The following is a 54,719-nucleotide window of genomic DNA, read 5'->3' as shown; positions in this document are numbered from 1 at the left end:
AAATTGATCGATGCCGTGCCGGATGTGCAGAGCGTAGCCACCGGCGCCCCAATGGCCTGAATCAGCCCGAGCGCGAAAAACCCCGCTGACCGCTCATCGACGACCGAGTAGAGAGTGAAATCCCGATCGTGCTCGAGGCTCTTGGTGATCGGGTAGTGCCGGCTTCCCGGCGCTATCACGATGTGGCGAACATTGTAGGCCTTGAGAAGAGCGAGGAGTTCTTGAACGAGGAGGTCATCCGAATACATATCTGCGCTCTTCCTTGCTGACCACCTGGATGAAATTCGGCGCGTTCTCGAAATGCGCGTTCGTTCGACACGAAGATCGATTGGTATCTTGCTTGGCTTGGTTCAGGTAGCTGGTGTCGCAGCCTGCGACCTTTAGAACGCCAGTACCGAATGGACTGGCAAAACCAACAACGCGCGCCTCGTGCAACACGTGCTCGAGCGCATTCCGCCGAACCCACGGGTGCAACCCGAGTTCCGCCGACGCATCGAGATGCTTGGTGATCACCTCCGGCATGTCGGCACCCCAGCTGTTCAGCAACTGCTCGACCTCATATCTATTCATTCGTCGCAATCTTGCGCCTCAAGCACATACCGCGTCACGACGACGCATTCGACGACCGCATCGAAACTCACCTGCATACGCGTTTCGCACCGCCCCAATATCGGGCACTTGCAGTTGCCAATCAAAAACTGCGAACACGCTTAAGTAAACAAGGGCCTGGTTCGCACCTCGTTACAGGTCTCACAGACGTTGGGACACCCTCTGGCAAAGGAGGTGGACTAACATCATCTACCGCTTTGCAGACCGGTTGGGGCGAACGCGCTACTACCGGATCGCGGTGCTAGATTACCGCGCAGGAAAGCCAGCTACAACTGCGTTGGGGGACCTGCGAGCCAGCGTTTGCGACCGTCGTCAACGATCACTGTGACCCACTCATCAACTGACAACCGATCACGCGAATCGTCTTCCAACCTTAAAAGATAAGTTTGCCAGATGACAGGATCGCGACTAACGCCGTTTATTGGAACGGCGCCCCGGAATGCGCGCTCGCGAATCACAAATGCCAATTCGATCACATAACTTGAGCAAGCCGAGCTCCGCAAGAGCACCACAACCGGTGACGACGTCGGCCAAAAACCAAGTTGACGGTTTGCGCTCAACGAAAGCAAACAACCGTGCACGCCGCCCGTGATCCGGCCGTTGCCCGATAGCGCAACCGCTCCGACCCAATCGTGCCCGAGTCGTTCCTGCGACCGCGGGGTCATTGCCCCACAATGGGCTCGACAGCTCATCGTCGGCAACGGAAGTTCGCTACGATGCGCGCCCGTTTCTCGCGCTGCTCGCTTCCCGTAAACTGACCCGGATATCCTTGCCAGTTCCACCCGCGACGTCGACGAGCTGTTTTTTCGGTGACGATGATGACATCAACAAACCCACAAGCCGCTGCGCCGCATGCGTTGCACGTGGCAATGACGCGCCTCAAAGCACGCAAGAGGCACCCCGGTCCATTGAGATGTTCCCCAGGCTTGCCGCTTGCCAGCGAAGGCGAAAAGAGTCGATGAGAGTTGCAGTGCTGACTTTAGCGTTATACGTCAACTACGGCGGAAGCTTGCAGGCATTCGCCTTGCTGCGCGCGCTTAAAGATTTGGGACACGACGCCTGGTTCCTCAACCGCGAGACGCGCATACCGACTTCGCGAGAGCGAGCGATTCGTGCGACCAAGAGATGGCTGAAGAAACATTTGATCGGACGATTTCGTGAGATCCGATGGAATATGTACGATCTCGAAGTCAGGCCGGCGATCATGCAACACCATGCGCGTTTTATCGCTCAGCACATCCAGCCGCAGACGGAAGCATTTCTGACGAGCGAAACACTGGCAGATAAAATCGGCGACTACCAGTTCGATGCCATCGTTGTGGGTAGCGATCAGGTCTGGCGGCGCGACTACATCCTGCTCAACCACGACGATTACTTTCTAGGCTTTCTTGCAACCGACGATCACAGAACGCGACGGGTTGCCTATGCTGCGTCGTTCGGCACGTCTGATTGGGACTACACGGACGAGGAAACAAGCCACTGTGGCAATCTGCTGCGGCAGTTTCACGCCGTCTCCGTTCGCGAAGACGACGGCGTTGCAATGTGTCGGGAGCGATTTGGCGTGGACGCCGATCACGTAGTCGATCCAACCCTCCTGCTGGAGCCGCATCGATATCTTGAACTGCTACCGGACGATATGCAGCAACGTACCTTCAGTGGGGTCTTGATCTATCTACTTGACGAGACCGGAGCAAAGGGGCGGATCGCAAGGTCGGCCATTGAAGCGCTGGATAGGCCTGCCTACCGTGTGAGTAAGCCATCGGCGGATGCAACACTGCCATTGGACGAGCGAGTGGCGCCGCCGATCGAAGAATGGGTACGTGGATTTCTCGATGCAGACTTCGTCGTGACCGACTCGTTCCACGGCGTTGTGTTTTCCATACTGTTCAACAAGCGATTCATTGCGATCGGTAACAGCATCCGTGGCATGTCGCGCTTCGAATCGCTATTGCGAATGTTCGGCCTGGAAGATCGACTGCTGTCGTCGTTGGAGGACATCGATATTCAGAGTTTCCTGGCAGAGCCGGATTGGAACCGGATCAACGATGAACTGGACCGCCAACGGCGTCGATCGATGGACTTTCTGAGACTGGCCCTAACCCCGGAAGTCACCGCTAAGGCCAGCTGATGAAGCTCATGAGCTGATGATTGAGCAGTCATGGGTGAGCAGCTTCAGGTCGGACAGAAAGCGCCAAACTGACAATGAACCCACAACGATGAGCAACCGCCCGAAAGTAGGAACGACCTCGCGCGAGGGATGTATACATAAGCCGGTAAAAGCCAGCTTGCGACTGCTTCGGATGACGACGACCTGTGCAGGGAGTCACTCCGCAATTTTTTGCCAATCAAATTTCGCGTCGACTAGTGTCGGCGAATGCAGGCTATGTTCCCGCCAAGTCGGTACGCACGCGATGCTTCTCTCTCGCAAACGCTACTGCAAGCCCAGCAATCAAGCTGAACACCAGCAGATGATGGCTACTGAAGAAACTGACCGTAATCGATATGAAGAGCAGATTCGCTGTTAGCACCGCGATCAGTGTAGCGGCAAAAGGGGATCGGTCGAGTTGCTTGAATGCCCGGAACAACAGCAGATAGACGTAGGCGATCGTGGCCGCAACAAGAACCAGGCCGACGATTCCAACGGTATAGAGAAGCTCAAGCGGCATATTGTGTGGCGCATTGAAATCGATTCCTTGATGGTGATAGTCGGAATACGCCTTGAAATCTTCTTCGAAACTATCGATGCCGTGCCCGACCACCCACTGTCTGGCAGTGCTCGTTGACTGCATATTCCAGGCATCGCGCCAGATAGTCACCCGCTCTTCTGCCGTAATCTTGCCAAGGAGATCGTCGACGCGCTTGCCTACGCCTCCGATATCGTAGAGGTAGATAGCACCGAGAAGAAATACGATGGCTACCGGCCATCTCCACGAAATGCGGCCGCGCATCAGCCACACATAGAGCAGCCCAGTCAGCAAGAAAGACAACCAGGCGGGACGTGAAAAGGAATGCAGCAGGGCGACACCCAACAACACTACAGCCAATGACAACGCCACCTTCAAATAAGGAGGCAGTCCGCGGTACAACAGAGGCGCGATCACTAGCAACAACAAGGCGTAGTGTGCGAGATAGTGCGGGTTCTTCGTCGTTCCGTATTTGCCTTCAAAAATGAATATCGCGGCGATCTGAATGACTGCGTAGGCGATGACCAGCGCGACCACCAACAGCTGAACCCGGTGCTGATCGTTCGATAGATGCTTCGTCGACATCGGCAACAAAAGACAGCCAATTGCGACAAAGGTGAACGCAACCAGGTGCCGGATCTCCTTCCCAGCTATCTCATGACCGGACGTGATGTATAGCACGGTCAGTAGCGCAGCCGGCAGCAACAACGCAGCAGCAACGCCGGTCGGAAAGCCACCGTCTCGACGGTGCAACCGATAGGCTATCCAAGCAACCACAAAGACGTTGCCGTACACAAACGCTCGGTAGAGTTCGTCCAACTCAAGCGCATGCACAAAGAGCATCAGAGCGGGGATCAAGGCATACCAGAGATAGGGCCTCGTTGCCGGTAAGCCGCGAGCACCAGCGCTCACATTGTTTGCCGGGTTCGTCAACGCCATGATGATTGCTTGGGATCAGTTGCTCGGGCAGGCGAGCACACACGTCGGCTGCCATGTTCAATCGTTGTTGAGAGCCCATCCAGAACAGACTTTGAAGAACTGCCTGCAAGGCAAGAATTACCAGCGGAGAGATTGGTGCGCGGTAAGCGGAACGGGGCCAAGCTTTCAGGCAATTGCTCGCGGCCCTTAAAGCTACGAGCAAAAATACAGCACTGGATTTGCCGACCAACTTTGAACTCATCGGTTGCGATGGCGATACACGGGCGATTCAGCAGGAAATGAACGAGCACGGAAATACCGGTTGTTTTGGTGCCATTGGATTGCGAATCCATTCTCACAAAAATCACATGCCTTGGCATTTACATGCCGCCCAAAAAGGATGGCTATTGCCGTTTACGGGCGGGCTTGATCAAGACCATCACGCCATCTTACTTCAAGAAGTGTTCGCCGGGCTTTCTGCGGCCTATCTATGAGCCTAGAGGTATGTTGGTGATGGTGTCGAAACATCAAATCTTCAACAAGCGAGTTGGGGACAACGGAGCGACAGCGGTAGCTCTTGTGCAGCGGCCTCGATTCCGAAAGGCGCCCGAATTGAATCGGCCCGTATAGCGAAAACGGAGCGATATGGAGCAATCTTTCCGAACAGGCGCAGCGTTGGGGTTGACCTGATTGAAGGCCCAAGTGTGGGCTTGGTTTGCCCGGGCGATACAGTCGATCACGCCGACGAGACAACCATTTCGCGTGAGTCATTCGAGCAGAATCCAAACGGGGCGCAGACACTGGACAACAGGTCCCGAAAGGCGAAACGAGGTGGCGCAGTGCTTTTCACCTCTGCCACGACCGAAAGGCAAGAGAAAAATCCATCCCAAAAACCATTTCGGAAGTTTTCTCAGGACCTGCTTGAACCGCAAGTCCGATCGAGCATGACAATCGGAATGCGGACCAACCGCATAATAGGCTCAATGCCAGAGCGAAAGCCTCAACGACAGCCGGTAAATCCTAGCCCCGCGGGTAGACCTACAGAGGAGATGAAGTCGCTAGTGGCACGGAAAAGGGAGAATGGTGCCCAGGGACAGAATCGAACTGCCGACACGGGGATTTTCAATCCCCTGCTCTACCGACTGAGCTACCTGGGCATTAGGTCGGATACGCCGGAGGTGGCGCGAAAGAGGCGGTATTAAAGCGGCGAAGACCAGATGAGTCAAGTACCCGCCCCGCAACCGCTTATTCTGGCTTGAAATCCGGTGGCGCCTCGGAGCCCTCACCGAAGAAGAACTTTTCCATCTGTTCTTCAAGAAAGGTACGTGCCTTGGGGTCGACCGGGCTCAGGCGATACTCGTTGATCAACATGGTCTGGTGGCGCAGCCATTCCTGCCAGGCCTCTTTGGAGACATTCTCGAGAATGCGTTTTCCCAGTTCGCCCGGATAAGGCTGACGATCCAACCCCTCGGCTTCACGTTTGAGGCGGACACAATTCACCAATTCACCCATCTGACATCTCCGAAACTGCGTTCAATTACTGATCTCATCGAGCAGGCGCGCAACGGGTGCCGCCAAGCCGATGTTTTCAGGCTGACGCGGGTTATACCAAAGCCGGCTTCCCGGCTCCAACACGGCGCAACCCGGCTGTTTCAGCAGGATTTCGACCGGTGCGATATCCAGGTGAAAGTGGCTGAAGGTATGCCGCCTTGTCGGCAGGCGCCGGCCGATACTGGCCTGCTGGCCGACACTGCTTGCGCACCAGCTGAGCGGATCGCTTCCCTGCTCGATCTCCGGCAGGCACCACAGGCCGCCCCAGATGCCGGCAGGCGGACGACGCTCCAGCAGGATCGACCCCGCCGGGTCGCGCACAAGCAGCATCTGTGTGGACTTCGCTGGCAGCGCCTTCTTCGGCTTTTTACCCGGAAATCGATGCTGCTCACCGGCCCGTCGTGCAACACAGTGTTGGCCCACCGGGCAACGATCACAGGCCGGCTTGCTGCGGGTGCACAGGGTCGCGCCGAGATCCATCATTGCCTGGTTGTAGTTAGCTACTCGCTCAGCCGGTGTGTAGCGTTCTGCCAGTCCCCACAGCTGATTCAGGACCGGTGCTGTACCCGGCCAGCCATCTACGCCATGAAATCGCGCCAACACGCGCTTCACGTTGCCATCGAGTATGGTCTGCCGCTGCCCGCATGCCAGTGACAGGATGGCCCCCGCCGTCGACCGCCCGACCCCGGGTAGTTCCTGCATCGCCTCAATATCACGCGGAAACTCCCCATCAAAGCGGCCACAGACCAGCTTCGCGGCGCGATGGAGGTTGCGCGCGCGGGCGTAGTAACCCAGGCCGGACCAATGATGAAGCACGTCGTCGATCGGCGCGGCGGCAAGATCGCCAACGCCAGGGAATCGCGCCATGAAGCGCTCGAAATACGGTATGACCGTCGCGACCTGCGTCTGCTGCAGCATGATCTCAGACACCCAGACGCGATACGGTGAAATATTTTGCTGCCATGGCAGGGTCTTACGCCCATGCTCATCGAACCATGCAAGCACCAGCTGCGAGAAGTCAGCGGTCACTTGCGATCGGCGCCGCACTGCCAGCAGATCTCGAAGCCGGCATCGACCTGCGCGCCGCAGCCCGGGCAGACCCAAGGCCCGGGTTTCGGCAGCGCGCCACGCGCGGCCAGAAACCCGTCGAGCACGGATTGCGCGATCGGCAGGTCGTCGTTGTTGATCAGCCAAACCCAGGGGAAATTGAGAGCTGACAATTCGCCCGCGGCGCCGCTGAGATATTCTCCGAGTACCGTCGCCTCGATGCGATGGGCCGAAAGCGCATCGATCAGTTGTCGGGCTTCGAGACTGTCACGCGCTTCGTAAAACTTCAGCATCGGCAATTTGACACGCTGGGTTGGGCTGACAATCATGCGCGATCGCACCGATGCGGTACAACCCTCCAGCAACATAGGCAGGATCAGGTGAAGAACAACGTCAAGCAGATACTCCTTATCGCCGTTTTGGCCGCCGTCAGCATCGGCATCGGCCTGTGGGCCGGCATGCAAGGCAAACCCGCCAAGCAGGAAACAACGGGGTACCCGGACCTGGGCGGTGACTTCACGCTGACCTCGGACAAAGGCCCCGTCAGCCTGCACGATTTCAAAGGCAAGATCGTACCGATCTACTTCGGATTCACCCATTGCCCCGATGTGTGCATTACGTCACTCAGCGGCATAGCGGCCGGGCTCAAACAACTCACCGACGAGCAGCGCGCCCAGGTACAGCCCCTCTTCATCACGATCGACCCGGAACGCGATGACGCAGCGAGAGTCGGCGAATACGCCCGCTACTTCGATCCCAGCTTCATCGGCCTGACGGGCACCCTGGAAGAAATCACCCAGGTCGCGCAGAAGCATTTCGTCATCTTCGAGAAGGTCAAACTGGACGATTCCGAGATGGGTTACACCATGGACCATTCGTCGATCGTCTATGTCGTCGGCAAGAACGGCATTATCCGCGAGCTGGTACACCACTCTGAGGACCCGGAGGAAATCGCGGGCGCATTGCGCGATGCGGTGGCCGAGTAGAGGGCAAGCCCACAACAGGCTCTCATGGGGCCACCCATGCAACGCGACGAACGTGGCGAACCCGAATTCCGTTGCCTATTCGCTGAGAAAGGCAAAGGAAGATGGAGCGGCCAGCGGGAATCGAACCCGCCTCTCTGGCTTGGGAAGCCAGGGTAATACCGATATACGATGGCCGCTTGGTGTCGAATTATAGCCGCTGGAGCGGCCCCGATTCACGATCGACTGACAATCCGATGGCGTCAAACCGGCATTCTTCAGTGCGCCGGACCACCGCGATACATAGCATCGACCTCACCAGCAAACCGCTGCAAGACCTGTTGCCGCTTGACCTTGAGTGTCGGGGTCATCAGCCCATCGTCGACCGTCCAGGGGTCGAGCGACAGGTGGACCTGCCGGATCTTGGCATAACCGGGAAAGTCTTTGAGTGCCGCTTTCACCCGACGCGCCGCAGCGTGCTGTACCCGACTGTCGGTCAGGCTGGACGGACTCATCGGATCGACACCTTGCTGCTGCGCAAATCCTGGCCAATGATCGCCGTCGAGCACCACTAGCGCCGCCAGGTAGGGCTTACCTTCACCGACGACCATAACCTGCTCGAACAGGGGATCGAGCGCGATCGCCGACTCCATGTCGCCGGGCGGGATCTTCTCGCCGTTCGACAGCACTAATATGTCCTTTATTCGGCCCGTTATGTAAATATGGCCGCTGTCGTCGATACGCGCCTGGTCACCGGTGCGCAGCCACCCATCGGGATCGATAGCCTGGGCCGTCGCGGCATGATTGTTCCAGTAACCCAGCATCACGCCGGGCCCTTTCACGAGCAGTTCATCATTCGCACCGATCTTCACCTTGACGCCGCGAATCGGTATCCCGACGCTGTTAGGAATATTTTTCTCCAGCGGGTTGGCACTGACGATCGGCGCCGTCTCGGTCAGACCGTAACCCTGCACCAGCGGCAGTCCAAGACCGATGAACACCCGCGCAATCTCTTCGTTCAACGGCGCCCCACCACTCACGGCAACACGGATGTTTCCGCCGAGGCGCGAGATTACCTTGCTGGCCACCAGGCGATCGAGCAGCGGCCAAAGCATGCTGCCGACCGGCCAGCGACCGCGGCCCTGTGCATGCAGAAAACGTTTCCAACCGATAGATACCGCCAGGTTGAACAGTTTCTTTGCGCTGCCGCCGCGCTCTTCCATCTGATCCGCTATGCGGCCATGGACCCGTTCGAAAATGCGCGGCACCGCAATCAGCACCGACGGCTTAATCGTCATCAGATCATCTGCCAATTGAGCGACCGAACGCGCATAGGCGACGCTCGAACCGGTCATCACCGGCAGGTAGTAGCCGACCGTGCGCTCCAGCGTGTGCGACAGCGGCAGGAAAGAGAGAAAAACGTCTTCCTGGTAGCAATCGAACAGGGTCAAGGCACCATGCGCAACCGACATCATGTTGCTGTGACTGAGCATCACGCCTTTGGGTCGGCCGGTCGTACCCGACGTATAAACGATCGATGCCAGGGCCTTGCTGTCGAGTCCGGTGCGACGTTGCAGTTCACCCGCCTGCGCCGGCAACCAGTCAGCCACGATGCGGATACGATCGTCTTGTGCGGCTAGTTTTCGCGCGACATCGCTGTCGTCGAGAATCAGGATACGCTTGAGCGGCCCTTCAGTGCCGACCACCTCAGCCAGCCGGCGCCACCGCCCGGCATCCTGCACCAGCAGCACGTGCACGTCGGCTTCTTTGAGAATGTAAGCGATGTTGTCTGGCCGATCGTCGGTGTACAAAGGCACATTGACCAAGCCCAGGCTCATCGCGGCCTGGTCGAACATCACCCACTGGGCGCAGTTGCGCAACTGGATCGCCACGCGCCCCCCGCGCGGCACATGCTCGGCGGCGATCGCCGCCTGCCAACGCGCCACCTCGCGCGCCATTTCCGCCCAGGTATAGGATTGCCACGATTTGGCGGCCTTATCGAAGTAGCGATACGCGGTCCGGTCCGGCGTTCGCTTAACGCGCGTCGCAAAAAGGCCGTCAAGTGTGACGGCCTCTTCGAGCGAGATAAGGTTTTCGTGCAGATTCGCCACCCAGGGCCTCCATGTTGTTGTAATTAGAAGTGATATCCCGGATCAACAGCGACAAGGGTGAATTCGCTTGTTGAGTTTAGTGTAAAATCGCGTCTAGTTTCATATATTTGAAAAGATGTTGCCATGCATATCCTGCTGAACGGTGAACCACGCGAGGTGACTTCCGACAGTACCTTGGCCGACTTGCTGGCCACGCTTGATCTGTGTAATAAACGCTATGCCGTCGAGATCAACGAGGAGCTCATCCCGCGGAGTCAGCATACCTCGCACCCCCTGCATGCCGACGACCGCGTAGAGGTCGTGCAAGCGATCGGCGGAGGCTGATCGGCCTGCCGCGTCACCGCAAAGCAACACCTCATCACCATCTTCAACCGAGAAAAAGCGATGTCTGAAACGAATGCTGACCAGTTGGTCATCGCCGACCGCACCTTTAACTCGCGCCTGCTCGTAGGCACCGGCAAATACAAGGACATGGACGAAACGCGCGCCGCCATCGAGGCGAGCGGTGCCGAAATCATCACCATCGCGGTGCGCCGGACGAATATCGGCCAGAACAGCGACGAACCCAACATCCTCGACGTGTTGCCGCCAGACAAGTACACCCTGTTGCCGAATACCGCAGGCTGTTACGACGTCGACACGGCCGTGCGCACCTGCCGCTTGGCGCGCGAACTGCTTGATGGTCACGACCTGGTCAAGCTCGAAGTATTGGGCGACGAGAAGACTTTGTTTCCTGACGTCGTCGCGACAATGAAAGCGGCGGAGATTCTGATCAAGGACGGCTTCCGCATCATGGTGTACACCAATGACGACCCAATCATCGCGCGCCAGCTCGAAGAGATGGGATGCGCGGCCGTCATGCCGCTGGCCGCGCCGATCGGCTCCGGCCTGGGCATCCGCAACAAGCTGAACATCCGCACCATTGTTGAGAATGCATCGGTACCGGTCCTGGTCGATGCAGGCGTGGGTACCGCCTCCGACGCGGCCGTCGCAATGGAACTGGGATGTGACGGCGTGCTGATGAACACGGCCATCGCCGCCGCCAACAAACCGGTATTGATGGCAAGCGCAATGCGCAAGGCAATCGAGGCAGGGCGCGAAGCCTATCTGGCCGGTCGTATGCCGGCGCGGCGCTATGCGTCGGCGTCCTCGCCTGTCGACGGCCTGTTTTTCGACTGACGCGCAGCCTGCGATGCGGCAACGGGGCGAAATGACCTTTCGCCCGGATGCATTACCCCAGCCAAGCAGCGCCGCCAAGCACATCAGCATGTCTGAACAGCAACGACCACATCGTCCTATTCGTAGCTTTGTGCTCCGCGAAGGGCGACTCACACCCGGCCAGCAGCGGGCATTCGATACCCTTTGGCCGACATGGGGCGTCGAGTACGCGCAGATGCCGCTTGATTTCGCCGAGCTGTTCGGCAACGACAACCCGGTGTTCGTCGAGATCGGCTTCGGCAACGGCGAGAGCCTGGCGGACATGGCGAGACGCCATCCCGAACGCAACTATCTCGGCATCGAGGTGCATGGCCCGGGGGTTGGCCACCTGCTGCTGAAACTCGAGGAATCCGGGTGCACCAATGTGCGCGTGGCAAGGCACGATGCCATCGAGGTGCTCGACCACATGATCCCCGCCGCCAGCCTCTCGGGCGTGTACCTGTTCTTTCCCGACCCCTGGCACAAAAAGCGCCATCACAAGCGCCGCATCCTGCAGCGTTCCTTCCTCGACAAGATCGCGCGCGCTTTGAAACCTGGCGGCTTCTTCCATGCGGCCACCGATTGGGAACACTACGCGGAACACATGATGGACGTGCTCAGCAGCGATGCGCAGCGGTTCGAAAATCGCGCCGGCCCCGGCAACTACACACCGCGGCCGGATGATCGCCCGCTGACCAAGTTCGAACAGCGCGGCCATCGCCTCGGCCACGGCGTGTGGGATCTGATCTTCACCCGTCGCCGGTGAGCACACTGCGTATCAAGAATCTGGCGGGCAACGGGGTGAACGCCGGCGAGCTCAACATTGGCAGTGGCGAATGCGTTGCCGTGCATGGCCCGTCGGGCGCAGGCAAGACTTTGCTGTTGCGCGCCATCGCCGATCTCGACGAGGCCGCGGGCGAACTGTGGTTGAACGACCAGGCACGCAGCGATATGCGCGCACCCGAATGGCGTCGACAGGTCATGTACGTGGCGGCAGAAAGCGCATGGTGGCACGAACTGGTACGTGACCACGCAGAGCACTGGGACAGCGGTGTATTGCAGGCGCTCGGCTTTACAGACGAAGTGCTCGACTGGGACGTACAGCGCCTTTCGAGCGGCGAACGCCAACGCCTGGCGATCGCCCGCGCCCTGGCGCACGGTCCCAGCGTGTTGCTGCTTGATGAAGCGACCGCAAACCTCGATCAATCGAATACCGCACGGGTAGAGCAGCTGGTCGACACTTGGTGCAAAAGCACCGATGGCTGCGTCTTGTGGGTCAGCCACGATCCAGCGCAACGAGCGCGCATCGCAGATCGCGTGATGCACATCGAACAAGGCGTTTTGAGGCAAGGCGATGTCGCCTAGCGGCCTGATTCTGCTGTCGCCATGGGATCTGAGCCTGGCTGCCGGCTTGATGGTATTGCTGGCGATACTGTCGTGGCAGCTGCGCCTGGGCATCGGGCGGCGCATGCTGATCGCCGGCGCCCGCAGCACCGTTCAGCTACTGTTGCTCGGGCTGGTGCTGAAGACGCTGTTCAGCGCCGCACACCCCGGGCTGGTCGCCCTGCTCGCGTTCGTTATGCTGGCTGTCGCCGGCTACGAAGTCATGGCGCGACAGAAACATCGGCTACGCGGCGTGTGGGGCTACGGCACCGGCGCCTTGTCGATGTTTCTGTCGTCGTTCTCGATCGCGATACTCGCGCTGGTCGTGCTGTTGCAGCCGACCCCGTGGTACACGCCGCAATATGCGATCCCGCTACTGGGCATGCTGCTCGGCAACACGATGAACGGTATTGCGGTTGCCCTAGACAACCTGACCCGGCAGACGCTCGACAAACGCCATCAAATCGAAGCACGCTTGGCACTTGGGCAAACCGCAGTCCAGGCGATCGGAGACATACAGCGTGACGCACTTCGCGCCGGCTTGATCCCAATCGTGAACTCCATGAGCACGGCTGGTATCGTCAGCCTGCCAGGGATGATGACCGGCCAGATCCTCGCCGGCAGTCCGCCAATGGAAGCAGCCAAGTACCAGTTGTTGATTTTGTTCTTGATTGCCGCCGGCACCGGCCTCGGCAGCATGGCAGCGGTATTGCTTGCTTCGCGACGCATGTTCGACGCCCGTAGCCGCTTACGACGAGATCGACTGACCTGATAGATCGCTGCGTGCAGTCGGCAGCAGCCGCTGAAAGGTAGCCATATGAAACGCCGACCCAGCATTCTGTTTGTATTGCCTTGGGAACTGTCCGCCGCAGGCGGCGTTAATCAGGTGGTACTGAATCTTGCGCGCGAGGCCGCGCGGCGCCACAGATTGCGCCCCATCATCTTCTGCGCCGACTGGTCGCACGAACGCTTCGTAGAGGGCGACTACGAGGGAATCACCCTGATCTCCGGCCGTCTTCGCCAACCGCTCGCCCCGGAGAACCCGATGCGCAACCTGGCGGGCTTCGCCTTCAGCATGCGCCGACAACTTGCCGAATGGCGCAAGTTCATCTCCGAAAACAACGTGCGCATCATCAGCATGCACTATGTCGGCCTGCATTACTTTGTGTTCGCCATGCTGCGGGCGTTCACGCCGCTGAAACTGCGCCTGCTGTACTCGCTGCACGGCGCCGATCTTACCGAGCTGCGCGCACTAGGGCCCGGCGGCATGGCGATGCTGCGCTGGATGTTGCGTCAGGGGCATCGCGTTATCTGCTGTTCCGACGATCTCGCCCGGCGCGCGCGCAACACCCTGAAGATCGACGAACGCCGGGTGGTAACGATTCACAACGGCATCGATATCGAAGAGCTGGACAACAGCAGACACGTCGACTACCAACCCAACATCGGCGAATTCGACAACTACCTGCTGAGCGTCGGCACATTCGAGCACAAGAAAGGCCAGGACGTGCTGCTGCATGCCTACACCCAACTGCTGCGTGAAGGACTCAAGTCGGCGCTGGTACTTATCGGCCGCAACACGCCGCACCTCAAGACGCTGCGCAGCACAGTCCGGCAACTGGGCCTACACCACCACGTGTTCTTCATTCTCGATCTCGACCACGGCAGAACGCTGGCGGCGATTCGCAATGCCCGGTTGCTGGTGCAGCCATCGCGCGAAGAGCCTTTCGGCATCACGCTGCTCGAGGCCGGATACCTGGAGACGCCGATCGTCGCAACGCGGGTTGGCGGCATACCCGAGGTTCTGGGCAGCTACTACCCCTATCTTGCCGAAAGCGAGAATCCGGATGCCCTCGCCCAGGCTATCGACGATGCGCTGTTCAACCCTACCGAGACAGGACGCCAGATCAACCTGATGAAACGACGCGTGGCCACAACCTTTACCTGGGGAAGCGCGTACAGCAGCTACGAAGCATTCTGGACGAGAAAGCAACGCTAGCGAGGCGCCTGCCCGGCGGCTACGCGGACGACATTCCACCACTGCCCGAGATCATTGACCGACCACAGCGCCGCCAACATGGCGAATCGCACGCTGTTCCAATAGCTTCCGCCATCTGCGTTGCGCTGTGCGAGCAGGCCGTACAGTTTGCTGATGCGCCAACGCAGCGGTTTCTTCAGATCGACAAATTGCGTGTCCCTTCGTGCAGCGAGGTACGGCGCAACGACCGCCTGCGTGGCGCTTAGACTACCCGACATAACCGACGCATGACCGCGCCTCTGCCACATTACCAGACGCCGGCAATAGTAGATCTCTTTGCGCACTGCAAGCCGCATCCACAACAACCAATCCTCACCGATGCGGAAGCGCTCATCGAACCCCCCGAGATCGAAAAACAGACTGCGCTCGACCACGTAAGAGCCTTGGTTGAACAGTGTTTCGAAGATCAATCGGCGCGCGATATCCGGTTCATGCACCGGCACGCACTCGCTGTCGGCCAACAGCTCGGGAGCAACGTCAACGTCACCCGGCGCGTCTTCGAACTGCTCGAAGTCGGCCACCACGCAACGCAGCTGCGGATTGTTGGTGATCGCATCAAGCAACGATTCAATCCCGCCCGACTGCAACAGGTCGTCGGCATCGACGAACACCAGGTAGGGAGCCTGCGACACGTCGGCTCCGGTATTGCGAGCACCCGCCGCACCCTTGGTCTTGGTATTCGTTAACAACCGGACCTCGGGCTGTGTTGCGAGCTCACCCAACATCGCACACGTTGGCCCATCGGTACTGCCATCGTCCACGATGATCCATTCGTAGCTGTGCCGCCCGACGGCGGCGGGTAGCGACTGCGCCACAGCCGCCAGATAGTCCGGCGGGGTATTGAAAACTGGGGTGATGAGGCTGAGGGTCAATCGGGCCGGCATGTCGTTTCAGTCAGTCAAGGGCCAACGCCCAATGAGCCGGAGCATGTAACAGGCGCTGCTCCCCGGCAAGGTCGGGCACTATTCAGCACTTTCTCGTCGCTACGGATCGCCAGCAGAACCCGCCATGCCGCTCGCGACACTTGTACTCCCCGGCGTGCAGAAACAGCCATCTGCGCTGAGATCGTTCCGCGGGCGTGAGCGCGATAGTAAGATGCCCGCGTTATGTCCTGCTTCGCCTGCAACACCTCTCGAACGCGGTATTCGGCACCGGCCGGCTTACGCAGCGATGCATCGCCATTCCGCCGCCAAGCGAAATACCGTCCAATACGAGGCTTTTGACTGAGCGTGCCGTCTCTATCGCAGCGCGTCGCCCACAGCAGCCTCTGGCTCGCCGGAAGCCGCCTGGTGGTGCGATCGATCGGCCTGATCAGCACGCTGATCCTGGCGCGACTGCTGACGCCGGATGACTTCGGTATCGTCGCCCTGGCTTCGGCATTCTACTTCGTCATCCAGACCCTGAGCGACTTGCGCTTCGAGCAGGCCTTGATCTCGCTGCGCGATACGAGCGATGCAGACTTCGACACCGCCTGGTCGATGAACGCCATCCGCGGTGGCGGTATCGCGCTGATTTTGTTGCTCGGGGCATATCCCTATGCCGCGCTGATGGACGACATGCGCCTGGTCGGCGTCATGTTGCTGGTGGCGCTGATCCCTGTCATCGACGGTCTGCGCAATCCACGCTTCATCATGTTCGAGAAGGCCATGGATCTGCGGCGAGAGTTCGTTCTGCAGGTAACGACCAAGCTCGCGGGATTCTTCGTAACGATCACACTGACCCTGATCTATCGCGAATACTGGACGCTGATCGTCGGCAATATTGCAGCGACGCTGGCGAGCGTCGCCATGACCTATCGCTTCGCACGTGAACGCCCCCGCTTCTCACTGGCTTCATTTCGACGGTTGATCAATTTCTCGGGGTGGCTGATGGGTGGGCAGCTGGTGACCGCCGTGCTCGGCAGGGCGCAACTCTTCCTCGTCGGCGCCTACCTGCCGGCGGCCAAGGTAGGCGTGCTGCACGTGGGGTCAGAGATCGCCAACATGGCGACGCACGAAGTGCTGACGCCGATCCGGCGCGCCCTGCTACCCGCGCTCGCCCACTTGTCAGGCGACGAAGGTAATCACCGCAAAGCGTTCCGCTACGCCATGACGAGCATCGTCGGCTTGGCGCTGCCGATCGGTCTGGGGATCGTTATGCTGGCGGACCGCTTGGTGCCGTTGCTGCTGGGCGATCAATGGCTGGGGGCGATCGACGTGATGCGCTTCGTCGCGGTGGTCGGCGCGCTGTCGGCGATCTCCAGTATGGGCGACACGGTGCTGATATCGAAGGGACACACCAAGCCGCTGTTCCGCCGCGAGCTGTTGAAGCTGGCGTATGTGATACCTGGATTGTGGATCGGCATCAGATTGGGGGGGTTCGAGGGCCTGCTGGTCGCGTGGCTCGTCGTCGCCCACCTCGAACTCGCTGTGAATCTGGATATGTTGCGCCGGCACACCGGCGTCAACCCGATCGCACTGCTGGCCGCTTCGTGGCGCTCTGTGTTGGCCGTTGCCGGCATGGTTGCTGCTCTCTGGGGTTCAATGCAGGTATTGCCGCCACCCGGCAGCGGCCTGGGTTCCGACATCGCCAGCGTTGCGGCATTGATCGTTATCGGTGCCCTCACCTACGGATCGCTCCATCTGGCGCTGTGGCTGGCGGCCGGCAAACCGGATGGCTTCGAGGCGCGTGCGCTGCACATCGTCGGCGGCCTGCGCAAACGATCCTGAAAACCCCGATTGCATCGGCAGCTGGTTTGCGGGTAGGGTCGAGCCGACGTTTTTGCGCACTTCGACGATGACGAATCTGTTTGCACTTCTGCTGGTAGGCGGCCTGGTATTGGTCTGGCTCGATGGCGCGCGAGCGCGGGAGTTCGCCACGACCCTGGCGCGCCGTTACTGTCAGAACCGTGGATTGCAGTTTCTCGACGAGACCGTGTCGTTGGTGCGCATGGGTATCCGCTGGTCGGACAAAGGCCTGCGCATCCGCCGCATGTTCCGCTTCGAATTCAGTCTTGAAGGTGTTGGCCGGCGCGTCGGCTACGTATTGATGCTCGGCACACAGCTCGAGAGCATCGACGACGGCCTGCCGCATATCATCGAAGGTGAAGCGGAGGTGGAAACAGAAACGCCGGCGGCACAACCCGACGGCGAGAGAAAGGTGATTCCGTTTCGCCGCAAAGAGCGCTGAGCCCGGCTACTTGACCACCTTCAGGGTGGGCCGCCCACCGCCGCTGTTCGGAGGTGTCGTGGGCTTCGGTGGTTCCGGCGAGTCGTCCGTCTCTTCCGGAAACAACATGCCTTTGCCGTTCTCACGTGCATACACGCCCAGTACCGCCTCCGGCGGCAGGGATATCGCGAACGCCTTTCCGCCGAAGCGCGCCTCGAAGGCGATCAGGTCGTTGCCCAAAGTCAGATCGCGAACCGCATTGGGGCTCACATTGAGCACGATCCGACCTTCCTCGACGTAGCGCGTCGGTACATGCACCGAGTCACGGTCGGCATCGACCAGCAAATAGGGCGTTAATTCGTTATCGACCAACCACTCGTACAGTGCACGAATCAGATACGGACGATTGGATGTCATAGAAACTGCACCAACAACTAGCGGCGCATCTCGCGCTCTTCCTCGGTCAGGCTGGCGATGAAGCCGTTGCGCGTGAAGAGACCACCGGCATAGGTGTTGACCTGCTTGGCCGCGGTGCCCGTCAGTTCGACGCCCAGCGCCGGCAGGCGCCACAACAACGGCGCGATACTGGCATCCACAAGGGTGAACTCGTCACTCATGAAAAACGGCTTGTGGGCCAGCACAGGGGCTGCCGCGGTAAGACCTTCACGCAGTTCCTTGCGCGCCTTGGTGGCCGCCTTGCCGCCGCCCAGGATCTGGTCGACCAGGCCGTACCAGTCATTCTCAACGCGGAACATGTACAGACGCGCGCTGGCGCGCGACACCGGATCGACCGGCAGCAACGGCGGGTGCGGGAAACGCTCGTCCAGGTATTCGCAGATGATGCGCGAGTCGTACAGGGCCAGGTCGCGATCGACCAGCGTCGGCACCGTACCGTAGGGATTCAGGTCCATGACGTCTTCCGGCAGATTGAGCGGATCGACGTCGACGATGTCGCAGGTAACGTTCTTTTCGGCCAAAACCATCCGGACCCGATGGCTGTACAGACTCTGGGGATCTGAAAACAGGGTCATCACGGATCGGCGAGCGGCGACTGCGGTCATCAATGTTTCATCTCCAGATCGTTACCGGCCGATGGGTGATCCGCCGGACACTAAAAAAGGCGCATAGTATATCAGACTATGCGCCTTTCTTTACGGACCGGCCGGTGGCGGTCAGTGGACGTCTTTCCACCACTCCTTTTTCATCAGGTAGGCGATGACACTGAAGACCACCAGGAACAGGATGACCCAAACACCCATCCGCTGACGCTCGAGCTTCATCGGCTCCGAGATGTACGCCAGGAAGGTCGCGAGATCACGCGCCACCTGATCGTACTCGGCAGGAGTCAGGCTGCCCGCCTGCACCATTTCCAGCTTTTCGACAACGCGTTCCATGCGGTAGCCCTCGCCCTTCTCGTCGGCCATCGACTTGGCGGCGGCCTCGGTATCGAACGACTCGACGGCGTGGCCGTCATGCATGACGTGGTACTTGTAGATGGGCTTTTGAATACCCTGGAGATCCCACAACACGTGCGGCATGCCCACATTCGGGAACACCGTGTTGTTGACGCCCATCGGACGTGACGAATCGATGTAGAAGCTCTTCAGGTAGGTATAGATCCAGTCGGCACCACCGTGCTTGATACGTGCCGTCAACGCCAGATCAGGTGCCGGGGCGCCGAACCATTTGCCGGCATCGTTCTCCGGCATGGCGATGGTCATCAGATCACCAACCTTGCTATCGGCGAAGATCAGGTTGTCCTTGATGTCGTCCTCGCTCAGTCCGACCTCTTTGAACAACTGGTAACGGACATACTTGGCCGAGTGACAACCCATGCAGTAGTTGGTGAACAGCTTGGCACCACGTTGGATAGCAGCGTGGTTGTTCAGATCGATATTGGCCTGCTCAAGATGAACCGCGCCACCAGCGGCCAGTGCCGACAGCGGCGCCAAAGCCAGAGTCAAAACAGCGATCAGCTTTTTCATTTGGTTACCCTCTCCGGCACCGGCTTGGTCTTGTCCAACTTGCTGTAGATAGGCATCAGCAGGAAGAACGCGAAATACAGCGCGGTGAATATCTGCGCCAGCAACGTCAGCAAGTCGGTCGACGGCTGCATACCCAGCCATGCCAGGACGACGAACGAGACGACGAACACGGCGATCGCAATCTTGAACAGAATGCCCTTGTAGCGGATCGACTTGACCGGGCTACGGTCGAGCCAGGGCAGGAAGAACATGATCAGAATCGCGGCGAACATCACAATGACGCCCGGGAACTGCGAATTGAACATCGGCGGTACCGCACGCAACATCGCGTAGAACGGTGTGAAGTACCACACGGGTGCAATGTGCTCCGGCGTCTTCAGCGGGTTGGCCGGCTCGAAGTTCGGCGGCTCGAGGAACAGGCCACCGAAGTCCGGCCAGAAGAAGATCACCGCACAGAAGAAGATCAGGAACACCCCGACGCCGACGATATCCTTGACCGAGTAGTACGGGTGGAACTGGATGCCATCAAGCGGGATGCCATTCTCATCCTTGTTCTTCTTGATCTCGATACCGTCGGGGTTGTTCGAACCCACCTTGTGCAGCGCGACGATATGCACGAACACGAGCGCAGCCAGGATAAACGGCAGCAGGAAGTGCAGTGCGAAGAAGCGGTTCAAGGTGGCATCGGAGATGACGTAGTCACCACGAATCCAGATCGACAGCGGCTCACCAATGCCGAATGGCACCGCAGCGAACAGGTTGACGATAACCTGCGCACCCCAGTACGACATCTGGCCCCACGGCAACAGGTAACCCATGAAGGCGGTGGCCATCATGACCAGGTAGATGATCACACCGATGATCCACAGCAGTTCGCGCGGTTTGCGGTACGAGCCGTAGATCAGCCCACGGAACATGTGCAGGTAGATCACCAGGAAGAATGCCGAAGCACCCGTCGAGTGCATGTAGCGAATCAACCAGCCGTAGTCGACATCACGCATGATGTATTCGACCGAGGCGAAGGCTTCGGCAGCGGAAGGCTTGTACAGCATCGCCAGCCACACACCGGTAACGATCTGGTTGACCAGCACCAGCATGGCGAGCGAGCCGAAGAAGTACCAGAAGTTGAAGTTCTTCGGCGCGTAGTATTGCGCGAGATGCTCATTCCAGACCTTGGTGGCCGGGAAGCGCTCATCGATCCAGTTCATGAAGCTCATGCGGCACCTCCCTCAGAAGCGTCGATCCCGATCATAATCAGATCGTCAGACAGGTAGTGATGTGGCGGGACTTCGAGGTTGGTCGGCGCCGGAACACTCTTGTAGACGCGTCCGGCCAGGTCGAACTTCGAACCGTGGCAGGGGCAGAAGAAGCCACCTTTCCAATCGGCGCCCAGGTCGGCAGGGGCCAGATCGGGACGATAGGTCGGCGAACAGCCCAGATGGGTGCAGATACCGATCAGCACGGCGTACTGCGGTTTGATCGAACGCGTATCGTTCTTGCAGTACTCAGGTTGCTGCGGCACTTCGGAATTCGGGTCAGCGAGTCTGTCGTTCAGTGAGGGCAGGTCGTTCAGCATGCTCTCTGTACGATTGACCACCCAACACACCTTGCCGCGCCATTTGACGTTGATTTTTGCGCCCGGCTCGAGCTTGCTGATATCCACCTCTTCCGGTGCACCAAGGGCCTTGGCGCGCTCGGATGGATTCCAGGACATGATAAACGGCACGGCAGCAAAACCGGCACCCACCGCCCCGACAACCGCAGTGGTGGCGGTCAGGAAACGGCGTTTCTTGAGGTCTACGCCTTCTGAACTCATGGATTGACTCCCACAGACCCGAAATTGCGGGGAAATACGCGCAACCGCTTTCGGATCGATTTAAGAATATGCTGAATTTCCCCAAACGACCGCGGATTCTCCAACATGGGCTTTCCCCGGTCAAGGAAGGGGTATCTCCAAAGGGTGTCTGACGCCTTTATTCGCCGCCGGGTTGACGCCGATCAGACGCAGGCGCCGCTGGCGGCGGGTCTCCTGACCTACGGCTGGGCGCCGCCCAAGTGGCGGGCGTCGCTGCCCAGCGAGGTCAGGCTTCCGCCGTCCCAGGGCCTATGTGGATCACCCGATCGGATACGTAGCGGTGTGGTGGCACCACCAGGTTGAGCTTGGAAGGAACGCCTTGCAGGACGCGGCCGGCCAGATCGTAGCGCGATCCGTGGCACGCACAATAGAAACCCGTGAAATCCGCCGGCCACAGGCCCTTCCACTCCGGCTTGGCCGGTGTATAGGTCAAATAACAGGTCAGATAGGTGCAGATGCCGACATAAACGCCGTACTGCGGCACGATGGAACGCGAGCGGTTGCGGCAGGTATCCGGCTGCTGCGGCGCCGCAGACTGCGGGTCGAGCAGTCCAGGTTCCAGCGTTTCAAGCGAGGCCAGCATGGCTTCGGTGCGGTGGATGATCGACACGGGAAAACCGCACCAATCCACATCGAGACGCGCACCGGGCTCGATGTCGCCGATATCGACGTCGATCTCTTGATTACAGGCCTTGGTATCGGCCAGCAGACTCCATGCTGCCGCGGAGGACTCACGGCTGAGACACGCCGCTCCAAGCAGCGAAAACGAACGTGCCAGAAATCGGCGTCGCCCCGCTCCGTCGGTTGAATGTTGCAATCCGGCCTCCTCTGTCACTGTCATTGCGACGCTCTCGAATCAGCCCGCGAGGGTAGCACTTCGCGATATCGTTTTGCGGACGCCGTCCCGCCGACAGCCTTCCTAGACTGGGTTGTCGATGTCGATGAATTGATGGGCAACGGCGAAACGATCGGCCAATTCTGCGCCCAGTGCCTGAACGCCGTAACGCTCGGTGGCGTGGTGGCCGGCAGACAGGTACAGAATGCCCAGTTCGGCAGCCTGGTGGACGGTCTGTTCGGATATCTCGCCGCTGATGAAGGCATCAAACCCGGCCGCCGCCGCTTGCTCGATCATGCCCTGAGCGGCACCGGTGCACCATGCAATGCGACGCACAGACCCTTGCGGCCCGACAACCAGCGGTGCCCTGCCGAGGGCCGAGTCGACCCTGCTCGCCAGATCTTCGCTGGTGAGCGGGCGCGCAAGCTCGACACCCCACAGCAGCCCACCGGCCGGCGTCCCTGTACCGAACCCCAGCTTGATACCGAGTTGGTGGTTGTTGCCCAGTTCGGGGTGGGCATCCAGCGGCAGATGGTATGCCACCAGGCTCAAGTCGTGACGCATCAACGCCTTCACTCGCCGCCCCTTGATACCCACCAAAGGCGCTGCCTCCCCTTTCCAGAAGTAGCCGTGGTGCACGAGCAGCATGTCGGCGCCGACATCCGCCGCGGCGTCGATCATTGCCTGGCTGGCGGTGACGCCTGAGACGATGCTGGAAACCTCGGCCGCCCCCTCGATCTGTAGACCATTGGGGCAGTAGTCATCGAAAGCCGAACTGTCGAGACGCTGGTCGCAGTAACTGACGATATCCTTCAACAACGCCATAAAGTTCAAACACCTGGGGTGGATCGCCTCATGCTAGTGTATGCGCATGAAGTGGTACCGCGCATTCACCTTTATTTTCACGTCGATCGCGACCGGTCTGGCCGCCGCATTTCTGGTGGTGTTGATTCGCCCTGACCTGGTAATGGGCAACGGCGAACTCAGTGCCCCCACGCCCAAACCCATATTGCTCGAGCGCAGCGGCGGCCCGGTGTCGTATGCCGACGCGGTGCAACGCGCCTCCGCGTCGGTGGTCAACGTGTTCGCCACCAAGATCACCCAGCAGAAGGCCCACCCGCTGTTCGACGACCCCCTGTTCAAACGCTTTTTCGGGGATCAAGCGAGCCGACCGCGCTATAAGCGCCAGAACAGCCTGGGCTCTGGCGTCATCGTCGACAGCAATGGCTATGTGCTGACCAACAACCACGTGATCGAAGGCGCCCGCGAGATCCAGATCGTGCTCGATGACGGCCGCAGCATGCCGGCGCGCATCGTCGGTACCGACCCGGAGACCGACATCGCGGTATTGCAGACGGCCGGCGACAACCTGTCGATCGCATCCCTCGGTTCATCGGACGAAATGCAGGTCGGCGACGTCGTCATGGCGATCGGCAACCCATTCGGCGTCGGCCAGACGGTGACGATGGGGATCGTAAGTGCGACCGGCCGCAACCAACTCGGCATCACCGATTTCGAGAACTTCATCCAGACGGATGCAGCGATCAATCCCGGCAACTCCGGCGGCGCGCTGATCAATGCCGTCGGCGATGTCGTCGGCATCAATACCGCCATCTTCTCGCAGAGCGGCGGCTCTCACGGCATCGGTTTCGCCATCCCGATTCAATTGGCGGAACAGGTCATGAAGCAGATCATCGACCATGGTCGCGTGATTCGCGGCTGGCTCGGCATCACCGGCCAGGACCTCACCCCCGCGCTGGCCGAATCGCTGGGAATATCATTCCGCAAGGGCATTCTGGTTTCCGGGGTGCTCGAAGACGGACCTGCAGACAAGGCCGGATTCAAACCCGGTGATGTGATCATCGAGATCGACCGCAAGCCGGTACTCGGATCGCAAAACATGCTGAATACAATCGCCGACAAACCGCCCGGCGAACCGATGACGATAACCGTTTATCGTGAAGGCCGTGAACACCAACAGGTAGCGATCGTCGGCGAACGCCCGACGCTAAAGAGTCGCTAGATTCTGCCGATTTTTATTCACAACATCGTCAACCTGTTGGTTCAGGTGCGATCAAGGGCCATGCGCTTTTGGGATCTACTGCAAAACCCGGATAAAAAACGGGACAAAGTCGCTATTGAAATCGACGTCGCTGCCGACGTTTTGGAGGAATGCCCGGTATGTCGGGGCATTTCGGACAAAGGACGAGACGATCGGCTACCGGTAGCCGATCTGCTCGCGCACCAGCGATTCGACAGTAACGATCCTTCGATTGCGATATTCCATGGCGACAGGAACGATTTGCTGCAACGCTTGCGCACCGTTCGACGAAAGTTCAACTACCACTGTACCTGCCAGGAAGCAGGCTAAGCTGAGGTCTCTTAATGTCGATTTCTTTTAGGCAAACTGCAATTGCTGCTCGCCTTGCGTGCTTTACGGTCATTCTGCTCATGGCATCAGCAGGCAGCAGCGTTTTCGCTGCAGAAGACCAAGAACAGCAATTGAAACAGTATCAGGATGATTGCCGACTGGAAGGCGAGGCCAGCGGATTGACCGGCTCCCATCTGGATGAGTACATACAACAGTGCGTGGAAGAGCTGGCGGACGTCGAGATGACCAATATCCACAGCGACAAATAGTCGCGTACGTCGTTCAGTGACGAATCAACGCCAACGACAATACCAGTAGCGCACTGGCCGCAGCCCACGATCCCAGCACACGCAAGCCGATCTGCTGCCATGCCCGCTTGCTGAAGAACTCGGCGAACATCATCGCGTACAGCAGCAGCAGATAGACGCCGATCACCGTTCCGAGCATCGCGGCGAACCAGCCGCGCCCGCTGAGATCTGACTGCTGTGAATCGAGACCGATCATCGCACCCAGCAGCACAGCTCCGACCGCGATCACGGCGACCACGTACTCACGCGCAAGGGCGACCAGCAGACCGACGACAACCGCCATCGACAGCAGCCCCGGTTCCAACCAGGCCGCGGTCCACCATAGACTGCCTGCCAGACCGGCAAGCAGCCCAAAAAGAAAGGCCAGCGCGACCGACTGCACCCGATGCACCTGCTGTTGCCCCAACAGTATGCCAAAGCTGAAAATCGCCAACGCGTGCGCCGGCACGAACAGGGGATGCAGCAGGCCTACGTAAAAGTTGTCCAGTCCTTTGATCGGGCTGTGGGCCAGGGCCACGCCCGGCAACACCAGCAACGTCAATCCGCAGACAACAGCGCGGATTACCGTCATACCACGCCGGTCAAAAAGCCTACACCGGCAAGCGCGATTGCGCCGCCACCGGCGCGTACGGCCATCCTGCCGGCCGGCCAATGCGCCAGCAATCCGAAGGCGATGCCGCTCAGGTGCAGCAAGCCGGTAGCAATCACAAAGCCCAGACTGAAGGCGAGCGGATTGGCCGCGTCAGGCAGCTCGGTGCCGTGCGCATGCCCATGAAAAATAGCGAATACCCCAACGACGATGGCTGCCACCCACAACGGTGGTCTGGCCGCCAATGCGACCATCACGCCGAGCACGATCGCCGAGGTGGCGATACCGGTTTCGACTGCCGGCAGGTCGATGCCGGCCACGCCCAACACCCCACCGAACGCCATGACCAGCGGAAAGACGACCGGCAATACCCAGATAGCGGGACGCCCGAGAAATGCACCCCACAGGCCAACCGCGACCATCGCTGCCACATGATCCCAACCGAGGATCGGGTGCATGAAGCCACTGGCGAAACCGCCGACAACACCAGCGCCTTCGTGCGCCACCGCGGCGCCACAGGCGAGCATCATCAATCCGGTTACAAATAAGCCTACTGCTCTACTCATGAAAGTTCCTCGTACGGCGTCAGATGGCCTTGGCGACCGCTTGCATCTCGGTTATCAGTTTGTCGCTCTCGGCCGGCGTCCCTACCGTCGGCCGCAGGCAATCGTCGAGCAACGGGTGCGCGCCATCGAGATTCTTGACCAGCACACCTCGGTCGCGCAGACCCGTAAACCAGTCCACGGCCTGTCCCTTCGGCGTGCGCACCAGCAAAAAGTTCGCCTCAGAGGGAAACACCTGCAGGCCGTCGATCTCTCTTAATGCTGCAGCCAAGCGACCGCGTTCGCGGCGGATCGCCTCTGTCTGCTCGTCGAACACCGCCTTGTGACGCAACGCGAAATCCGCGCTCGCCTGGGTCAGCACATTGATGTTGTACGGCAGGCGCACCTTGTCGAACTGATCGATCCAGGCCGCCGGCCCGGCCAGCAAGCCGAGCCGCAAGCCGGCCAGCCCCATCTTCGACACGGTGCGCATCACCAGCAGGTTGTCGAATTCGCCGAGACGCGACATGAAGGTGGCGTCGGTAAACGGGGCGTAGGCCTCGTCGATCACGACCAATCCCGGTGCGGCGCGAATGATCTCCTCGACCGCCTTCGCGTCGTACAAGTTACCGGTGGGGTTGTTCGGATAGGCAAGAAACACGACCGCCGGCTGGTGTTCGTCCATCGCCTGCAGCAATGCCGGCAGATCGAGGCTGAAATCCTGTGCGTTCAGCGGCGCACCCACGTAACGCATGCCGCAGAACGTGGCGATCATGCGATACATGACAAAGCCGGGATCGACCGACAGCACGCTGCGCGAAGGGCCGGACAGGCTCATCGCGATCATCTGGATGAGTTCGTCCGAGCCGTTGCCGAGCAGCACCCGCATATCGGCCGGCACCTGCATCGCCTCTTTCAGGCGCTCGCTGAGCACGCGCGCGGTGGGGTCCGGGTAGCGGTTGACGTCGGTGTCGCGCAGCAGTGCAGCCCAGGCATCGCGCAGCTCGTCCGGCCAGGTGTAGGGATTCTCCATGGCGTCCAGTTTGACCATGCCTTGCGCCGGTTGCACGTGGTAGGCGCGCAACGCCAGGATCTCGGGACGAACCCAGTTTTCGACCAATCTATTGAGCTCGTCAGTCATGACAGACACGCAGACATCGGTTGCAGAAAACAAAAGTGTATCAGGCCGCCGGCTCAGCGGTGGGTGTCGCGGCGCACCGGCGTGACCGCCATCAAGCCGATGAAACCGACCAGCGATAGCGGGGCCAGCCATTTGCTGGTGTCGAACAGGCGACGCCAGCCCGTGTTGGCCTGCTTCACGACCTCGAAGCGATCGACGTAGACCGTTTCGCAGGCACCGTTGCCACCGTCTGTGCGCACCGTGCTGGTCTTGCGATAAAAGCCGGTGGCCGGGTTGCGGTACTCGGCAAGGTAGCCGCTGAACCGCACCTGGTCTCCGGGCCGGGCCGCCAGGATCGCCGCCTGCACCTCCGGCCGGTCGGCCAGCAGGTGGTTGTTCGACAGCTGGTCTTTCTGAAACAGACGCCCGACCTCGCTGTTCGGCCACGAGGCCCAGCAGGTCCAGGTGGTATTGTCGAAGCCCATCTGTTGGTACACGGCAGATCGGACGTTGTCGCCCCAGATCACGCACAGGTCCTTTAGATTCAGATAATCCTGCCAGTCATCGTGGTGATAGATATCCCACCACGAATCAGCGTGGTGCATGCTGACCACCACGCCATCGAGCTGGTATCGATACAGGGGCGCGATCTGGTAGGCCGTATTGCCGGCATTGACTGCAAACGGCGCCTTCTCGACCTTCGCCTGACGCGGCTCTTCCTCGATGTGTTTGTCGTAGAAGCCTGGATCAGGCAGCGCATCGCGGTTCCACCAACCGATCGCGAGCCCGAACAGACTGGCTACGAACAGCCATTTCAGCAGCTTCTCCAACAGCCCGAGCAACGTCATCTTGCGTCCCTGTCGCGTCGACGATCGCGCTTGGCAGAAAGACTACGACTCGGCGATGCGATACTCGGCCGAGCGAGCATGCGCCTCCAGCCCCTCACCACGCGCCAACGTGGATGCCGTTTTTCCAAGCACCTCGGCACCGGCTGACGACACCATGATCAGACTTGAGCGCTTTTGAAAGTCATAGACACCCAATGGCGAGCTGAAACGCGCGGTACGCGAGGTCGGCAGCACATGGTTCGGACCAGCGCAGTAGTCACCCAGCGGTTCGGATGTATAGCGGCCCATGAAGATGGCACCGGCGTGACGGATCTTCTTCACGTAAGACTGCGGGTCTGCGATCGACAGCTCGAGGTGTTCCGGGGCGATGAAGTTGCATACCTCCGCCGCCTCATCCAGGTCGCGGCAGACGATCAAAGCACCACGCGTGCGCAGCGCGGTCTCGATGATCTCTTTGCGCTGCATGTCTGGCAGCAGTTTGTCGATGCTGCGCTCCACCTGAGCGACGAAGTCGGCATTCGGGCACAACAGGATCGACTGCGCATCTTCGTCGTGCTCGGCCTGCGAAAACAGGTCCATCGCGACCCAGTCGGGATTGGTATCGCCATCGCAGATCACCAGGATTTCGGACGGCCCGGCCACCATGTCGATGCCGACCTGACCGAACACAGTGCGCTTGGCCGTAGCCACGTAGATGTTGCCGGGGCCGACAATCTTATCGACCGGCGGGACGCTCTGCGTACCGTAGGCCAACGCAGCCACCGCCTGGGCGCCGCCAACCGCAAAGACCCGGTCGACGCCGCATACGTGGGCCGCGGCCAGCACCAGTTCGTTGAGCTCGCCACGCGGTGTCGGCACCACCATGATCAATTCACCGACACCAGCGACCTTGGCCGGCAGCGCATTCATCAGCACTGAAGACGGATAGGCCGCCTTGCCACCGGGCACATACAGGCCGACGCGATCGAGCGGCGTCACCTGCTGACCGAGCACGGTGCCGTCTGCCTCGGTGTAGGTCCAGCCTTCCATTTTCTGCCGCTCGGCATACGCGGTGACACGCGCCGCCGCGTGACGCAGCGCCTCCTGCTGAGCCTCGGGTATCGTCTCCCAGGCCTGCTTCAGCCGGTCGAGCGAGATCTCAAGATCTGCCGGCGATTTCGCCTCCCAGCCGTCGAAGCGATTGGTGAACTCGACCAGTGCCGCATCGCCGCGCGCGCGGATGTCGGCGATCACGTCATGCACGACCTGGTTGACGCCACCGTCGGATACCGACTCCCACGCCAGCAGCGCATCGAGTTGTGACTGAAAATCTGCGTCCGCAGTATTGAGCTTTCTGATCTCGGCCATGGCCTTAGCTTCCGATAGTGACCGGTGTTCACCGGTGAAACGACAAGGATACAAAATTCGACAACCCGGCAACGCGAAGGTGCTGCCCAGGTTCAGGGAATGTCCGCTGCCGACACTTTATCAGCGGCGGCGCAGACGTGCGGCGTCAATGTCGCCCGACGGCGTCACGCAGCGCATCGACCAGCGCGTGCACGGTGGCGTGCTTCATCTTCCACGAGGCCTTGTTGACGACCAGCCGTGAGCTGATGTCGTGCATGTGCTCGAGCGGTACCAGGCCGTTGGCCTTGAGGGTGTTGCCGGACTCGACCAGGTCGACGATCACCTCGGACAAACCGACCAGCGGCGCAAGTTCCATCGAGCCGTATAGCTTGATCACTTCCACCTGCTGGCCGCGCGCGGCGAAAAACGCCCTGGCGGTATTGACGTACTTAGTCGCGATCCGCAGGCGGCGTGCGCCGATGTCGGCGTCGGCATGCCCGGCCACCATCATGCGGCATTTGGCGATCTTGAGGTCGAGTGGCTCGTACAGTCCTTCGCCGCCATGCTCCATCAGCACGTCTTTGCCGGCGACCCCGATGTCCGCTGCGCCCCATTGCACGTAGGTGGGCACATCGGTCGCGCGGATCAGAACGAATTTGACCGACGGATGGGTGGTGTCGAGGATCAGCTTGCGACTGGTTTCCGGGTCGTCGAGCGGTTCGATACCGGCGTGCTTGAGCAGCGGCAGCGTGTCTTTGAAGATGCGCCCTTTGGACAGCGCGATGGTCAACGGTGATTCGATTTCAACAGCCATGACAGCGGCACTCAACCGGGTACGCGCCGAATCTGCGCACCCAGCCCGGCAAATTTATCTTCGATGTTCTGATAACCACGATCGACGTGGTAAATGCGGTCGACCACGGTCTCGCCGTCGGCCACCAAGCCGGCCAGCACCAGGCTCGCCGAGGCACGCAGATCGGTCGCCATAACCGGCGCGGCCTTCAGGCGCGGGATGCCCGAGCAGATCGCCGTGTTGCCTTCGAGCTTGATGTTCGCACCCATGCGCTGCAGTTCCTGCACGTGCATGAAGCGGTTCTCGAACACCGTCTCGGTGATGGTCCCAACGCCCTCGGCCACGCTGTTCATCGCGGTGAACTGCGCCTGCATGTCGGTCGGGAAGGCCGGGAACGGCGCCGTATGCACGTTGACCGCACGTGGACGTTTGCCGTGCATGTCGAGCACCACGTAATCGTTGCCGACCTCCAGGTCGGCGCCGGCCTCCTGCAGCTTCTGCAGCACGGCATCCAACTGCGTCGGGTCGGTGTCGCGCACACGCACCTTGCCACCACTGATCGCGCCGGCAACCAAGAAGGTTCCGGTCTCGATACGATCGGGCAGCACGTTGTACTCGCAACCGTGCAGTTTCTCGACACCCTCGACAGTGATGGTCGTAGTGCCGGCGCCGGTGATCCGCGCACCCATGGCGTTCAGGCAGTTGGCCAGATCCACCACCTCGGGCTCGCGCGCAGCGTTCTCGATCACGGTGGTGCCTTCAGCCAGCGTAGCGGCCATCATCAGGTTCTCGGTGCCGGTCACGGTGACGATATCCAGCACCAGGCGCACACCCTTCAGACGCGCCGCACGCGCCTTGATGTAGCCGCCATCGACATCGATCTCGGCACCCATCGCGCGCAGGCCCTCGATATGCAGATCGACCGGGCGGGAGCCGATGGCACAACCTCCGGGCAGGGAGACGTCTGCCTGACCGCAACGTGCCAACAGCGGGCCGAGCACCAGGATCGAGGCGCGCATCGTTTTGACCAGCTCGTAAGGGGCGAACGGCTTGTCGAGATTGCCGGCGTCGACCTCGACGCGCATCTTCTCGTCGACGGTAAGCTCGACGCCCATGCGACCCAGCAACTCCATCGTGGTCGTGATGTCGCGCAGATGCGGGATGTTGCCGATGGTCATCGGCTCGGTCGCCAGTAGGGTCGCGGCAAGAATCGGCAGCGCGGCATTCTTGGCGCCGGAGATGCGTACATCGCCGGACAGCGCTTTACCGCCGGTTATTATCAGTTTGTCCATGGATCACGGCCCATCGATCGCGTCTGCGAGCAAAAAAGGGCGTCAATGATAAAGAAATTCACGGCGTAGCGGGAGTGCAGCCCGATCGACGCCCCGACGGATGCCTGTTCAGGCGCCTGCCGGTGCGATGATCGTGTCGCAACCCGACATCGCCGCGAGATCGCGCAGAGCGGACGGGATGTCGGTCAGACTCAGATTGCAGGCCGAATCCTTCGCGAGATCGCGTGCCTCGACCAGCATCACCAGGCCGGCGCTATTGGCGCGATCCACCCCGGCGAGCGACACGGTCAGCTCACCGCCTGCGCTGATGCGCTTCTCTAGCTGCGGCCAGATGTCGGGCACCGAGGAAAAATCGAGATCCCCGGCAACCTCGCAACGCGAGTCTCCCGCCGCCGTGAGCGTGGCGCCGCTCACTCCGCGCCTTTGCGGTTTTTCGAGGCCAGTGTGCTGATCAGGCCGTCAATGCCGCCGCGCCGCACCTCGGCCGCGAACTGACTGCGGTAGTTGGTCACCAGGCTCACACCATCGATCACCACGTCGTAAACCAACCACTTGTCGTCGTTCAACGTCAGGCGGTAGTTGATCGGGATCGGCGGCGCGCCGTCGGATGCGATGCGGGTCGGGATCGTCACATTGGTATCGCCGGGCTTGTAATTGACCGGCAGGTACTCGATCTCCTGCCCGGTGTAACCCAACAGCGCGGTGGCGTAGGTGCGCACCAGCAACTGACGAAACTCGATCGTCACACCCTCTTTCTGCGCATCGGTCGCATTGCGCCAGAAACGTCCGAGGGCCGATTGCGACATCTTGCGAAAATCGAAATGCGGCAGGATCGTCTCCTGGACCAGTGGATAGATTTTCTGCGGATCGGCCTCGAGCTCGGCTTTGCGCTCACTCAACTCGGCAAGCACGCGGTCGGCGGTCGAGCGCAATACGGCCTGCGGATCATCGATAGCGGCCACGGCACAGGCCGAAAACAGAAACAAGGCGGCAAACAGGCCACGCAAAATGAAGGAAATTCGCATTATTGTGCTCCTTCCGAAGCTTTTCCGTAAATAAACTGCCCGATCACTTCTTCAAGCACCAGGGCAGATTGGGTAACGGTAATTTCACTGCCTTCTTTAAGCAGCTGCTCGCTACCCCCGGGATCCAGACCGACGTACTGCTCGCCGAGCAGCCCTGCCGTCAGGATTTTGGCAAACGTATCATCCGGTATTTTGTCGAATTGGGAATAAATGCCCAAAACGGCGACTGCACGGAAGTCTTCCGCGTCATAATAGATGTCGAGCACACGCCCGACCTCCACACCGGCCATCGTTACCGGCGATTTCACCTTCAAACCGCCGATATTGTCGAAACGGGCCAGCACCTTGTATGAATCGCCCGAATTCACGGTGCCGAGGTTGCTGACCTGCATCGCAAGGAAGAACAGTGCCAGGAAACCGGCCGCCATGAAGGCGCCGACCATTATTTCCATTTGTCTTGTTTTCGACATTTTCAGTTCCCGTCCGCGCTCAGTTGAACATCAGCGCGGTCAATACGAAATCCAATCCCAATACGGCCAGCGACGAATGCACCACCGTGCGCGTAGTGGCGCGGCTGACGCCCTCGGACGTCGGCACACAATCGTAACCCTGGAAGATCGCGATCCAGGTACACACGACGCCGAACACCAGCGACTTGATCACACCGTTGATGACATCTTCGTGCCAATCGATCTGTGACTGCATCTGCGCCCAATAGGTACCGTCATCGACGCCGAGCAGGCCGACCCCGACGAACCAGCCGCCATAGACACCGAGCATGCTGAACAACGCCGCCAGCAGCGGCATCGAAATCACACCGGCGATCAGACGCGGCGTCAGCACCCGGTGCTCCGGGTTCACCGCCATCATCTCCAGACCGGATAGCTGTTCGGTCGCCTTCATCAGGCCGATCTCGGCCGACAGGGCCGAACCCGCGCGACCGGCGAACAGCAACGCCGTCACTACCGGCCCGAGTTCACGCACCAGCGACGCCGCCACCATGACGCCGAGAGTCGCTTCCGCGCCGAAGCGCGACAGGATGTAGTAACCCTGCAGACCCAGCACCATGCCGACGAAGACGCCCGATACGGCGATGATCAAAATGGTCAGCACGCCGACCGATTGCAGCTGCTCGAGCAACAGCCGGGGCCGCGCCAACATCGAAGGCACGCCGCGCAACATCGCCAGCATCAGCAGATGCGCGCGCCCCAGGCGGGCGGAGGCCGACAAGCCGAAACGGCCGAGCGAGGCCAGCATATCGATCACGCGGCACCCCCGAAAAGGTCGGCTTCGAGCTCCGGTGCCGGGTAGTGGAACGGCACCGGCCCGTCAGGCAGCCCTTCGATGAACTGCCGGGTCCATTCGCCGCCCGATTCGCGCAATTTCTGCGGCGAACCCGACTCGATCACCTTGCCACCGGAGATCACGTAGATCAGATCGGCGATGCGCGCCGTCTCGGCGACATCGTGCGACACCACCATGCTGGTGATACGCGCCGCATCATTCAGACGGCGGATCAGCTGCACCAGCACGCCCATCGAGATCGGGTCCTGGCCGGTAAATGGTTCGTCGTACATGATCATCATCGGATCAAGCGCGATCGCCCTGGCGAGCGCGACACGACGCGCCATGCCGCCGGACAATTCCGCCGGCATCAGGCTGTAAGCCCCGCGCAGGCCGACGGCCTCGAGCTTCATCAGCACCAGCTTGCGGATCATCGAGGCATTCAGCCGGGTGTGTTCGCGTAGCGGGTAGGCCACGTTGTCGAACACCGAAAGATCGGTAAGCAACGCGCCGCTTTGAAACAGCATGCCCATGCGCATACGCAGGCGGTACAGCTCGCGGGTCGACAAGGCATGCACATTCTGACCATCGACCTCGATGGTGCCGGCGTCCGGTTTCAACTGCCCGCCGATCAGCTTGAGCAGGGTGGTTTTGCCGGTGCCCGACGGCCCCATGATCGCTGTCACGCTGCCGCGTGGAATATCGATATCGACACCATCGAAGATCGCCCGCGAACCACGGTAAAACTTGAGCCCGCGGATGCGGACCAAAACGTCAGTTGCGGGGGTATTTCGGCTCATTGTTGTTCAGGTTTCCGCTCGCCGAAAACCCAAATCCCTTTGCTGTCGATCGCAGGTAAAACGCAAACCGTCGATTCTGGAGACCCACCCTGACTGCGTCAAGCTCATAACCGGCCCATCAGACCCAACATTGTTCGCATTTCCGGGACTTTGTCGGGACTTGAGTCGCCGCCATCGATCACGATCGCGCGCGCATTGCCGGTCAGCTGCTCGGCATGGGCACGCAGTGTGCGCAGGTCAGCACTCGCAAGCTGCCACCGCTGCAACTGGTAGCCACTCTGCGGATCTGTCCAGCGATCCTGGCCGTCGGCCTGCCATTGCGGCAGCCGCGCCAGCTCCGCCAAGGGCTCGCCCACCAATGCGACCAGGCTCAGGCCATCGAACGGCGCCAGCAGCTGCGTCAGCGGCGTGGCCAGCGCAGCAACGTCGCTCGGAATCTCGAGAAACCAGACCAGGTCTTGCGGCGCATCGTCCAAGGCCGTCAGCAGCTGCGCTCGCCCCGCCCCACACCAGTCTTCGGCCGGCAACAACAGGCAGTCGCAATCGTTGGCGTAGTAGCTCAACCGCCAGTCTTCCGGCAAGTCATCCGGATAATAGGTCTGCAACCATGCGGGGCGCGCCCAATGGCAGGTACCGAGCAGCAATCGGTCGTCGGCGCTAAACTGGCGCAATCAGGTTCTCCCGAAGTCGAATTGCAATGGCCGAAATTTTACCGTTCAAGCGGCGCAAGGCGAGCGAACGCCACCAGGGCAACACGCTGTGCCGCAGCGGGCATCATAAATGGGTGCTCGACAAGGAATCGGTGTTCGACGTGAAACTCGGCAAACTTGTGAACCGCTACCGCTGTTCACGATGCGGAAAGACCAAGGTCAAAGCCGACTAGCGGCCGCTTGGACATGCGGCTGCGCTTCCGCGACAATTCGCGCTCCTTGAATAACCTCCGACGTACCTGAGCTCTTCGCTGTCTATGCTGCTCGCCGCCGCTTCAATCCTGTTTGGTCTCGGATTCCTGGTGTGGGGTGCCGACCGTTTCGTCATCGGTGCCGCCGGCCTGGCGCGCAACCTCGGCGTACCGCCGCTGCTGATCGGGCTCACCGTGGTAGGTTTCGGCACGTCGGCCCCGGAAATGCTGGTTTCAACGGTGGCTGCGCTGCAGGGCAATCCCGGCATCGCGATCGGTAACGCGCTGGGATCGAATATCGCCAACATCGGCCTGATCCTGGGCGCGACCGCATTGATCGCCCCGCTGATGGTGCGCTCCGACATGTTGCGCCGCGAATACCCTTTATTGCTCCTGGTATCCGCCGGCACCTATTTGTTGCTGCTGGACGGCAAGCTGGATCGCTTCGACGGCATCGTGTTGCTGCTCGGCCTGGTGGCGAGCATGTACGCGCTGGTCAGAATCGGGCTGAAACGCCGCGACCACGATCCACTGGTGGACGAGATCGAGGCCGAACTGCCGACCGACCTCAGCACCAGGGCCGCCGCCGGCTGGTTCGTCGTGGGCCTCATCGTGCTGGTGGTGAGTTCGCGGATGCTCGTGTGGGGCGCGGTCGAGGTCGCCGCAGCGTTCGGCGTCAGCGACCTGGTGATCGGCCTGACGATCGTGGCCATCGGTACCAGCCTGCCCGAGCTGGCTGCGAGTATCATGAGCGCACACAAGAACGAGCCCGACCTGGCGATCGGCAACGTCATCGGCTCCAACATCTGGAACCTGCTGGCAGTTCTCGGCATACCGGGGCTACTGGCGCCCGGCCTGTTGCCGGACGAAGTCGTCAGCCGCGACATGCTGGTGATGCTCGGCCTGACGCTGGCGCTGTTCGTCATGGGACGCAGCATGCATACCCATGGAGTGATCAACCGTGGTCAGGGCGCCCTGTTGCTGGCGGCGTTCCTCGCCTACCAGGGTTGGATCATCTGGCAAGCACACGCCAGCGCCGCGGCCTAACCTGACAGAGAGAAAACAATGAGCCAAAAAGCTGATGAACTACGCCAGGCCGGGCTGAGCGTCGTCCAGATCGAGACTGAGGCGGTCAAATCGCTCGAAGAGCGGATCGACGCCAATTTCGTCGCTGCCTGCGAACACATGCTGGCCTGCCGCGGCCGCATCGTGGTGACCGGTATGGGTAAATCCGGCCACATCGGCAGCAAGATCGCCGCGACGCTGGCCAGCACCGGCAGCCCGGCGTTTTTCGTCCACCCCGGCGAAGCGAGCCACGGCGACCTGGGCATGATCACGCCGAGCGACGTCGTCCTCGCCCTGTCGAACTCGGGCGAGACCAGTGAGATCGTCACCATCGTGCCACTGATCAAGCGCATGGGGGCCCCGCTGATCAGCATGACCGGCAAGCCCGAATCGACGCTGGCCCGCGAAGCCGATGTGAATCTCGACGTCAGCGTCGCCAAAGAGGCCTGCCCGCTCGACCTGGCGCCGACAGCGAGCACCACCGCCGCGCTGGTGATGGGCGATGCGCTGGCGATCGCGCTGCTCGAAGCGCGCGCCTTCACCGCAGAAGACTTTGCCCTGTCGCACCCCGGTGGCAGCCTGGGTCGCCGACTGTTGCTGCGAGTGAAAGACATCATGCACGAAGGTGACCAGATTCCCGCCGTCAACGTCGACGCGCCGCTGCGTGATGCCCTGATGGAGATGACCGCCAAAGGGCTGGGCATGACCGCGGTCGTCGATCACGACGGCAAGGCCATCGGCATCTTCACCGACGGCGATTTGCGTCGTTGCCTCGACCGCGGGATCGACGTGCGCGAGGCGTCCGTATCCGAGGTCATGATCCCCGGCGGCAAACGCATCGGCCCGGATCAGCTGGCGGTGGATGCACTGAACCTGATGGAAGAGAAGAAAATCAATGCGTTGCTGGTGATCGACGGCAATGAACAGCTGTGCGGCGCACTCAACATGCACGATCTGCTGCGCGCCGGCGTCGTGTGAACCGATAGGGAACAAAAGCATGCAGGATATTCAAGACAAGGCCGCTGCCATTCGTCTGGTGATCTTCGATGTCGACGGCGTCCTGACCGACGGCAGCCTGTACATCGGCGATGACGGCCAGGAATACAAGGCGTTCAATTCCAAGGACGGCCACGGCATGGTGATGCTGCAACACACCGGCGTGGAGATCGCCATCATCACCGGGCGTACGTCCGAAGTCGTCCGTATTCGCATGGCCAGCCTCGGTATCGAGCGCGTCTACCAGGGCAAAAAAGAAAAGCTGCCGGCCTACGAGGAACTGAAAAAGGAATCGGGTTTCGAAGACAGCCAGATCGCCTACGTCGGCGACGACGTGGTCGACCTGCCGGTGATGACCAAGGTCGGGCTGGCGATCGCGGTGCAGGACGCCCACTACCTCACCAAGCAGCACGCGCATTGGGTAACACCCAGCGGCGGCGGCCGTGGTGCGGCGCGCGAGGTCTGCGAACTGCTGATGGACGCCCAGGGCACGCTCGAATCCTCGTTGCAGCACTACGTCGATTGAGTGATGCGCCAGTTCCGCCCGGTCTTTGCCCTGCTGTTGCTGGCCGCTGCGCTGTTCAGTTGGTGGATGGTGGAAACCGGGCCGATCGCGCCAACGCCCGCCAAACCCAGCGGGCCGCGCGAGATCGATTACCACATCACCGGGTTGAACGTGCTGCGCATGACCGAGGCCGGCAAACCGGCACACCGCCTGATCGCGACCAAGGTGAAGCATTTCACCGACGACGACACCACCGAGCTGGCCGACCCCAAGCTGACCGTGTTTCAGGACAATGCGCCCCCCTGGCAGATCGACTCGGAGACGGCCTGGCTGTCGGCCGACGGCAGCCTGCTGTTGTTGTCCGGCGAGGTGATCATCGATCGAGAGGGCGATGCGCAGAACGCGCCGGTGCACCTGGTGACGAGCGAGGTTCGCGTACAGCCCGAACAAGACTATGCGGAAACCGACGAACACGTTAGGGTGGACAGCGATGGCGACTGGGTTGAATCCGTCGGCCTGCAGGCGTGGCTGCGTTCGCCATCGAAACTGAAATTTCTCTCGCAGGTAAAAGGCTACTATGTACCGCGTTAATTCTCTGCTGGCGCTGTTGCTCGTCGTGCTGACCGCAACGGCCACGGCACTCGAATCAGACAAGCAACAGCCTATCCAGCTGGCGGCCGACAGCGTCGATGTCGACCAGTCGAAAGGCGTCAGTATCTACCGCGGCGACGTCGACCTGCGCCAAGGCAGCATTCATCTGCAGGCCGATGTCGTGACCGTGCAGCACCGCGGCAAAAAGCCGTCGAAAATCGTCGCCGAGGGACGCCCCGTCAAGTTCTCGCAGCAGTCCAATAAAGGACCGGTGAAAGGACAGGCGCGCCGCGCCGAATACGAGGTGAACAGCGAAAACCTCGTGTTGATCGGCGATGCCGTGCTGGTGCAGGGCAAAGACAGCATGCGCAGTGACCGCATCGTGTACGACCGGGTACGTTCGGTGGTCAAGGCCGGCGCCGCCGCGAAAGGCAAGCAGCGCGTTCAGATCACCATCGATCCGCCGAATCAATAAGCAGTACACGCGATCCATACAACGCCATGACCCGACTCGCCGCCGAAGATCTGGTGAAACGCTACCGTGGGCGCTCGGTCGTCAACGGCGTGTCGCTGTACCTTAACGAAGGCGAGGTTGTGGGTCTGCTCGGCCCCAACGGAGCGGGCAAGACGACAACCTTCTACATGATGGCCGGGCTGATTCCCGCCGACCAGGGGCGGGTTACGCTCGGCGAGCACGACCTCACCGACAAACCGATGCATGCGCGTGCCCGTCTCGGCCTGGGTTACCTGGCGCAGGAACCGTCGATCTTCCGCCGACTCACGGTGGCGCAGAACATCATCGCGATCCTCGAGACGCGCGACGACCTCGATCGCGGCCAGCGCGAGCAGATGTGCGACGACCTGCTGCGCGAGTTCGGTATCAGTCACCTGCGCGACAACATGGCGATCAGCCTGTCGGGCGGTGAACGCCGGCGCCTGGAGATCGCCCGGGCTCTGGCGGTACAGCCGCGCTTCATCCTGCTCGACGAGCCATTCGCCGGCATTGACCCCATATCAGTCATGGATATCCAGCGCATTGTCGGTCAACTGGCCGAACGCGGGATCGGTGTACTGATCACCGATCACAATGTCCGCGAGACCCTTGGGATCTGTCAGCGCGCCTACATCATCAGTGAAGGCAGCGTGCTCGCACTCGGTGCGCCGAAGGAGATTCTCGAGAACCCGCAAGTCCGCGCAGTCTATCTCGGCGAGAACTTCCGGCTGTGATTAGGCGTATGATTGCTGCGCAGCAACATCGCCAAATACTGCGCCTCGCCAAAGTCGGGAACGCCGGTCTGCACAGCGGGTTCGACTCGCGCGCAGTTGCGCTAGAATGGCATTGGGAGTCCGATCAAATTTCATACCAGATAGTAGCCGAATGAAGCCCACCATCCAGCTTCGACTGGGTCAACACCTGACGATGACGCCGCAACTGCAGCAGGCAATCAAGCTGCTGCAGCTGTCGACGCTCGATCTCAAACAGGAGATCCAGGAAGCCCTCGACTCCAACCTGATGCTCGAAACCGAAGAGGAAGGTACGCGTCGCGACGAAGCCGACAGCGAGCGCAAAAAGAGCGAGAACGACGGTGAGAATGCAAGCACCCAGAACAACAACGACGATTCGCGCAACGACCCGAACAACGAAAGCGAGGTCAAGATCGAATCCGAGGCCATGCCGGATGAACTGCCGGTCGATACCGTGTGGGATGACATCTACGACAGCGTCACACCCGCCTCTCCCGGCAGCGCCGCCAGCAGCGACGAAAGCCAGGACTTCCTGAATCAACAAAGCAGCGGCGAATCTCTGCAGGACCACCTGATCTGGCAGATGCAGCTGACGCCGTTCAGCCCGACCGACCTGGCGATTGCCGAGGCGATCATCGACGGCATCTCCGAAGACGGCTACCTGACCACGCCGATCGAAGACATCGTCACCAGCATGGATGATCCGGATATCGAGACCGAAGAGGTCGAGGCCGTGCTGCACCGCGTGCAGGCCTTTGATCCGCCTGGCATTGCGGCACGCGACCTGCGTGAATGCCTGTTCATTCAACTGCGCCAGCTGCCCGAAGACTTCGAGTGGCGCGAGCGCGCGCTGTTCCTGATCGGCGAGCACTTCGACCTGCTCGCGGCGCAGGACGAGGCGCAGATGAAGCGCAAGCTCAAGCTGGAGAGCGACGACCTGATGTCGGTCATCCACCTGATCCGCTCGCTCAACCCGCGCCCGGGTACCAGCGTTGCCAGCCAGCCGCCGACCTACGTCGAGCCCGATGTGTTCGTGTACAAACGTAACAACCAGTGGCGGGTCGAACTCAACCCGGATGCAGCCCCCCGGTTACGCGTCAACGCCGAGTATGCGAACATGATCAGGCGGGCGGACAACAGCGCCGACAACGTCACGCTGAAAAACCACCTGCAGGAGGCCCGCTGGTTCATCAAGAGCCTGCAGAGCCGCAACGATACGCTGCTGCGAGTTGCGACACGGATAGTCGACTTTCAACGCAATTTCTTCGAATATGGAGAAGAGGCCATGAAACCGCTCGTGTTGCGGGATATCGCCGAGGCGTTGGAGATGCATGAATCAACCATTTCACGGGTAACCACCCAGAAATACATGCACACCCCACGGGGCACCTTCGAGTTCAAATACTTCTTCTCCAGCCACGTGAGCACCGCCAGCGGTGGCGAGGCCTCGGCCACGGCCATTCGCGCGCTGATCAAAAAGCTGATCGGTGCGGAGAAACCCAACAAACCCCTTTCCGACAACAAGATCGCGGCCATCCTCGCTGATCAGGGGATCAACGTCGCCCGCCGCACTGTTGCCAAGTATCGTGAATCGATGGCGATCCCGCCGTCGAACGAACGCAAGCGCTTAGCTTGATCGAAAGCGCTGAAATGCAAGGAGAAAATCGATGCAAGTCAACCTGACCGGTCACCATGTCGACATCACCGACTCGATGCGTGCCTACGTTGACGAGAAGATCGCCCGACTCGAGCGTCACTTCGACCACGTCACCAACGTACACGTCATCCTGAGTGTTGAAAAACTCACCAAGAAGGCCGAAGCCACCGTGCATATCGCCGGTGCCGACGTCTTTGCGGATTCCACTCACGAAGACATGTACGCTGCCATCGACTCGCTTGTCGACAAACTGGATCGTCAGGTCATCCGCCACAAAGAAAAGATCAAGAGCCACCGTGGCAACGGACACAAAGATGCGTCCGTCGAAGCGGCGGGATGAACTGATCCGGTCTCACCATGCTACCTAAAGGCATCCTCACGTCGGGCAGCGTCAGCATCGCTGACCCGGCATCGAGCAAAAAACGCATCCTCGAGCAGGCGGCACGCCTGCTCGCACGGGATACCGACGAGCCGACGGCGGAGCAGATTTTCGAACGCCTGCTCGAACGTGAGCGCCTGGGCAGCACCGGGCTTGCGGGAGGTGTGGCCTTGCCGCACGCCCGCATGCCCGGCATCAGCGACACGCGCGGCGCATTCCTGCGCCTGGAAACCCCTATCGAATTCGATGCGCTGGACGGCCAGCCGGTCGACCTGGTGTTCGCCCTGCTGGTACCGGAAGACGCCAACGAAGAACACCTTCAGCTGCTCGCCCGCCTGGCGGCGATGTTCAACGAAGAAGAGCTACGCGCGAGACTGCGCGAGGCAGAGGCGAAGGAAGCGATCGCTATCCTGACCGGCCACTCCAGCTCCCATGCCGCATAGCATTCGCGTCCGCGACCTTTACGAAGCACTCCAGGAACGATTGCAACTCGAATGGCTGGCCGGCCACTCCGGCGCCGACAGCACCATTCTGTCGTCGAGCAGCGACGCCGGCACCGGCATCATCGCCGGCCCGCTGAACTACATCCACCCCAACCGCGTCCAGGTCATCGGACCGGCTGAAGAACGCTATCTCAACAGCCTGTATTCGCCGAACCGGCAGCAGGCACTGCAACAGTTGTTCGCCGAGCGACCGGCCCTGGTCATGCTGGTCGACCGCGTGGAAGGTCTTCCGGAACTGGCGGCCATGGCCGACGAGGCGGGTGTGGCACTGATGCGCTCGCCGCTCGGCGACAGCCAGGTCCTGGACAACCTGCAGTATTACGCTTCGCTGTTCCTGTCGGAGAAGACCACGCTGCATGGCGTGTTTCTCGAGGTACTCGGCATGGGCGTGCTGCTGACCGGCGACCCCGCAGTCGGCAAGAGCGAACTGGCGCTCGACCTGATCACCCGCGGCAGCCGCCTGGTGGCCGACGACGCACCCGAGTTCACCCGGATCGCGCCGGACATCGTCAGCGGCACCTGCCCGCCGATCCTGCGCGAGTTTCTCGAGGTACGCGGCCTGGGCATCCTGAATATTCGCCAGATGTTCGGCGACAGCTCAATCAAGCGCACCAAGTATCTGCGCCTGATCGTGCACCTCAAGCGCATGTCGGCGGACCAGATCTCCGGCATGGACCGTTTATCGGGGGCGCATGCGATCCGCGATGTACTCGGCGTGCAGATTCCCCAGGTCACCGTGCCGGTGGCCCCCGGCCGCAACCTCGCCGTGCTGGTTGAATCGGCAGTGCGCAACCACCTGCTGCGCTTGAAGGGCTACGATGCCACCGAGGTGCTGATCGAACGCCAGCAGCAGGCGATCCTCGACCAATCGTGAGCGGCCGCGGCGCGTCACCGGGTCAAACCGGGAAATAAGCGCGGGAAAACCAACGCGCCGCTGTTTGTCTCGACCGCTGCACATATAATCAGCCCATGTCGACCGATCCTGCGCAAAACGATACGCCCAGCGTCATTCTGGTAACCGGCCTTTCCGGCTCCGGCAAGAGTATCGCCTTGCACGTTCTGGAAGACGTCGGTTACTACTGCATCGACAACCTGCCGGTCAGCCTGTTCGACGCCTTGGTGCGCGACATCACCGTCAACCCGACCAAGGCGCGCAGCCCGTTTGCCATCGGCATCGACGCGCGCAATCCAGGCACCGAGCTCGACCGCCTGCCCGGCATGATCAAGCGCCTGCGCGATCACGGCGTCGACTGCGAGGTGGTATTCCTCGATGCCGAAGATGCGATCCTGATTCAGCGCTTCAGTGAAACCCGCCGGCGACACCCGTTGACCGACGACGGTACCACCCTCGAGCAGGCGATCAAGCTCGAACGCGAGCTGCTCGAACCGTTGCTCGATCTGGCACGCCTGAAGATCGACACCTCGCGCACCACGCTACACGAGCTGCGCGAATTGATTCGTGCGCGCGTTGCCGAACGCGAAAGCGGCGAGATGTCGATCATGCTGCAGTCGTTCGGCTTCAAACACGGTGTGCCGCGCAATGCCGATTTCGTGTTCGACGCGCGCTGCCTGCCCAACCCGCATTGGCATCCGGACCTGCGGCCACTCACCGGCAAAGATGCCGAAGTCGCTGCGTTTCTCGGCGACGACCTGCAGGTCAAGAGCATGCTCAGCCACATCTGCGACTTCCTGACCCACTGGATTCCCTGTTTCGAACGCGAAGGCCGCAGCTATCTGACCGTTGCGGTCGGCTGCACCGGTGGACAGCATCGCTCTGTCTTCCTGATCGAGAACATCGCCAAGTTCCTCACTTCTCAGGGTCGCCAGGTCGTTACAAGCCATCGGGAACTGCCATGAGCGTCGGGGTCATGCTGATTACGCACCCCGGGGTCGGCACCGCGATCCTGCACATCGCGACGCGCATCATCGGCCGCACGACCGTACCGATCAAATGCCTCGAGGTGCCGCCGGACGCCGCGCTCGAACCGATGTGCGAACGCGCCAAGGCGATGCTGAAGGTGCTCAATCATGGCTCCGGGGTGCTGGTGCTGACCGATATTTACGGCGCGACGCCGCACAACATTGCCCAGCGGATCGCTTGCGACCAGTCGGACGCGGCCGTGCTGTCCGGCCTCAACCTGCCGATGCTGGTGCGGGTTTTCAACTATCCGATGGACAATCTGGACACGCTGACCAGCAAGGCGGCAGAGGGCGGAACGCGCGGCATCATGAGCTGCCCGGTAAAAACGCATAACAAGTCACAGGAATCGCTTTGATGCTTTCGCGCGAAATCACCATCATCAACAAACTCGGCCTTCACGCTCGTGCGGCAGCCAAGTTGGTGAACATCGCCAACGGTTTCGGCGCCGAGGTCATGATCGAGAAGAACGGCCAACGAGTGAACGGCAAAAGCATCATGGGCGTCATGATGCTGGCAGCAAGTTGCGGTACGGTGCTGCAGATCAACGTCAACGGCGAGGGGGAAAACGAAGCCATGCAGGCCTTGGTCGAGCTGATAGACAACAAATTCGGTGAGGCCGAATGACGATTGCCTGTGCCGGCATCGGGGTCGGCGCGGTCGCCAACATCGCCGTCGGCGACGCCTTTCTGCTATGCCGCGGCCCTGTCTGCATTACGCCCAGCTGGGTTGCGACCGAGCGGGTCGACACCGAGGTAAGACGCTTCGAACAGGCTATCGAGGTCGCCGGCCAGCAACTGCGCGACGTCAAGGCGCAGATCCCGCGCGAGACGCCGTCGGAGATCGCCGAGTTCATCGATACCCACCTGCTGATGCTCGAAGACAAGGCGCTGTCATCGCAGCCTATCCAGCTGATCCGCAATGAAGGCCTGAGTGCAGAATGGGCATTGCAGCAACATCGTGATGCGCTGGTGCGGGTGTTCGAGAAGATGGAGGACACCTATCTGCGCACACGCTGCGACGATCTCGATCATGTCGTGAATCGGATCATGGCGATTCTGCTCGAACACCATGGCGAACAGTTCGACGACCTCAAAGATCAGATCGTACTCGCCGAAGACCTGGCGCCGGCGGATGTCATCCTGATGAAGAATCAGGGGATCGCCGGATTCGTGACCGACTATGGCGGGCCGACCTCGCACACCGCGATCCTGGCACGCAGCCTCGGCATCCCGGCGGTGGTCGGCACCCGTGGTGCCACCAGCTGTCTGCAGCATGGCGAACGCCTGGTGCTCGATGCGCACAGCGGCATCGTGCTGGCCGAGTGCGACGCCGATATGCTCGCGCATTTCGAAAACCGACGTCTCGCCGATCTGTCGCGTATCGATGAGTTGCGTCGACGCAGCACCGAGGCGACGGTGACCGATGACGGCGTTGTATTGCAGCTTTTCGCGAACATCGAACTGGCCGACGATGTAGGCGCCGCACAGAGCAACGGCGCGCAGGGTGTCGGCCTGTATCGCACCGAGTTCTTGTACATGAACCGGCAGACGCCGCCGAGCGAGGAAGAGCACTTCGAGGCCTATCGCGCGGTGGTCGACGGCTTGCAAGGCAAACCGGTCACCATTCGCACACTCGACCTGGGTGCGGACAAGCAGCCGGGCGGCCCGCCGCTGACACCCGTGTCGTCGAACCCGGCGCTCGGATTGCGTGCCATCCGCTTGTGCCTGAAAGAGCCCGAGCTGTTCTACCCGCAGATTCGCGCAATTCTGCGGGCTTCCGCGTTCGGCCCGGTGCGCATCCTGCTGCCCATGCTCACAAGCATCTGGGAGATCGAGCAGGCCGAGCGGCTGATCGCCCAGGCGATGCATCACCTCGATACCGAAGGCGTCGCCTACGATCGCGATATCCCCATCGGCGGCATGATCGAAGTCCCCGCGGCGGCACTGCACGCGCGCGCCTTTGCCGAACGCCTCGATTTTCTGTCGATCGGCACCAACGACCTGATCCAATACACGCTGGCGATCGACCGCGTCGATGACGAACTCAACTACCTCTACGATCCGGCGCATCCCGCCGTGCTGCGCCTGATCGCCGCCGTAATCACCGCCGGCCAGAAAGCCGGCGTGCCGGTCAGCATGTGCGGTGAGATGGCCAGCGATGCGCGTTATATCCCGCTGCTGGTCGGCATGGGGCTGCGTGAATTCAGCATGCAGCCGGCCGCCTTGCTGGATGCGCGTGACCGCGTGCAGAACCTCAACGCCGGCGATCTCACCGAGCGCGTTTGCCGGCTGTTCGACAACCTCGATCAAGTCGACGGCATCGACGTATTGACCCAATTGCTGAACGGCTGATCGCGCGTACCGCGTCTCTTCCACAACCGGGTTGCCCTACGGATAGTGCGGTAACGTTCAACCACGCCCCATCCGACACGCCCTGCTGCTACACTCAGCGGCAACTCACGAACACGACGCAGTAGTTACCCGATGAGCGCCCAAGCGGAAACCAGCGAAGATTCCCGCCTGCTGAGGTTGCAGGATATCCTCGCATCCGGTGCCGTACGCGAGGCCGCCCGTCTGCTGCGCAGTCTCGCGCCGGCAGAGATCGCTCACCTGCTCGAAGCCCTGCCGCCGGCGGAACGCGAGATCATCTGGAACCTGGTCGACGAAGAACACGACGGCCAGATCCTGCTATTGGTTACCGACGAGGTGCGCGCTTCGCTGATCCGCCACATGGATCCCGAAGAGCTGCTGGCAGCGACGGCCAACCTCGACCTCGACGACCTGGCCGACCTCGTCCAGCAGATGCCGTCGGCGATCACCGCTGAGGTCATGAACGCGCTCGACGACCAGCGCCGCCATCGCCTCGAAGCCGTGTTGTCTTTTTCCGAAGACACGGCCGGCGGCCTGATGAATACCGATACGGTGACCGTCAGGCCCGAGGTTACGTTGGACGTGGTTTTACGCTACCTGCGTCGCCTCGGCGACGGCGTACCACGCGACACCGACAAACTGTTCGTCGTCAATCGCGATGATGAATATCTCGGCGTGCTGCAATTGTCCCAACTGGTCTCACGCGACCCGGAGGACACCGTCGCCGAGGCGATGAGTCTCGACATGCAGGCGCTGCGCGCGGACATGTCGAGTTCCGAAGTGGCCCGCCGCTTCGAGGCACACGACATTCTGTCAGCGCCGGTCATCAATGAAGACGGCCGGTTGCTGGGCCGTATCACCGTCGACGACGTCATCGACGTTATCCGTGAAGAAGGCGAGCACCAGTTCATGGGGCGCGCCGGTCTGTCCGAAGAGGAAGACATGTTCGCGCCGGTGCTGGCCAGCACCCGGCGGCGTGCCGTGTGGCTCGGCATCAACCTGGCGACCGCGTTTCTCGCCTCATGGGTGATCGGCCAGTTCGAAGAGACCTTGTCCAAGATCGTTGCCTTGGCCGTGTTGATGCCGATCGTCGCCAGCATGGGCGGCATCGCCGGCAGTCAGACATTGACGCTCGCGATCCGCGGTATCGCGCTCGGCCAGCTCAGCAGAAGCAATGCGCGCGCCCTGCTACTCAAAGAACTGGCCGTAGGTACGCTCAACAGCCTGATCTGGGCGGTGGTGGTCGCGGTGATTGCAGGGGTTTGGTTTCAGAACAGCGAAATCGCCGTTCTGATCGGCGTCGCGATCACGATCAACCTACTGTTCGCGGCCGTTACCGGCTCACTGTTACCCCTCCTGCTGGAGAAAGTGGGGATCGATCCGGCGCTGGCCGGCTCGGTGTTGCTGACCACGGTGACCGACGTCGTCGGCTTCCTGTCATTCCTCGGGCTGGCGTCGCTGTTTCTGTTATGACATCGGCCCGCTGCATCTACCGTGAGGAAAATGCAGACACCCACCTCGAGATCTGGGAAGAAGGCGATCGCCGCAGCCTGTGGTTCGACGACATTATTCTGCAGTCGGAGATCCACATCCACGACCCGGCGGTACTGCCGAATCCGGTCAACCAATCCATGCTCGCCCACCTTATGTTCGGCCAACCGATGCAACGGGCCATGCTCGCCGGTTGCGGCGGCGGGGCGATTGCGCGTTGGTTTCATGCGCGCGCGCCGGAGGTCGCGGGCGACGCCATCGAACTGTCGCCCACGGTGGCGCGCCTGGCGCGCGAGTACTTCGACTTTCCGCCCGCCACCAGCCGCTGGCGGTTGTTGATCGAAGATGTGCGCGAGCACCTGGTGCACTCGGATGCACGGTATGACTACATCCTGGTCGACCTCGAGGAAAACCAGACCACGCCCAACTGGACCACCGAGTTCGATTTTCTCAACGGCTGTCGCTCGCACCTGACGGCAACCGGCACGCTGACGCTCAACCTGATCATGGACGACGAGAAGAAGATCAGTGAATCGCTGTACCGCGTACGCCAGGTATTCGGTGCCAACGTTCTGCTGTTGAGCAATCCGAATCACGACAACCTGCTGGTTTTGGCGTTCGCCGGCAGGCAGCCCGCGACGCCCAGCACGGGCGACCTTGTCCGGCACGGGCAGCGTTGGGGTATCGACTTTGCCACGCTGGCCAATCGTATAACCCGATTGACCGACCCCTCGGCTTGAGCCGCGCTGAGACTATGACGATTCGGGCTCGGCCGGCTGTCGTTGAAACGTGGTTGCCTTGCATTTCGGGCATGGCGGGATATGCCCGGTCTTTTCAAAATGCAGCTGTTCGCCGCACTGGGTGCATTGAAGCACCCCCGGGGCGGTGATTTCACCGGTGCGATAGACGCTCGCCTGGCGCGCCTGCTCGGCAAAGCCTTTCAAAGCGGCACTGGTTTGATCCGCCATACCGGCAAACATGTCGAGCATCCGACTCTGCATCAGCTGCCAGTCGAAACGCAGCCAGTCGCGTAGGCCCTGACCAGTATCCGCGATGAAGCTCGCTGCCTCGTGGAGGTCGCGCTCGACATAATTGGATACCTTTTCCGCCTCTTCGCGAGTGAGCTCTTCGAGCTCGACGGCCTTGTCACGTGCACTCGACAGCGCTTCGCGCAACCAGGGCACGGTCTTCTTTTCTGCCGTGTCGGCGGCCTCGTGAACGCGCGCGAGCATCGCCTCATACGCATCGACCATTCGGTCGACGGCATCTCTTTGCTTGTCGCTCATGATCGCTACTCCTCGGGCTTGTTGATCTAACTAGATTCTAACTCGCCCGAGGAGAACTGGCGGGGTGGCGTTACGCCAAAAACCGGACTATGCGACCTCGCGCATGTCGCCGGTCACGTCGCGCACCGCGGGATACAGGTGCTCGGTTTCGTCCTGAATCCGTTCAAGCACCATGTCGAACATCTCCTGGGTGTCGCGCATGAAGGCTTCGTACTCTTTGATGACCAGACGCTTGCTGCGCATCTTGCACCAACGCTTGAGGTAGGCCGAGAAGATCCGGTTGATCTCGCGCGAGCCGCCCATAAAACGATTGGCCAGATTGCTCATCCTCTGGTCGCCGGCACCGAGCAACTTCGAATACATCGCGCTGTCGGTAACGGCCATATGTTCTTTGACCGCGTTGACATAGTTGAAGAACAGGTCACAAGTCACATCGGAATCGCACAACGAGCGATCGCCGAGAAGGTGCTGCAGGATATTCGTCAGTTCCGTGATCTTATGATTTTGCTGGTGCAACTGCTGATAACTAACCATGGTGTCATCTCCTTGCATCCGCCGGGTGGTGGTGGGGTGGGAATAAACGGGAAAAAGCCCTGAAAGTACTATGGATAAAAACACCTCTCGCTGACAATTGCGAATTGCGGAGTTTTTAATCCAGCGCAAATACCGCTCTTGTGTCTAAGCATAGCCAGCACGCAGCGCATTGTTGTGACATCGGCCAGATCGCGCCATAGCGGCGGCTGCGGTATGCTTCCCCGATTGCCTTCCCCTTGACCAGACCACCATGGACCCGCAGTACAAACCAGAACAGATCGAGAACGCCGCTCAGCAATATTGGCAGGACAACGCCTCGTTCAAGGCATCCGAGGACCTTGACCGGGAGAAATTCTATTGCCTGTCGATGTTCCCGTATCCGAGCGGCAAACTGCACATGGGACACGTTCGCAACTACACGATCGGTGACGTGATATCGCGCTACCAACGGATGCAGGGCAAGAACGTGCTGCAACCGATGGGATGGGACGCCTTTGGTCTTCCGGCCGAGAATGCCGCTATCAAGCGCGGCAAACCGCCGGCCGAGTGGACCTACGCCAACATCGAGTACATGAAAGGCCAGTTGCAGCGCCTCGGCTTCGGTTACGACTGGGACCGCGAACTGGCGACCTGCAGCCCAGACTACTACCGCTGGGAACAGTGGCTGTTCACACGCCTGGTCGAAAAAGGTCTGGCCTACCGCAAGACCGCCACGGTCAACTGGGATCCGGTCGACCAGACGGTGCTGGCCAATGAACAGGTTATCGACGGCAAAGGTTGGCGTTCGGGCGCCCCGGTCGAGAAACGCGACATCGAGCAATGGTTCATCCGCATCACCGACTACGCGCAGGAACTGCTGGACGATCTCGACAAACTGCCCGGCTGGCCCGAACAGGTCGTCACGATGCAGCGCAATTGGATCGGCCGTTCGGTCGGCATCGAGATGCAGTTCGGCATCGAGGAACGCGACGACTCACTGGCCATCTACACCACCCGTCCCGATACGCTCATGGGTGTCACCTACGTCGCCGTTGCCGCCGAGCACCCGTTGGCGCTCGAAGCCGCCGAAGCCAACCCCGAGTTACGTGCCTTCATCGATGAATGCCGCCAGGGCGGCGTCAGCGAGGCCGAGCTCGAGACGATGGAAAAGAAGGGTATGCCGCTCGGCATCATGGCGACCCATCCGGTCAGCGGCGAGCCCGTGCCGGTGTTTGCTGCGAACTTCGTGTTGATGACCTATGGCACCGGCGCCGTCATGGCGGTTCCGGCGCACGACCAGCGCGACTGGGAGTTCGCCGAGAAATACGGCATTGCAAAGAAGCAGGTGATATTCACCGCCGACGGTCACGATTGCAGCATCGACGATGCAGCGTTCGTCGAAAAAGGCGTGCTGGCCAACTCGGAGCCGTTCAACGGCCTGACCTCGGCCGCCGCCTTTGACGCCATCGCCGCCTGGCTCGAGCAACACCACAAAGGTAGCCGCAAGGTGAACTTCCGGCTGCGCGATTGGGGTGTTTCGCGTCAGCGCTATTGGGGCTGCCCGATACCGATCGTGCACAAGGCCGATGGCGCGGTCGAACCCGCGGCCGAGTTTCCGGTACGACTGCCCGAAGACGTGCTGGTCGACGGATCCGGATCGCCGCTCAAACGTATGCCCGAGTTCTACGATCTGGGCGACGGCGAGCAGCGCGAGACCGATACCTTCGATACCTTCTTCGAATCCAGCTGGTATTACGCCCGCTATTGTTGCCCCGACGCCGACCAGTCGATGCTGGACGAGCGCGCCAAGTACTGGCTGCCGGTGGATCAATACGTCGGCGGCATCGAGCACGCGATTCTGCACCTATTGTACGCGCGCTTCTTCAACAAGCTGATGCGCGACACACCGGACACCGTGGTCACCCGGGCCGGCAGCGGGCTCGACACCTTGGACGACAAGCCGTTCCCCGACGAGCCGTTTACCCGTCTGCTCACCCAGGGCATGGTGGTCGCCGAAACCTACTATCGCGAGAACCCGGATGGCTCCAAAGAGTGGTTCAATCCGGCAGATGTCGAGGTCGACCGCGATGAAAAGGGCCGGACAACTCGCGCTGTCTTGAAGTCCGACGGCCAGGCGGTAACACCTGGCGGCATCGAGAAGATGTCCAAATCCAAGAACAATGGCGTCGACCCACAGCTGCTGATCGATCGCTACGGTGCCGACACGGTGCGGCTGTACACCATGTTTACCGCCCCACCCGACCAGTCGTTGGAATGGTCGGACGAAGGCGTTGAAGGCGCCCACCGGTTCCTCAAACGACTGTGGACACTGGGCGCCCGCCTGGCGGCGACGACGGTCGACGATGCCGGCAACCCGACTGCCTGTGCAGACGCCCGACGCGAAATTCACAGCGCCCTGCAAAAGGCGCTGTTCGACTATGAGCGACAGCAGTACAACACAGTCGTCTCCGGCTGCATGACTATCGTCAACGCATTGAACAAACTGGACGACAGTCGCGACGCAACCGCGTTGCTGCGTGAAGGCATGAGCATCACGCTTCGCCTGCTTGCCCCGATAGCACCACACATCACGCATTTCCTGTGGCAGACGCTCGAATTCGGCGATGACATCCAGTGCTCGTCCTGGCCACAGGTCGATGAATCCGCGTTGGTCTCCGCCACGACCGAGTATGTCGTGCAGGTAAACGGTAAGATGCGCGGCAAGGTCGAGGTAAGCGCCGATGCCGACAAAGCAGCCGTCGAGAAGGCGGCCGTCGACAACCCCAATGTACAGCGCTTCATCGACGGGCTGACGATTCGCAAGGTGATCGTGGTGCCCAACAAACTCATCAATATCGTCGCTAACTGAAGATATCGCGCATGACACTCGTCCTCCGCATAACAGCCTTGCTGTTGGCAGCAAGCTTTCTTCTGACCGGCTGTGGCTTTCAGCCTCGGGGTCAGGCACATCCGATCGATGGCATTCCCGGTCCGATATACATCGCCGGTGTTCAACCCTATTCGGATATCTACCGCGAACTGAAAAAGCAGCTGGACATCGCCGGTGTTGCCATCGCGCCGGATGCGCAAAGCAGCCAGACCACGCTGCGAATCATCAGGTGGAAGCGCGACCGACGCGTGTTATCGCTGAACAGCCGCAACAAGGTCGTCGAATACGAGATGGAAGAAACCGTGCGTTTCTCGCTGCGTAATCCTGATGGCGGGGAACGCGTTCCGCCGCAGCTGATCCGCGTGGTACGCATTCAGTTCAATCCGCAAGATGCCATATTGGGCTCGGAACGCGAAGGCGAATTATTGCGCGAAGACATGCTGCGTGAACTGGTCGAACGCATGCTCGGACGGCTCGCAGCCCAGAGCTGACGTTGCGTCTGTACGCCGACAAACTCGCAGGGGCTTTGCAACGCGAGCTGTTGCCGGTCTACGTCGTCAGCGGCGACGAACCTTTGCAGCATGGCGAGAGTTGCGATGCGATCCGTGCGGCGGCACGCGACGGCGGCTATTCGACGCGCGAGGTGCTGGAGGTCGGCACCGGCTTCGACTGGCAGCAACTACTTGCTGAAGCGGCGGCATTCTCGTTGTTCGCCGACAAAAAGATCATCGATTTGCGCATTCCCTCCGGGAAGCCCGGCGCCGAGGGCAGCAAGGCGCTGGCAACCTACTGCGATAACCCGCCGCCCGACACCTTGCTTCTGGTCAGCCTGCCGAAGATCGACAGACAGCAGCAGAACAGCAAATGGTTCAAGGCGCTGGACGCGCTTGGCGGCGTGGTGCAGGTTTGGCCGATCGAACCGTCGCGCCTGCCGGCCTGGGTTGAACAACGCCTACGCTCTATCGGTATCGACGCCACGCCCGACGCTATCCGCCTGCTGGCCGACCGGGTCGAAGGCAATCTGCTGGCCGCGCGCCAAGAGATCGAAAAACTGCTGCTGTTACACGGCAAAGGCCAACTCGATGCCGACCAACTGATGGCCGCCGTCGCCGACAGCGCGCGGTATGACGTATTCGAATTGGTGGACAGCGCGTTGCGCGGAGAAGGCGAACGCTGTGTTCACATCCTCGACGGCTTGCGCGCCGAGGCGGTTGCCGCACCGGTGGTGTTGTGGGCTGTGCATCGTGAACTGCATACGCTGGCGCAGATCTCGGCCGATGTCGCGAAGGGTCTCAGCGCCGATCACGCCATCAGCAGGGCGAAGGTATTCAGCAAGCGCGTTGGCCTGGTGCGTCAGGGGCTGCCGCGTCATCGCACAGCTGGCTGGCTGGATCTGCTTGACCAGTGCCACACGGTCGATCGCGCGATCAAGGGGCTTTCGGCGCAGCAACCCTGGTTACTGCTCGAACAGATCCTCCTGGCGATGTGCGGCAAGTCACCGACACCCGCCGCACGCCTCACCGGCTGACACGCGTCAGCTTGCCTCTTCCATCGGCAGCGGTGGCGGAAAGTAAGTCTTTGCCATGCTGCTGTGTAGCGTGATGATGCCGCGCTGCAGGTCATCGATGAAATCATGCAGGCCTTTCTGGTTGAGTGACGCCACATCGGTCCGGTTCAGCTTACGCTTCAGAGAACGAATGCTGCGCAGCGCCCTGCCGTTGTTGGCGAGCTCACCAATCCCCTCGTCCACCGCATCGAGGCAGTGCATGAACGAGCGCGGGAACATT

The 54,719-nt window shown here is 60.8% G+C and carries 65 protein-coding genes and 2 tRNA genes (2 of these 67 running past the window's edge); 34 read left to right on the top strand and 33 right to left on the bottom strand.

All coding sequences use genetic code 11. The annotated features are described in order from the left end of the window. A protein-coding gene (menD, locus tag B1781_RS01365) for a 2-succinyl-5-enolpyruvyl-6-hydroxy-3-cyclohexene-1-carboxylic-acid synthase (protein WP_078117963.1) crosses the window boundary here: on the bottom strand, positions 1-248 show its start. Its footprint begins 1,513 nt before the window's first position; 248 of the gene's 1,761 nt are visible here — the first part of the coding sequence; it begins with the start codon at positions 246-248; the stop codon falls past the left edge of the window. Continuing rightward, positions 235-570, bottom strand: coding sequence for a hypothetical protein (locus tag B1781_RS01360; protein ID WP_078117962.1), 336 nt, complete (start codon positions 568-570; stop codon positions 235-237). Before B1781_RS01360 ends, menD begins: the two co-directional genes overlap by 14 nt. A gap of 703 nt (positions 571-1,273) precedes the next feature. On the opposite strand from B1781_RS01360, the gene B1781_RS01355 reads away from it, so the two are divergent. Then, entirely contained in the window at positions 1,274-2,737 is a 1,464-nt protein-coding gene (locus B1781_RS01355) for a polysaccharide pyruvyl transferase family protein (protein WP_125931814.1), read from the top strand. Positions 2,738-2,990: 253 nt separating this feature from the next. On the opposite strand, the gene B1781_RS01350 is transcribed toward B1781_RS01355, so the two are convergent. Next, positions 2,991-4,232 (bottom strand): O-antigen ligase family protein, encoded by a 1,242-nt coding sequence (locus B1781_RS01350; RefSeq protein WP_078117960.1) that lies wholly within the window; start codon positions 4,230-4,232, stop codon positions 2,991-2,993. Between the two features lie 218 nt (positions 4,233-4,450). Here B1781_RS01350 and B1781_RS22695 point away from each other — a divergent pair, with 218 nt between their 5' ends. After that, positions 4,451-4,705, top strand: a complete 255-nt coding sequence (locus B1781_RS22695; protein ID WP_164513202.1) for a hypothetical protein — start codon at positions 4,451-4,453, stop codon at positions 4,703-4,705. Positions 4,706-5,292: 587 nt separating this feature from the next. On the opposite strand, the gene B1781_RS01345 is transcribed toward B1781_RS22695, so the two are convergent. The 4 genes from B1781_RS01345 to B1781_RS23055 form a co-directional block, all read right to left on the bottom strand. After that, positions 5,293-5,368, bottom strand: a tRNA-Phe gene (locus B1781_RS01345). A gap of 88 nt (positions 5,369-5,456) precedes the next feature. Further along, complete coding sequence (locus tag B1781_RS01340; RefSeq protein WP_078117959.1) at positions 5,457-5,723, bottom strand: oxidative damage protection protein; 267 nt, start codon at positions 5,721-5,723, stop codon at positions 5,457-5,459. Between the two features lie 21 nt (positions 5,724-5,744). After that, the gene (mutY, locus tag B1781_RS01335; protein ID WP_078117958.1) at positions 5,745-6,791 is read right to left on the bottom strand and encodes an A/G-specific adenine glycosylase; all 1,047 of its coding nucleotides are present in this window, start codon (positions 6,789-6,791) and stop codon (positions 5,745-5,747) included. Then, positions 6,788-7,102: a DUF2007 domain-containing protein gene (locus tag B1781_RS23055; protein WP_164513201.1), complete on the bottom strand. Its 315-nt coding sequence runs from the start codon at positions 7,100-7,102 to the stop codon at positions 6,788-6,790. Before B1781_RS23055 ends, mutY begins: the two co-directional genes overlap by 4 nt. An 87-nt stretch (positions 7,103-7,189) precedes the next feature. Between B1781_RS23055 and B1781_RS01325 the strand changes: the two genes are divergently transcribed. Next, positions 7,190-7,795: an SCO family protein gene (locus B1781_RS01325; RefSeq protein WP_164513200.1), complete on the top strand. Its 606-nt coding sequence runs from the start codon at positions 7,190-7,192 to the stop codon at positions 7,793-7,795. Positions 7,796-7,897: 102 nt separating this feature from the next. Here B1781_RS01325 and B1781_RS01320 read toward each other — a convergent pair. Then, positions 7,898-7,971: transfer RNA gene (locus tag B1781_RS01320), tRNA-Gly, on the bottom strand. 78 nt (positions 7,972-8,049) lie between these two features. After that, positions 8,050-9,882 (bottom strand): AMP-dependent synthetase/ligase, encoded by a 1,833-nt coding sequence (locus B1781_RS01315; RefSeq protein WP_078117955.1) that lies wholly within the window; start codon positions 9,880-9,882, stop codon positions 8,050-8,052. A gap of 123 nt (positions 9,883-10,005) precedes the next feature. Here B1781_RS01315 and thiS point away from each other — a divergent pair, with 123 nt between their 5' ends. The 6 genes from thiS to B1781_RS01285 all read left to right on the top strand — a co-directional run bounded on the left by thiS (position 10,006) and on the right by B1781_RS01285 (position 14,461). Continuing rightward, positions 10,006-10,206 (top strand): sulfur carrier protein ThiS, encoded by a 201-nt coding sequence (gene thiS / locus B1781_RS01310; RefSeq protein WP_078117954.1) that lies wholly within the window; start codon positions 10,006-10,008, stop codon positions 10,204-10,206. A gap of 60 nt (positions 10,207-10,266) precedes the next feature. Continuing rightward, positions 10,267-11,061 (top strand): thiazole synthase, encoded by a 795-nt coding sequence (locus B1781_RS01305; protein ID WP_078117953.1) that lies wholly within the window; start codon positions 10,267-10,269, stop codon positions 11,059-11,061. An 88-nt stretch (positions 11,062-11,149) separates the two neighbouring features. Further along, on the top strand, positions 11,150-11,845 hold the full coding sequence (gene trmB, locus B1781_RS01300) for a tRNA (guanosine(46)-N7)-methyltransferase TrmB (protein ID WP_334223841.1): 696 nt from the start codon (positions 11,150-11,152) through the stop codon (positions 11,843-11,845). Then, a complete protein-coding gene (locus B1781_RS01295; protein WP_078117952.1) occupies positions 11,842-12,444 on the top strand; it encodes an ABC transporter ATP-binding protein in 603 nt (200 codons plus the stop codon). Before trmB ends, B1781_RS01295 begins: the two co-directional genes overlap by 4 nt. Further along, positions 12,434-13,234: an ABC transporter permease gene (locus tag B1781_RS01290; protein ID WP_078117951.1), complete on the top strand. Its 801-nt coding sequence runs from the start codon at positions 12,434-12,436 to the stop codon at positions 13,232-13,234. The genes B1781_RS01295 and B1781_RS01290 overlap by 11 nt, the downstream gene beginning before the upstream one ends. A 45-nt stretch (positions 13,235-13,279) precedes the next feature. After that, on the top strand, positions 13,280-14,461 hold the full coding sequence (locus B1781_RS01285) for a glycosyltransferase family 4 protein (protein WP_078117950.1): 1,182 nt from the start codon (positions 13,280-13,282) through the stop codon (positions 14,459-14,461). Here the strand turns inward: B1781_RS01285 and B1781_RS01280 are convergent. Next, complete coding sequence (locus B1781_RS01280) at positions 14,458-15,384, bottom strand: glycosyltransferase family 2 protein (protein WP_078117949.1); 927 nt, start codon at positions 15,382-15,384, stop codon at positions 14,458-14,460. The genes B1781_RS01285 and B1781_RS01280 overlap by 4 nt on opposite strands. A gap of 345 nt (positions 15,385-15,729) precedes the next feature. Here B1781_RS01280 and B1781_RS01275 point away from each other — a divergent pair, with 345 nt between their 5' ends. Next, on the top strand, positions 15,730-17,208 hold the full coding sequence (locus B1781_RS01275; protein ID WP_078117948.1) for a lipopolysaccharide biosynthesis protein: 1,479 nt from the start codon (positions 15,730-15,732) through the stop codon (positions 17,206-17,208). 67 nt (positions 17,209-17,275) lie between these two features. After that, entirely contained in the window at positions 17,276-17,668 is a 393-nt protein-coding gene (locus B1781_RS01270) for a DUF3301 domain-containing protein (protein WP_078121865.1), read from the top strand. Positions 17,669-17,674: 6 nt separating this feature from the next. Here B1781_RS01270 and B1781_RS01265 read toward each other — a convergent pair whose 3' ends face one another. From B1781_RS01265 to B1781_RS01235, 7 genes are all read right to left on the bottom strand, one after another. Further along, positions 17,675-18,064 carry a ClpXP protease specificity-enhancing factor gene (locus tag B1781_RS01265; protein WP_078117947.1) on the bottom strand — a complete coding sequence of 130 codons (390 nt, stop codon included), beginning with the start codon at positions 18,062-18,064 and terminating at the stop codon, positions 17,675-17,677. A gap of 17 nt (positions 18,065-18,081) precedes the next feature. Next, on the bottom strand, positions 18,082-18,708 hold the full coding sequence (locus B1781_RS01260; protein ID WP_078117946.1) for a glutathione S-transferase N-terminal domain-containing protein: 627 nt from the start codon (positions 18,706-18,708) through the stop codon (positions 18,082-18,084). A 111-nt stretch (positions 18,709-18,819) separates the two neighbouring features. Continuing rightward, positions 18,820-19,632, bottom strand: a complete 813-nt coding sequence (locus tag B1781_RS01255) for a cytochrome c1 (RefSeq protein WP_078117945.1) — start codon at positions 19,630-19,632, stop codon at positions 18,820-18,822. After that, a complete protein-coding gene (locus tag B1781_RS01250) occupies positions 19,629-20,849 on the bottom strand; it encodes a cytochrome b (protein WP_078117944.1) in 1,221 nt (406 codons plus the stop codon). Before B1781_RS01250 ends, B1781_RS01255 begins: the two co-directional genes overlap by 4 nt. Beyond that, positions 20,846-21,448: a ubiquinol-cytochrome c reductase iron-sulfur subunit gene (gene petA / locus B1781_RS01245; RefSeq protein WP_078117943.1), complete on the bottom strand. Its 603-nt coding sequence runs from the start codon at positions 21,446-21,448 to the stop codon at positions 20,846-20,848. The genes B1781_RS01250 and petA (B1781_RS01245) overlap by 4 nt, the downstream gene beginning before the upstream one ends. Before the next feature lie 265 nt (positions 21,449-21,713). Further along, the gene (gene petA, locus B1781_RS01240) at positions 21,714-22,328 is read right to left on the bottom strand and encodes a ubiquinol-cytochrome c reductase iron-sulfur subunit (RefSeq protein WP_078117942.1); all 615 of its coding nucleotides are present in this window, start codon (positions 22,326-22,328) and stop codon (positions 21,714-21,716) included. A gap of 78 nt (positions 22,329-22,406) precedes the next feature. After that, positions 22,407-23,147: a Nif3-like dinuclear metal center hexameric protein gene (locus tag B1781_RS01235; protein WP_078117941.1), complete on the bottom strand. Its 741-nt coding sequence runs from the start codon at positions 23,145-23,147 to the stop codon at positions 22,407-22,409. Positions 23,148-23,193: 46 nt separating this feature from the next. Here B1781_RS01235 and B1781_RS01230 point away from each other — a divergent pair, with 46 nt between their 5' ends. From B1781_RS01230 to B1781_RS01220, 3 genes are read left to right on the top strand one after another with little or no spacing between them, the layout of a single operon-like run. Then, positions 23,194-24,345: a S1C family serine protease gene (locus B1781_RS01230; protein WP_078121864.1), complete on the top strand. Its 1,152-nt coding sequence runs from the start codon at positions 23,194-23,196 to the stop codon at positions 24,343-24,345. A gap of 60 nt (positions 24,346-24,405) precedes the next feature. Continuing rightward, positions 24,406-24,693, top strand: a complete 288-nt coding sequence (locus B1781_RS01225; protein ID WP_078117940.1) for a hypothetical protein — start codon at positions 24,406-24,408, stop codon at positions 24,691-24,693. 14 nt (positions 24,694-24,707) lie between these two features. Next, positions 24,708-24,962, top strand: coding sequence for a hypothetical protein (locus tag B1781_RS01220; protein ID WP_125931812.1), 255 nt, complete (start codon positions 24,708-24,710; stop codon positions 24,960-24,962). A 13-nt stretch (positions 24,963-24,975) separates the two neighbouring features. Here B1781_RS01220 and B1781_RS01215 read toward each other — a convergent pair whose 3' ends face one another. The 13 genes from B1781_RS01215 to B1781_RS01155 all read right to left on the bottom strand — a co-directional run bounded on the left by B1781_RS01215 (position 24,976) and on the right by B1781_RS01155 (position 35,291). Next, complete coding sequence (locus tag B1781_RS01215; protein WP_078117938.1) at positions 24,976-25,572, bottom strand: HupE/UreJ family protein; 597 nt, start codon at positions 25,570-25,572, stop codon at positions 24,976-24,978. Next, positions 25,569-26,156, bottom strand: a complete 588-nt coding sequence (locus tag B1781_RS01210; protein WP_078117937.1) for a HupE/UreJ family protein — start codon at positions 26,154-26,156, stop codon at positions 25,569-25,571. The genes B1781_RS01215 and B1781_RS01210 overlap by 4 nt, the downstream gene beginning before the upstream one ends. A 19-nt stretch (positions 26,157-26,175) precedes the next feature. Next, positions 26,176-27,273, bottom strand: a complete 1,098-nt coding sequence (gene hisC, locus B1781_RS01205) for a histidinol-phosphate transaminase (protein ID WP_078117936.1) — start codon at positions 27,271-27,273, stop codon at positions 26,176-26,178. A gap of 53 nt (positions 27,274-27,326) precedes the next feature. Further along, on the bottom strand, positions 27,327-28,100 hold the full coding sequence (locus B1781_RS01200; RefSeq protein ID WP_078117935.1) for a hypothetical protein: 774 nt from the start codon (positions 28,098-28,100) through the stop codon (positions 27,327-27,329). 42 nt (positions 28,101-28,142) lie between these two features. Then, the gene (gene hisD / locus B1781_RS01195) at positions 28,143-29,447 is read right to left on the bottom strand and encodes a histidinol dehydrogenase (protein WP_078117934.1); all 1,305 of its coding nucleotides are present in this window, start codon (positions 29,445-29,447) and stop codon (positions 28,143-28,145) included. A gap of 145 nt (positions 29,448-29,592) precedes the next feature. Further along, positions 29,593-30,240 carry an ATP phosphoribosyltransferase gene (gene hisG, locus B1781_RS01190; RefSeq protein WP_078117933.1) on the bottom strand — a complete coding sequence of 216 codons (648 nt, stop codon included), beginning with the start codon at positions 30,238-30,240 and terminating at the stop codon, positions 29,593-29,595. Positions 30,241-30,251: 11 nt separating this feature from the next. Next, on the bottom strand, positions 30,252-31,511 hold the full coding sequence (gene murA / locus B1781_RS01185; RefSeq protein ID WP_078117932.1) for a UDP-N-acetylglucosamine 1-carboxyvinyltransferase: 1,260 nt from the start codon (positions 31,509-31,511) through the stop codon (positions 30,252-30,254). Between the two features lie 108 nt (positions 31,512-31,619). After that, a complete protein-coding gene (locus B1781_RS01180) occupies positions 31,620-31,925 on the bottom strand; it encodes an STAS domain-containing protein (protein WP_078117931.1) in 306 nt (101 codons plus the stop codon). Further along, positions 31,922-32,536: an MlaC/ttg2D family ABC transporter substrate-binding protein gene (locus B1781_RS01175; protein WP_078117930.1), complete on the bottom strand. Its 615-nt coding sequence runs from the start codon at positions 32,534-32,536 to the stop codon at positions 31,922-31,924. The genes B1781_RS01180 and B1781_RS01175 overlap by 4 nt, the downstream gene beginning before the upstream one ends. Beyond that, positions 32,536-33,006 carry an outer membrane lipid asymmetry maintenance protein MlaD gene (mlaD, locus tag B1781_RS01170; RefSeq protein ID WP_078117929.1) on the bottom strand — a complete coding sequence of 157 codons (471 nt, stop codon included), beginning with the start codon at positions 33,004-33,006 and terminating at the stop codon, positions 32,536-32,538. Before mlaD ends, B1781_RS01175 begins: the two co-directional genes overlap by 1 nt. Positions 33,007-33,025: 19 nt before the next feature. Continuing rightward, positions 33,026-33,793: a lipid asymmetry maintenance ABC transporter permease subunit MlaE gene (gene mlaE, locus B1781_RS01165; protein WP_078121863.1), complete on the bottom strand. Its 768-nt coding sequence runs from the start codon at positions 33,791-33,793 to the stop codon at positions 33,026-33,028. Between the two features lie 5 nt (positions 33,794-33,798). Then, positions 33,799-34,620: an ABC transporter ATP-binding protein gene (locus B1781_RS01160; RefSeq protein ID WP_078117928.1), complete on the bottom strand. Its 822-nt coding sequence runs from the start codon at positions 34,618-34,620 to the stop codon at positions 33,799-33,801. 104 nt (positions 34,621-34,724) lie between these two features. Continuing rightward, positions 34,725-35,291 carry a hypothetical protein gene (locus B1781_RS01155; RefSeq protein ID WP_078117927.1) on the bottom strand — a complete coding sequence of 189 codons (567 nt, stop codon included), beginning with the start codon at positions 35,289-35,291 and terminating at the stop codon, positions 34,725-34,727. 26 nt (positions 35,292-35,317) lie between these two features. Between B1781_RS01155 and B1781_RS01150 the strand changes: the two genes are divergently transcribed. The 17 genes from B1781_RS01150 (at position 35,318) to B1781_RS01070 (ending at position 48,983) form a co-directional block, all read left to right on the top strand. Then, positions 35,318-35,503 carry a hypothetical protein gene (locus B1781_RS01150; protein ID WP_078117926.1) on the top strand — a complete coding sequence of 62 codons (186 nt, stop codon included), beginning with the start codon at positions 35,318-35,320 and terminating at the stop codon, positions 35,501-35,503. An 84-nt stretch (positions 35,504-35,587) separates the two neighbouring features. Then, complete coding sequence (locus B1781_RS01145; RefSeq protein ID WP_078117925.1) at positions 35,588-36,568, top strand: calcium/sodium antiporter; 981 nt, start codon at positions 35,588-35,590, stop codon at positions 36,566-36,568. Positions 36,569-36,586: 18 nt separating this feature from the next. Then, complete coding sequence (locus B1781_RS01140; protein ID WP_078117924.1) at positions 36,587-37,564, top strand: KpsF/GutQ family sugar-phosphate isomerase; 978 nt, start codon at positions 36,587-36,589, stop codon at positions 37,562-37,564. A 19-nt stretch (positions 37,565-37,583) separates the two neighbouring features. Beyond that, positions 37,584-38,108, top strand: a complete 525-nt coding sequence (gene kdsC / locus B1781_RS01135; protein WP_078117923.1) for a 3-deoxy-manno-octulosonate-8-phosphatase KdsC — start codon at positions 37,584-37,586, stop codon at positions 38,106-38,108. Positions 38,109-38,111: 3 nt separating this feature from the next. After that, entirely contained in the window at positions 38,112-38,678 is a 567-nt protein-coding gene (gene lptC, locus B1781_RS01130) for an LPS export ABC transporter periplasmic protein LptC (RefSeq protein ID WP_078117922.1), read from the top strand. Further along, positions 38,665-39,153, top strand: coding sequence for a lipopolysaccharide transport periplasmic protein LptA (gene lptA / locus B1781_RS01125; RefSeq protein ID WP_078117921.1), 489 nt, complete (start codon positions 38,665-38,667; stop codon positions 39,151-39,153). Before lptC ends, lptA begins: the two co-directional genes overlap by 14 nt. 26 nt (positions 39,154-39,179) lie before the next feature. After that, a complete protein-coding gene (gene lptB / locus B1781_RS01120) occupies positions 39,180-39,905 on the top strand; it encodes an LPS export ABC transporter ATP-binding protein (RefSeq protein ID WP_078117920.1) in 726 nt (241 codons plus the stop codon). 151 nt (positions 39,906-40,056) lie between these two features. Next, positions 40,057-41,559 carry an RNA polymerase factor sigma-54 gene (locus B1781_RS01115; RefSeq protein ID WP_078117919.1) on the top strand — a complete coding sequence of 501 codons (1,503 nt, stop codon included), beginning with the start codon at positions 40,057-40,059 and terminating at the stop codon, positions 41,557-41,559. A gap of 31 nt (positions 41,560-41,590) precedes the next feature. Next, positions 41,591-41,920, top strand: a complete 330-nt coding sequence (hpf, locus tag B1781_RS01110; protein WP_078117918.1) for a ribosome hibernation-promoting factor, HPF/YfiA family — start codon at positions 41,591-41,593, stop codon at positions 41,918-41,920. Positions 41,921-41,937: 17 nt separating this feature from the next. Continuing rightward, positions 41,938-42,402 carry a PTS IIA-like nitrogen regulatory protein PtsN gene (gene ptsN / locus B1781_RS01105; RefSeq protein WP_078117917.1) on the top strand — a complete coding sequence of 155 codons (465 nt, stop codon included), beginning with the start codon at positions 41,938-41,940 and terminating at the stop codon, positions 42,400-42,402. Then, the gene (hprK, locus tag B1781_RS01100) at positions 42,392-43,336 is read left to right on the top strand and encodes an HPr(Ser) kinase/phosphatase (protein ID WP_078117916.1); all 945 of its coding nucleotides are present in this window, start codon (positions 42,392-42,394) and stop codon (positions 43,334-43,336) included. Before ptsN ends, hprK begins: the two co-directional genes overlap by 11 nt. Before the next feature lie 95 nt (positions 43,337-43,431). Beyond that, positions 43,432-44,319, top strand: a complete 888-nt coding sequence (gene rapZ, locus B1781_RS01095) for an RNase adapter RapZ (RefSeq protein WP_078117915.1) — start codon at positions 43,432-43,434, stop codon at positions 44,317-44,319. After that, positions 44,316-44,738 (top strand): PTS sugar transporter subunit IIA, encoded by a 423-nt coding sequence (locus tag B1781_RS01090; RefSeq protein WP_078117914.1) that lies wholly within the window; start codon positions 44,316-44,318, stop codon positions 44,736-44,738. The genes rapZ and B1781_RS01090 overlap by 4 nt, the downstream gene beginning before the upstream one ends. Beyond that, on the top strand, positions 44,738-45,007 hold the full coding sequence (locus tag B1781_RS01085; protein WP_078117913.1) for an HPr family phosphocarrier protein: 270 nt from the start codon (positions 44,738-44,740) through the stop codon (positions 45,005-45,007). The genes B1781_RS01090 and B1781_RS01085 overlap by 1 nt, the downstream gene beginning before the upstream one ends. After that, on the top strand, positions 45,004-46,734 hold the full coding sequence (gene ptsP / locus B1781_RS01080) for a phosphoenolpyruvate--protein phosphotransferase (RefSeq protein ID WP_078117912.1): 1,731 nt from the start codon (positions 45,004-45,006) through the stop codon (positions 46,732-46,734). The genes B1781_RS01085 and ptsP overlap by 4 nt, the downstream gene beginning before the upstream one ends. Before the next feature lie 132 nt (positions 46,735-46,866). Further along, positions 46,867-48,225, top strand: coding sequence for a magnesium transporter (gene mgtE / locus B1781_RS01075; protein ID WP_078117911.1), 1,359 nt, complete (start codon positions 46,867-46,869; stop codon positions 48,223-48,225). Continuing rightward, on the top strand, positions 48,222-48,983 hold the full coding sequence (locus B1781_RS01070; RefSeq protein WP_078117910.1) for a fused MFS/spermidine synthase: 762 nt from the start codon (positions 48,222-48,224) through the stop codon (positions 48,981-48,983). Before mgtE ends, B1781_RS01070 begins: the two co-directional genes overlap by 4 nt. Before the next feature lie 12 nt (positions 48,984-48,995). Here B1781_RS01070 and B1781_RS01065 read toward each other — a convergent pair whose 3' ends face one another. Next, complete coding sequence (locus B1781_RS01065; RefSeq protein WP_078117909.1) at positions 48,996-49,529, bottom strand: zinc ribbon-containing protein; 534 nt, start codon at positions 49,527-49,529, stop codon at positions 48,996-48,998. An 87-nt stretch (positions 49,530-49,616) separates the two neighbouring features. Next, positions 49,617-50,063 carry a hypothetical protein gene (locus B1781_RS01060; protein ID WP_078121862.1) on the bottom strand — a complete coding sequence of 149 codons (447 nt, stop codon included), beginning with the start codon at positions 50,061-50,063 and terminating at the stop codon, positions 49,617-49,619. A 250-nt stretch (positions 50,064-50,313) separates the two neighbouring features. Here B1781_RS01060 and leuS point away from each other — a divergent pair, with 250 nt between their 5' ends. The 3 genes from leuS to holA are packed head-to-tail and all read left to right on the top strand — an operon-like array spanning position 50,314 to position 54,460. Continuing rightward, positions 50,314-52,911 (top strand): leucine--tRNA ligase, encoded by a 2,598-nt coding sequence (leuS, locus tag B1781_RS01055; RefSeq protein WP_078117908.1) that lies wholly within the window; start codon positions 50,314-50,316, stop codon positions 52,909-52,911. Between the two features lie 11 nt (positions 52,912-52,922). Next, positions 52,923-53,423: an LPS-assembly lipoprotein LptE gene (locus B1781_RS01050; protein WP_078117907.1), complete on the top strand. Its 501-nt coding sequence runs from the start codon at positions 52,923-52,925 to the stop codon at positions 53,421-53,423. A gap of 2 nt (positions 53,424-53,425) precedes the next feature. Further along, positions 53,426-54,460, top strand: coding sequence for a DNA polymerase III subunit delta (gene holA / locus B1781_RS01045; protein WP_078117906.1), 1,035 nt, complete (start codon positions 53,426-53,428; stop codon positions 54,458-54,460). Between the two features lie 6 nt (positions 54,461-54,466). Here holA and B1781_RS01040 read toward each other — a convergent pair whose 3' ends face one another. Next, a protein-coding gene (locus tag B1781_RS01040; protein WP_078117905.1) for an alpha-E domain-containing protein crosses the window boundary here: on the bottom strand, positions 54,467-54,719 show its final stretch. Its footprint extends 698 nt past the window's final position; the window shows 253 of its 951 coding nt (coding positions 699-951); the start codon falls outside the window, past its right edge; it ends in the stop codon at positions 54,467-54,469.

Source organism: Thiosocius teredinicola (genome assembly GCF_002009425.1).
Classification (GTDB): Bacteria; Pseudomonadota; Gammaproteobacteria; order Chromatiales; family Chromatiaceae; genus Thiosocius; species Thiosocius teredinicola.
Note: the sequence above shows the minus strand (reverse complement) of the source record. Positions and strands in the feature narration are given on the sequence as shown.

Excerpts from the sequence above, each read along its gene's own strand:
- B1781_RS01360 (WP_078117962.1), bottom strand. The coding sequence starts at position 570 with ATGAATAGATATGAGGTCGAGCAGTTGCTGAACAGCTGGGGTGCCGAC.
- B1781_RS01350 (WP_078117960.1), bottom strand. The coding sequence starts at position 4,232 with ATGGCGTTGACGAACCCGGCAAACAATGTGAGCGCTGGTGCTCGCGGC.
- B1781_RS01340 (WP_078117959.1), bottom strand. The coding sequence starts at position 5,723 with ATGGGTGAATTGGTGAATTGTGTCCGCCTCAAACGTGAAGCCGAGGGG.
- B1781_RS23055 (WP_164513201.1), bottom strand. The coding sequence starts at position 7,102 with ATGCTGAAGTTTTACGAAGCGCGTGACAGTCTCGAAGCCCGACAACTG.
- thiS (WP_078117954.1), top strand. The coding sequence starts at position 10,006 with ATGCATATCCTGCTGAACGGTGAACCACGCGAGGTGACTTCCGACAGT.
- B1781_RS01305 (WP_078117953.1), top strand. The coding sequence starts at position 10,267 with ATGTCTGAAACGAATGCTGACCAGTTGGTCATCGCCGACCGCACCTTT.
- trmB (WP_334223841.1), top strand. The coding sequence starts at position 11,150 with ATGTCTGAACAGCAACGACCACATCGTCCTATTCGTAGCTTTGTGCTC.
- B1781_RS01290 (WP_078117951.1), top strand. The coding sequence starts at position 12,434 with ATGTCGCCTAGCGGCCTGATTCTGCTGTCGCCATGGGATCTGAGCCTG.
- B1781_RS01285 (WP_078117950.1), top strand. The coding sequence starts at position 13,280 with ATGAAACGCCGACCCAGCATTCTGTTTGTATTGCCTTGGGAACTGTCC.
- B1781_RS01280 (WP_078117949.1), bottom strand. The coding sequence starts at position 15,384 with ATGCCGGCCCGATTGACCCTCAGCCTCATCACCCCAGTTTTCAATACC.
- B1781_RS01270 (WP_078121865.1), top strand. The coding sequence starts at position 17,276 with ATGACGAATCTGTTTGCACTTCTGCTGGTAGGCGGCCTGGTATTGGTC.
- B1781_RS01265 (WP_078117947.1), bottom strand. The coding sequence starts at position 18,064 with ATGACATCCAATCGTCCGTATCTGATTCGTGCACTGTACGAGTGGTTG.
- B1781_RS01260 (WP_078117946.1), bottom strand. The coding sequence starts at position 18,708 with ATGACCGCAGTCGCCGCTCGCCGATCCGTGATGACCCTGTTTTCAGAT.
- B1781_RS01255 (WP_078117945.1), bottom strand. The coding sequence starts at position 19,632 with ATGAAAAAGCTGATCGCTGTTTTGACTCTGGCTTTGGCGCCGCTGTCG.
- B1781_RS01250 (WP_078117944.1), bottom strand. The coding sequence starts at position 20,849 with ATGAGCTTCATGAACTGGATCGATGAGCGCTTCCCGGCCACCAAGGTC.
- petA (WP_078117943.1), bottom strand. The coding sequence starts at position 21,448 with ATGAGTTCAGAAGGCGTAGACCTCAAGAAACGCCGTTTCCTGACCGCC.
- petA (WP_078117942.1), bottom strand. The coding sequence starts at position 22,328 with ATGACAGTGACAGAGGAGGCCGGATTGCAACATTCAACCGACGGAGCG.
- B1781_RS01235 (WP_078117941.1), bottom strand. The coding sequence starts at position 23,147 with ATGGCGTTGTTGAAGGATATCGTCAGTTACTGCGACCAGCGTCTCGAC.
- B1781_RS01230 (WP_078121864.1), top strand. The coding sequence starts at position 23,194 with ATGAAGTGGTACCGCGCATTCACCTTTATTTTCACGTCGATCGCGACC.
- B1781_RS01225 (WP_078117940.1), top strand. The coding sequence starts at position 24,406 with ATGCGCTTTTGGGATCTACTGCAAAACCCGGATAAAAAACGGGACAAA.
- B1781_RS01220 (WP_125931812.1), top strand. The coding sequence starts at position 24,708 with ATGTCGATTTCTTTTAGGCAAACTGCAATTGCTGCTCGCCTTGCGTGC.
- B1781_RS01215 (WP_078117938.1), bottom strand. The coding sequence starts at position 25,572 with ATGACGGTAATCCGCGCTGTTGTCTGCGGATTGACGTTGCTGGTGTTG.
- B1781_RS01210 (WP_078117937.1), bottom strand. The coding sequence starts at position 26,156 with ATGAGTAGAGCAGTAGGCTTATTTGTAACCGGATTGATGATGCTCGCC.
- hisC (WP_078117936.1), bottom strand. The coding sequence starts at position 27,273 with ATGACTGACGAGCTCAATAGATTGGTCGAAAACTGGGTTCGTCCCGAG.
- B1781_RS01200 (WP_078117935.1), bottom strand. The coding sequence starts at position 28,100 with ATGACGTTGCTCGGGCTGTTGGAGAAGCTGCTGAAATGGCTGTTCGTA.
- hisD (WP_078117934.1), bottom strand. The coding sequence starts at position 29,447 with ATGGCCGAGATCAGAAAGCTCAATACTGCGGACGCAGATTTTCAGTCA.
- hisG (WP_078117933.1), bottom strand. The coding sequence starts at position 30,240 with ATGGCTGTTGAAATCGAATCACCGTTGACCATCGCGCTGTCCAAAGGG.
- murA (WP_078117932.1), bottom strand. The coding sequence starts at position 31,511 with ATGGACAAACTGATAATAACCGGCGGTAAAGCGCTGTCCGGCGATGTA.
- B1781_RS01175 (WP_078117930.1), bottom strand. The coding sequence starts at position 32,536 with ATGCGAATTTCCTTCATTTTGCGTGGCCTGTTTGCCGCCTTGTTTCTG.
- mlaD (WP_078117929.1), bottom strand. The coding sequence starts at position 33,006 with ATGTCGAAAACAAGACAAATGGAAATAATGGTCGGCGCCTTCATGGCG.
- mlaE (WP_078121863.1), bottom strand. The coding sequence starts at position 33,793 with ATGCTGGCCTCGCTCGGCCGTTTCGGCTTGTCGGCCTCCGCCCGCCTG.
- B1781_RS01160 (WP_078117928.1), bottom strand. The coding sequence starts at position 34,620 with ATGAGCCGAAATACCCCCGCAACTGACGTTTTGGTCCGCATCCGCGGG.
- B1781_RS01150 (WP_078117926.1), top strand. The coding sequence starts at position 35,318 with ATGGCCGAAATTTTACCGTTCAAGCGGCGCAAGGCGAGCGAACGCCAC.
- B1781_RS01145 (WP_078117925.1), top strand. The coding sequence starts at position 35,588 with ATGCTGCTCGCCGCCGCTTCAATCCTGTTTGGTCTCGGATTCCTGGTG.
- B1781_RS01140 (WP_078117924.1), top strand. The coding sequence starts at position 36,587 with ATGAGCCAAAAAGCTGATGAACTACGCCAGGCCGGGCTGAGCGTCGTC.
- kdsC (WP_078117923.1), top strand. The coding sequence starts at position 37,584 with ATGCAGGATATTCAAGACAAGGCCGCTGCCATTCGTCTGGTGATCTTC.
- lptC (WP_078117922.1), top strand. The coding sequence starts at position 38,112 with ATGCGCCAGTTCCGCCCGGTCTTTGCCCTGCTGTTGCTGGCCGCTGCG.
- lptA (WP_078117921.1), top strand. The coding sequence starts at position 38,665 with ATGTACCGCGTTAATTCTCTGCTGGCGCTGTTGCTCGTCGTGCTGACC.
- lptB (WP_078117920.1), top strand. The coding sequence starts at position 39,180 with ATGACCCGACTCGCCGCCGAAGATCTGGTGAAACGCTACCGTGGGCGC.
- B1781_RS01115 (WP_078117919.1), top strand. The coding sequence starts at position 40,057 with ATGAAGCCCACCATCCAGCTTCGACTGGGTCAACACCTGACGATGACG.
- hpf (WP_078117918.1), top strand. The coding sequence starts at position 41,591 with ATGCAAGTCAACCTGACCGGTCACCATGTCGACATCACCGACTCGATG.
- ptsN (WP_078117917.1), top strand. The coding sequence starts at position 41,938 with ATGCTACCTAAAGGCATCCTCACGTCGGGCAGCGTCAGCATCGCTGAC.
- hprK (WP_078117916.1), top strand. The coding sequence starts at position 42,392 with ATGCCGCATAGCATTCGCGTCCGCGACCTTTACGAAGCACTCCAGGAA.
- rapZ (WP_078117915.1), top strand. The coding sequence starts at position 43,432 with ATGTCGACCGATCCTGCGCAAAACGATACGCCCAGCGTCATTCTGGTA.
- B1781_RS01090 (WP_078117914.1), top strand. The coding sequence starts at position 44,316 with ATGAGCGTCGGGGTCATGCTGATTACGCACCCCGGGGTCGGCACCGCG.
- B1781_RS01085 (WP_078117913.1), top strand. The coding sequence starts at position 44,738 with ATGCTTTCGCGCGAAATCACCATCATCAACAAACTCGGCCTTCACGCT.
- ptsP (WP_078117912.1), top strand. The coding sequence starts at position 45,004 with ATGACGATTGCCTGTGCCGGCATCGGGGTCGGCGCGGTCGCCAACATC.
- mgtE (WP_078117911.1), top strand. The coding sequence starts at position 46,867 with ATGAGCGCCCAAGCGGAAACCAGCGAAGATTCCCGCCTGCTGAGGTTG.
- B1781_RS01070 (WP_078117910.1), top strand. The coding sequence starts at position 48,222 with ATGACATCGGCCCGCTGCATCTACCGTGAGGAAAATGCAGACACCCAC.
- B1781_RS01065 (WP_078117909.1), bottom strand. The coding sequence starts at position 49,529 with ATGAGCGACAAGCAAAGAGATGCCGTCGACCGAATGGTCGATGCGTAT.
- B1781_RS01060 (WP_078121862.1), bottom strand. The coding sequence starts at position 50,063 with ATGGTTAGTTATCAGCAGTTGCACCAGCAAAATCATAAGATCACGGAA.
- leuS (WP_078117908.1), top strand. The coding sequence starts at position 50,314 with ATGGACCCGCAGTACAAACCAGAACAGATCGAGAACGCCGCTCAGCAA.
- B1781_RS01050 (WP_078117907.1), top strand. The coding sequence starts at position 52,923 with ATGACACTCGTCCTCCGCATAACAGCCTTGCTGTTGGCAGCAAGCTTT.